Genomic DNA, 53747 nt, shown 5'->3' with positions numbered 1-53747 from the left:
CGCTCCTGGGCGCCAGCGCCACCCCCGCGCTCGCCGCCCCCTGCAAGGACGCGAAAGGCAAATTCATCAAATGCCCGCCCAAGCCGGTCGCCAAAAAAGGCCCGTGCAAGGACGCCAAGGGCCGCTTCATGAAATGCCACTGAGCTGAAGGACCGGCTTCCGGTCTTTTCTTCTCTTTCTCCCGGCAAGCCAAAGCCCGGCCGCAGGACCCGGCCGTGGCCTAGGGTGTGTGGGGATTCAGTTCAGGACGCGGCGAAAATGGTGAATTTCGAGAACTGGCGCGCAGCGTACTTCAGTACGTGAGCACCGGAAGCGCAGAAAGTCGCCATTTGCAGCCCGTCATGGGCTGAACCCCCACACACCCTACTGTGCCTCCCGCACTCGTACCGCTCCTCAACGCGGGTGCGGGAGGCACAACAGCTACCCGCTTGCCCCCGCTGCGCCACGCGGCTAAGCGCCCGCCCATGACCGCGCACAAATCCGGCGACCCCACCACGCTCAACCGCCTCTATGGCCGTCAGTCGGGCCACAAGCTCCGCGCCGGTCAGCAGGAGCTGGTCGATACGCTGCTCCCCGCCCTCTCCATCCCGGAAGAAGGGGAAATCACCGCCGCCAACCTCTTCGGATACGACCGCCCCCTCCACTTTGAAATCGGCTTCGGCGGCGGCGAACATCTCGCCTATCGCGCCGATATGCTGCCCGACCATGGCTTCATCGGCTGCGAGCCTTTCCTGAACGGCGTCGTCACCGCGCTCGGCCATGTCCGCGATCAGGCGCTCGGCAACATCCGCCTCCATATGGGCGACGCGCTCCAGGTCCTCGCCCGCATCCCCGACGGAGCCTTGAGCTTCGTCTACCTCCTCCATCCCGACCCTTGGCCCAAGGCCCGCCACGCCAAGCGCCGCATGATGAACCCCGGCCCGGTCGAAATGATCGCCCGCAAGCTGAAGCCCGGCGGCGAGTTTCGCTTCGGCACCGATCACCCCGTCTATCTCCGCTGGGCGATGATGGTGATGAACGGCCACCCCGACTTCGATTGGCTGGCCAGCGAACCCAAGGACTTCCTCACCCGCCCCGGCGGCTGGCCCGAAACCCGCTATGAGGCAAAGGCCCGCCGCCTCGGCCATGAAGTCTGGTATTTCCGTTACAGGCGCAAATGAATGAACGATCATCCAACATCCGCAATCCCCTGGGATCAGCCCGCTACCCTGATCGACCTCGAAGGCCGCGCCCCGGTCATCGGTACGATCCGTGACTGCGCCCAGCACTTCGCGGTCTTCAAGCCGCATGCCCGCGAACAGGCGCGCGTCCTCCTGACGCAACCCATTCACCGGGCGGGGCGCAAGACCCGCACCTGGATTCTCGAACCCTTCGAGATCGAGCAACTCGCCGACCGGCTCCGCATGGAAACGCACTGATCCACCGACCGGAAGCAGTGGCCCTGCGCCGAATTGGCCGTTAGAACAGCGGGATGAGCGTTTCTCCCCTGATCACCCGCCCCGTCTCAATGATGCGCGCCTTCCTCGCTGCGGAAGCGGCAGGCGGCATAATCCTGATCGCGGCTGCGGCTCTGGGGATGCTCGTCGCCAACTCCGCCCTGTCGGCCGACTATTTCCACACGCTCCACATCGATCTGGCGGGGCTCAGCCTGCTCCACTGGATCAACGACGGCCTGATGGCGCTGTTCTTCCTGATCGTGGGCCTCGAAATCAAGCGGGAGGTGCTGGACGGGCAACTCGCCCGATGGCCCGACCGCCTGCTGCCCGGCCTCGCAGCAGCCGCAGGCGTGGTCATGCCCGCCCTCATCTATGTCGCCATCAACCGGGGGGACGCCACCGGCCTTCGCGGCTGGGCGATCCCTGCCGCCACCGACATCGCCTTTGCCCTCGGCGTGCTCGCCCTCCTCGGCCCGCGCGTACCGGGATCGCTCAAGATATTCCTCGCGGCCGTGGCGATCATCGACGATCTGATCGCCGTTCTCATCATCGCCCTCTTCTACAGCGGACAGCTCAACCTGCTGCCCCTCGCGCTGGCCGTCGCAGGTCTGGCCTGCCTCGCGCTTTGCAATCGGGCGGGGGTAAACAGCCTGTGGCCCTATGTACTCATCGGCGTCTTCGTCTGGTTCTGCGTGCTGCAATCCGGCATCCACGCCACTCTGGCCGGGGTCGCCGTCGCGATGACCATCCCCTTGCGAAAGACCCCAGCCGCCCCCGACGACCAGCATTCGCCTTTGTCCCGCCTCGAACATGGCCTCCACCCTTGGGTCGCCTATGCCATCGTGCCGCTGTTCGGTTTCGCCAATGCGGGCGTATCCTTAAGCGGGGTCGCGCCATCCGACCTGGCTCAGCCCGTACCGCTCGGCATCGCGCTCGGCCTTTTCGCAGGCAAGCAACTGGGCATATTCGGCACCGTCTGGCTCCTGTCCCGCCTCGGCTGGGCCAGCCGCCCGGCCCACTCCACATGGACGCAGGTCTATGGCGTCGCCCTGCTCTGCGGCATCGGCTTCACCATGAGCCTCTTCATCGGCGGCCTCGCCTTCGCGCCCCATCCGGATACAGGCGATGCGGCAAAGCTCGGCATCCTGCTCGGCTCACTCGCCTCCGCCACCGCCGGTTTCCTTGTCCTGCGGCTCGCGCCCGGCCTGATCAGAACGGAAAAAACATACTGATCGCCGCGACCGCGACGACGCAAGTGATCAGGTTCAAGGGCAACCCCACCCGCACGAAATCCATGTAGCGATAGCCGCCCATCTGATAGACGATCACATTGGTCTGATAACCAAAGGGCGTCGCAAAAGCCGCGCTCGCCGCCATCATCACCGCGACCAGAAACGGCCGTGGACTGACCGCCAGACTATCCGCCAGCGCCACCGCGACCGGCGTCACCAGCACCGCCACCGTCGCGTTCGACAGCAACTCCGTCAGCACCATCGTCACCAGATACAGCACGACCAGCGCGATCAGCGGGCTCAACCCATGCACGCTGCCGATCAGCATCCGCGAAGCATCCGCCGCCAGCCCGCTCTGCTCCATCGCGATGCCGATCACCACCATGCCCGCGATCAGGATCAATATCTGCGGCCGCAGCCCGCTATAGGCCTCATCCGCGCTGATCACCCGCAGCAGGATCAGCACAACCGCCCCGGCAAAGGCGCTCGCCGCGATCGGCGCAACATCGATCGCCGCCAGCCCCACCGCCGCCGCAAAAACACCCAGCGCGATCGCCGCCTTGGCGGGCTTCAGCGGCCGGGGCTCGGCGAAGACCGCCGGGTCGCCCACCTGCGCGCTGTACACATGCATGGCATCGATCGGCGCCGCCTCGCCTTCCCGCTCATCCGCCTCATGACGCCCGCCCAGCAGCTTCTTGCTGAACAGGAACAGGTATAGCCCACCCGCCAGCGCCATCGGCAACCCCACCGGCGTAATCTCGAAAATGCCGAAGCGCGGCTGCCCCGCCACGCTCGCCATGTCGTCCACCAGCAGGTTGGTCGATGTCCCGATCAACGTGCAGCAGCCGGTCAGGATTGTGATATAGGACAACGGCATCAGGAACCGCTTGGGCGAAAGGCCCAACGTATTGGCGACGTCGCGCACGACCGGCGCGCCCAACACCACGATCGGCGTCGAATTGAGGAAGCAGGACGCCGCGCCGATCATCGACAGCAGCAGCCACATGCCGGTCGCGCCCATCCGCCTGCACATCGCCACCGCCATCGCAATCGCCCGGTCGAGCAGCCCCGACAGCTCCAGCGCATAAGCAATGACGAACAGCGACGCGAGCGCGATAATCGCGGGACTTGCAAAGGCACCCTGCACATCGACCGGCCGCACGACGCCCGTCATCAACAGCACCGCCGCCCCGGACAGCGCGACGACATCGGCGCGCACCTTGTCCCAGATCAGCGCAGCGACGACAGCGGCCAGCACCAGCAGCGTCAGAACTTGGTCAATCGTCATGCGCCCCCTGCCTCGTGCCTGCCGCCGCCCCTGTCAACGCAGCAAGGCGGAAAAAAGATGATTATCTTCTGGAGGATGATGCTCGATTTGCTATCAATGGCTTATGCGTGAACCCAGTGCCAGGACCAGTCGGCTCGCCATAGCCGCAGGGCTTGCAGCTTTTATCGCGGTCGGGGCGGGCGGTTTCCTTCTTGGACGCGGCACAGCGCCCAAGGCTCCGCCGCCCGCGCCTGCCCCCGTCACCGTCATCCCCCCGCCCATCCCGGTACAGCCGCAATTGCCGCGCCTCTGGGGCCGCGCAGAGATAGCCGACCTCGCCCGCCGCGCCGCCGACGCCCTGTCATCGGGCAAGCCGCTGCCGGACGACATCGCCGGGACCGTGGGTCAGCGGTTCGATCTCTCACTCGCCTTCGGCTGCTCGGGCGCTGCGGAAAAGGACAGTGGCGCCCCCATGCGCTGGCGCTATGATGAAGCGGCCGGCGTGCTCCGCGTCCATGTCAGGCCGATTTCGTGGAAAGCCGCCGATCTCGGACTCCCCGCGCAAGGGGACGGCCATGATGCCGAGGGCTTCTGGATGCTGCGCCCCTGGTCCACCAACGACGAATGCCCCGCCCCTGCAAAAGCCACCGCGCCCGAACCGGACGGAACCGCGCCCACGCCCGACCAAAGCCTGGCCCTCGCCCAATTCGGCCAGAATGACGGCAACGATCTGTGGCGCCACGGCCGCCCCTTCGAAAAGGTGCTGCGCCTCGCCCCTGAAGATTTTACCCCCTCACGCGGGCTGAGGCTCAGGCTTATCGGCCGCATTGAACGCGTGCCCGGAAACGGCCCGGTCCACTGCGCCCAGCCGCTTGGTATCGAACAGCGGCCCGCCTGCGTGCTCGCCGTCACCCTGCGTGAAGTCCGCATGGAAATGCCGGGCGCGGACGCCCCTATCGCCATCTGGGAAAATCGCAGCACGGGCGGCTAGGCGACCCGCCCTGCCGCAAGCGCATGAACCATCCCCCAACCCAAGTGTTGGCCGAGGAAAGGAGATGCGCCATGTCCGACACCCAATCCGACAATCATGAAGAGATGATCCACGAAGACGGCTTGCCCGGCCACGAAAGCAAGCTCGAACCCAAGCCCGAATGGGAACCCCGCTATCCCGGCTCCGGCCGCCTCGCCGGAAAAGTCGCCCTCATCACCGGCGCGGACAGCGGCATCGGCCGAGCCGTCGCCGCCCTCTACGCCCGCGAAGGCGCCGACGTCGCCATCCTCTACCTCTGCGAACATGACGACGCGAAGAAGACTGCCCAGATCGTCGAGGCCGAAGGCCAACAGGCCCTCACCATCGCCGGGGACATTGGCGAAAAATCCTTCTGCGACGACGCCGTCAAACAGGTAATCGACCGCTTCGGCCGCCTCGACATCCTGGTCAATAACGCGGGCGAACAACATCCCGATCAGGACATCACCGATATCACCGAGGAACAGCTGCGCCGCACTTTCCAGACCAACATCTTCGGCATGTTCTTCCTGACGCAAGCAGCACGCCCGTACCTCCAAAAAGGCGCCGCCATCGTCAACTGCACCAGCGTCACCATGTACCAGGGCTCGTCGGAACTGCTCGACTATTCCAGCACGAAAGGCGCCATCACCGCCTTCACCCGTAGCCTGTCGGAAAATCTCGTAAAAGACGGCATCCGCGTCAACGCCGTAGCCCCCGGCCCGATCTGGACCCCGCTCAACCCCTCGGGCGGCGCGAGCCCGGAAAAGCTCGAACATTTCGGCGAGTCAGTCCCCATGGGTCGCCCCGGCCAACCCAACGAAGTAGCCCCCGCATTCCTCTTCCTGGCGTGCGAGGACGGCAGCTACATGTCCGGCCAGGTCCTCCACCCCAACGGCGGTACGATCGTGAATGGATAACTGGTCCAGAATCCGTCGAGAGTCAGCTGAACCGCCAGAGGAACCGCTTCTGCTACGCAGGCAAAGCTTTATGGCGCTCCATATGCGGCAGAAAATCCATCTTGCCGATGTCCAATCCCGCGTTGCGCAGCAATGCATATGCCATTGTTACGTGAAAGTAGAAGTTCGGTATGATCCAGTCGCGAATATCCTCCTCCGACGACATAAGGAAGCGGATGCCATTGGGCAATGTGAGATCGACGACTGTGTCGGCGTCTGCCCAACCAGCGGGGACTGCTTGATCGTTTAGCGATCGAACCACCGCAATGCGTTCGGCAACCTCCGCGAGTGATTTATACGATACAACTTCGAGTGGGACGCTCTGCCCGGCGACTTGATTCAGTGCCAGCAGTACTTGGTTCAGAGCCACGCGAAACTGCATCTCCAGCGGAAACATGTCGTCGGTCAGTCTCGCCGCGAGCACATCATCCGTCATCCCAGAATCGATAGCTTTCCCGACAAGGTGATCGAGGCTGCCGAGCATGTTGTCGAAGGTCATCCGGGCGGACAGAGCGTAGGACATCGCAGACCCTCAAAAAAAGCCGGTGCAAAGCTATGGCATTCGCCTCTGCGGTCAAGCGGCGATCGAAGCATAACATTTCAAAGGTGCGGCAATCCTCACGGCCGCCACCGCCTCGCTTCAATCATATCGCCCCTCCCCCGGAGGAACGCCAGCAAAAGCTCAATTCGCCTTGCTCATATCCACCTTCTCCACCCACTCCGGATAGAAGGTCGGCTCCCGGTTAGACCACCCCACCGCCGTCGCCGCCGCCTCGCTGATCGACTGCAACAGCGCCCGCCGCTTCTCAGGATGCAGATGCGGCAAGCTCGCCGCCGCGCAGAACGCGCCCGGCAACCACGGCCTGGCCCCCGCCCCCAACAGCCGTTCATACAAAAACCGGTAGGCCGAAAAGCTGCTCAGCCTGTCCTGCCCCAAATCGAAAGCCGAAATCGTCACCAAAGGCGCCATGAACGGCTCCATCTGGTCCAGCCCGCTGTCGTCGGGCACCCGCGCCTTGATCTCATCCAGCCGCCCGTAAATGCGGGCCTGCGCGCGGATGCTCGCTTCCTCCACCATGTCGCGCGACCATAGCTTCATGGCGTCGCGGCGGTGGAGGCCGATGTCCAGCGACCGGCGGATATAGCGCTGCGTGGCAGACGGGAAACTGGCGAATTCGCGCAATTCAGCCAGGGTGATTGCCCCGTCAGCCGGTCTTGCATTGGTGCCCATGCTCTTGCCCTCCGACTTCAAGTCGATCAGCAGAACATGCGCCCAACATGGTTACTGTAAGCTTAAGCGCCGGTTCTGCCGACAACTACAGGGAATCACTTTTCCTTGTGCGTCGCAACATGTAATTTTTGTGAAAGCGATAAAAGGAGGCAGCAAAGCCCCCTTACCAAAGAGCATCGGGTCCTCAAGCAACGGCAAGCCGCAAACCCTCCCTCTGCGCCTTCTGCGTTCTCCGCGTGAAAATATATCACGCGGAACGGCAGCGATACGGAAGCACAATCAGAAGGCGAAGCGAGCGCCCCAGACTTAACCTCTATCCAGCTCCCAAGCCTCGCCTCAAGGACAAAGCTGACGCCTGACCCCTCCGCGCCTCCGCGTGAACCAAAATAGGGCGCGGCCACCAGCCACGCCCCAAAACGCAAAACCTTAAGCAACATCCCGTTGAGAACCCGCGAAACCACGCCACCCCCGGCATCCTACGCAATGCCCAAGTGCCGACGCATCCTCCTCACTCCTCCGACTGAACCGGCAACGGCTCGCCCCGCAACTCGCGCGCAAGGTCAGGCCAATGCGACCGCCCCGCCGCACTCGCCGCCGCCTTCTGCAACCCGCGATATTGGGCAAGCACGCCAAGCCCCAGCTCCGTCAGCACCGCGCCCTCACTCGACGTCGCCACCAGCGGCGCGGACCAGCATCGGTTCATCACGTCCACCAGCATCCAGCAGCGCCGATAGCTCATCTTCAGCTTCCGCCCAGCCGCCGAAATCGACCCCTCGCTGGCGATCGCATCCAGCAGGTCGGCCTTGCCCGGCCCCATGGCGATCTCGTCACCACAATAAAGCTGTATCTTGATCTTCAGTGCAGGGCCGCTCATCCGCCCATTATGGCATGGGCAGGCCGCCCCGCCAATCGCTGCGTCAGGCTCGCCGCTCCAACACAGCGCCAATCATGCTGCGCCACACCGCGACATCACCCGCCTGCGCCATCTGCTCATCGGGCTCCCGCAGCGTGTGCAGGATAGCATAGGCATCATCCAGATAGTTTTGCCAACTCGCATCCACCGCGCCCGCCGCATGGGGATCATCGCCCTCGCCATTCAGGCTCAGCTGGCGTCCGGCCAGCACCCGGGCAATGCGTTCGATCGCGGGAGTAGCGGAAGTCGGCATCAATAAGGCTCCTCTCACCTTGCAGCGTCGTGCGCTTGGCGAACCGCCCGGCCACCGCCGATCCGGTTCGCCTCGCCCATGGATCATATCACCAATATCGCCGCCGTCTATCGCCCAGCCTTCTCATCCTCATCTTCTTCTTCGTGAAATCCCGACGAAGGAACCGGATCGCCATGGTCGCCCGGCTTGGTGGCCGACGGCGGATCGGACGCATCCATACTGTCCATCAACCCTTCCTCCAGCTGCTCCTCGGGGGTGACGGCATGGTCCTGCGCATCCGTGGGACGCTCATCATGCGCTTCTTCACGGCTATTGGGACGAATATCGGTCTTGTCGCTCATCTTGCTCTCCTCGGCGCGGCCTTCGCGCGCCACGCAGGATCAACGGCCAGTCCCGATGGCCGGTTCCCAGAGCATCCTCCAGCGCTCAATGTCCCCCCTCCCGCAAGCGGGAGGGGGTTAGGGGGTGGGCCAGCGCAACGCCAGCGATGAAGAGCCAATCACTCCCCCCCTCAAACGCAAAGCCTCACTTCCCCGCGCCCGGCACCTTATCCTTGCCCATCTCGGCAAAGCGGCTCGCATCCTGACCCTGCGCCTTGGCGATCGCGATGGCGACCGGCTCACGGACATGATCCACCGCCGCGATCTGGCACGACCGCAAATCCTGCATGGTCCGGCCCGGACACACCTTCACCGCAGCACGGCGGATGCGGGCATTCAATTCCTGCTGACCCGACTTCTTCGACAGGTCCAGATCGTCATAGCGCACATCGATCGTACGGCCGTTGGATTCAAACGGAATAACGCTCGCCTGCGCCGCCGCGCCCATCAACACGGTGGCAGACAGTGCCGCCAGCATGGCACCGCCGGTGCGATTGATAAAAAATGTCATGATGGTCCCCCTTCGATTGAACTGCTTGGGACTCGTCGCTCTTCAGGCGACCTGGTCCGCGATAAAGCCGCGAAGGCTGGGACCCGTCAGTCCTTCCGGCAGGGCGCAGATTTAAACAGGCCAGCTGCCTCTGTCGATCCCAAAAAGCCTTGTTGACGTAGCGTAAAACATCATTCGTCGAAATTGACCGAACAAGAAAACGCCCCCGGCGCAAGGGACGGCCGGGGGCGTATCCGGGATGCTGTCGGGCTATCCGGGATCTCTCATATCTACAGAAGTCGAGACGCCACCGCCGCAGCTTTCCCGTCGCGGCCCTTATACACCTGATCGGTTAATATCGCTCTACCTTTCGGTGACCCGCCGCCTGCTCGCGCTGGAAAGCATGGGCCGCTTGCGAGCCGCCGCCTGCTATCCCATATCCGCGCCCATAGCCCGGCAACGGCCTTGCCCCCAAAGAACAAATCTGGAACAACACGCCCCATGAGTCTGACCACAATTTCCGTACGCGGCGCGCGTGAGCACAACCTCAAGGGCGTGGACGTCGATCTACCCCGCGACAGCCTGATCGTCATCACCGGCCTGTCCGGCTCAGGCAAATCCTCCCTAGCCTTCGACACCATCTATGCAGAGGGTCAGCGCCGCTATGTGGAATCCCTCTCCGCCTACGCCCGCCAGTTCCTTGAGATGATGCAGAAACCCGATGTCGAGCATATCGACGGCCTCTCCCCCGCCATTTCGATCGAACAGAAGACGACCAGCCGCAACCCGCGCTCCACCGTCGCCACGGTCACCGAAATCTACGACTATATGCGCCTCCTCTGGGCGCGCGTCGGCGTCCCCTACTCCCCCGCGACCGGAGAACCGATCAGCGCCCAGACCGTCAGCCAGATGGTCGACCGCGTCATGCAATTGCCGGAGGGCACCCGCTTCTACCTCCTCGCCCCCGTCGTGCGCGGCCGCAAGGGCGAGTATAAGAAGGAACTGCTGGAGTGGCAGAAGGCCGGCTACACCCGCGTCCGCATCGACGGCGAAATGGTCCTGATCGAAGACGCCCCCGCCCTCGACAAGAAATACAAGCATGACATCGAAGTCGTAGTCGACCGTCTCGCCGTGGATGCCGACATGTCCACCCGCCTAGCCGACAGCTTCGAACAAGCCCTAAAGCTCGCCGACGGCCTGGCCTATGTGGACCTGGCCGACGGCACCGTCGCCGACCTCACTTCCCCCCTCCCGCAGGCGGGAGGGGCCGGGGGTGGGCCAGCGCCAACACCCGGAAAAATGAAAAACGCCGGCATCCCCGACAACCGCATAGTCTTCAGCGAAAAATTCGCCTGCCCCGTCTCCGGCTTCACCATCCCGGAAATCGAACCCCGCCTCTTCTCCTTCAACGCCCCCCAAGGCGCCTGCCCCGCCTGCGACGGCCTCGGAGAACGCCAGGAATTCGACCCCGAACTCGTAGTCCCCAACGAGCACCTAACCCTCAAAAAAGGCGCCATAGTCCCCTGGGCCAAATCCAACCCGCCCAGCCCCTATTACACGCAAGTCCTGGGCTCCCTGGCCAAGGAATTCGGCTTCAACCTCGAAACCCCCTGGCAAGACCTCCCCCCAGAGGTAAAAATCATTATCCTCCACGGCACCGCAGGCAAGCCCGTCACGCTAAAGTTCGTAGACGGCAAAAAATCCTACGAGGTCAAAAAGCCCTTCGAAGGCGTCATCGGCAACTTGAACCGCCGCCTCCTCCAGACCGACTCCGCCTGGATGCGCGAGGAGCTGAGCAAATATCAAACCGCCATGCCGTGCGAGACCTGCCACGGCGCCCGCCTCAAACCCGAAGCCCGCGCCGTCAAGATCGCGGGCGAGGACATCTCCATGTCCACCCGCCGCTCGGTGGTGGACGCGCTCGGCTTCTTCTCCACCCTCCCCGCGCACCTCACCGACCAGCAGAACCAGATCGCCAAGGCCATCCTCAAGGAAATTGTCGAGCGCCTCGGCTTCCTCAACAATGTCGGCCTCGACTATCTGAACCTCGACCGCACCAGCGGCACCCTGTCGGGCGGCGAGTCCCAGCGCATCCGCCTCGCGTCCCAGATCGGCAGCGGCCTCTCGGGCGTCCTCTACGTCCTCGACGAACCCAGCATCGGCCTGCACCAGCGCGATAATGACCGCCTGCTCGTCACCTTGAAGCGCCTGCGCGACCTCGGCAACACCGTCATCGTCGTCGAGCATGACGAGGACGCGATCCGCATGGCCGACTATATCGTCGACATGGGGCCGGGCGCAGGCGTCCACGGCGGCACCATCGTCGCCCAAGGCACCCTCAACGAACTGCTAGCCCACCGCGACAGCCTGACCGCGGACTATCTCAACGGCACCCGCCGCATCGAAGTCCCCGCAAAGCGCCGCAAGGGCAATGGCAAGAAGCTCACCGTCCACAACGCCCGCGCCAACAACCTGCAAAACGTCACGGCGTCGATCCCCCTCGGCACCTTCACCTGCATCACCGGCGTCTCCGGCTCGGGCAAGTCCAGCTTCACCATCGACACCCTCTACGCCGCGTCCGCCCGCACCCTGAACGGCGCGCGCATCGTCGCTGGCCCGCATGACAAAGTCACCGGCCTTGAACATTGCGACAAGGTGATCGACATCGACCAGTCGCCCATCGGCCGCACCCCCCGCTCCAACCCGGCGACCTACACGGGAGCCTTCACCAACATCCGCGACTGGTTCGCCGGCCTCCCCGAAGCGCAGGCGCGCGGCTACAAGCCCGGCCGCTTCAGCTTCAACGTGAAAGGCGGCCGCTGCGAAGCCTGCACCGGCGACGGCCTGCTCAAGATCGAGATGCACTTCCTCCCCGACGTCTACGTCACCTGCGACGTCTGCCACGGCGCCCGCTACAATCGCGAAACGCTGGAGGTGAAGTTCAAGGGCCACAGCATCGCCGACGTGCTGGACATGACCGTCGAGGACGCGGTGGAATTCTTCAAGGCCGTCCCCCCCATCCGCGACAAGATGGCGATGCTCGCCGAAGTCGGCCTCGGCTACATAAAGGTCGGCCAGCAAGCCACCACCCTGTCCGGCGGCGAAGCCCAGCGCGTCAAGCTCGCCAAGGAACTCTCCCGCCGCGCCACCGGCCAGACCCTCTACATATTGGACGAGCCCACCACCGGCCTCCACTTCGAAGACGTCCGCAAACTCCTCGAAGTCCTCCACGCCCTGGTCGAACAGGGCAACAGCGTGGTCGTGATCGAGCATAATCTCGACGTCATCAAGACCGCCGACTGGATCATCGACATGGGTCCAGAGGGCGGCGTCAAGGGCGGCGAAGTCGTCGCCGAAGGCACGCCCGAAAAGGTCGCGAAGAACGCCCGGAGCTTTACCGGGCGCTATCTCGCGCCGTTGTTGGGGATGGAGGCTGTGGCGGCGGAGTAATCAGCCCCAACTAGCAGCGTGTGGTTACTGTCATTCACAACCACACGCTGCTTACATTTAGTCCAGCAGAATGCTGAATGTCATTTACCCTTTTTCTCATCCTGCGAAAGCACCGAGGCGGCTAGTCGCTTTGCATCTGCAGCGGTAGGCTTCTTGGCACCCGAAAGCACTTTGGAAGCCAATGATGAGACAGAGGGAGACGACTGCTTCTTAGCCATCACTCAAAACTCCGTTGCGCCTAAAATTGGGTCGTGATACGCCAGCGGCGTGACGAAGAAATCCGTCACGCCGGAACGTTATGTTAATCTGGTAATGGCTATATAGCACCACAGGGTGCCGCTAGCCGCCACTCTGACTAGCATTTCATTCCTCCTTTCCGAGGACAGAACCGCCTTGGATCGATTGCCGCTGCAGGCAAAGGTTTAAGTCTGGAGAGGCTGCCACCTCTCCTGCGTCTGGGGTGCCCTTGGGCGCCCCATTCTCGTTTGAGGCGCTCAAAACGGCACCTCGGAATCCAGATCATCGCTCCAAGTAGAGGAGCCAAAGGAATTGCTGAAATCGGCTTGTGGGCTTGTGCCGGCCTCCGTTGCGGCCTCAGATTGAGGCCGCACTGCAGAATACACGCCCTTGCGGCTGGGAACCGAAAAGATCAGTTCCTTTTGCGCCATTCGCCAAAGCTTATTTTGCAGGAATTTTCGAGTTTGAATGACCTGAAACCGACGAAACAGTTCAATCAATACAGCATCCAAATCGACCTCTACTCCGCCTGATTTGATTACGGTATAGATCTGCTGCTCAAGATCATCCACCTTAACGCCTGACAGCTCTTTCATCAATTCTGTCGGAAGATCGCTTAGATCTCCGTAAGACGCTGGAATTGGCTTAGTGATCCTTCGGAATTCTTCCACTTCACTAACAAGCGCGTTCAGAAATCCGAGACGGCGATCATAAGTCGCCACCATCGCGCTGTCACCCTTCGCCTCCGCAGCCTTACGCCATCGCTCCATCAGGCGTAGGTATTCCTTTGCTGCATCCAAGTGATCTGACATATCAATCCCGCAACCGAGGGCGTTGCCGTCGGTACTAATTTCCCCCGATTCTTGAGCGATATCAGGCAGTATGGGTATGAGAATATCACGGGAGTTCGTCAACCCCTCAACTCGTCTCACTATCATTTTCTTTGCGATTATCTTTGCAATCACTCATTTTCATGTTCAACTCTAGCGTTATCATTGCAGTGGAAGGCGCATGGATCATATGGGAAAGCGCATCCGCTACGAAACGGCGGGCGATTATGGCATCGACGACCTCAACCCCTGAACCGATCACGCTCGAAGAACTCGAGCGCAAGATCGCCCGCCGCCGCGCCGAACTCGGCATCACCGACGCCGACATGCCCCGCAACAGCGGCACCCGCCGCACCGCCTCCAAAAAGGCTCTGCTCAAGGCCATCAAGGTAGCCGGTGGCAACTGGTAATCCGCCGTTGGAAGCGTCGCCACCTACTGATATGCTATCTTCATGACCAAGCTCACCCCTATCGAGTCCGAGTTCGCGACGACCGAGGAAGCCGAGGCTTATGACGCCTGGTTCCGCGCGCAGGTGGAGGCGTCCTTGGCCGATCCCCGGCCCGGCATCCCGCACGATCAGGTCATGGCGGAACTGCGCGCGATCATTGAGGCGAAGAAAGCCAAGCACGCCTGATGCCGCAAATTATCTGGCGCCCGATCGCGCGCGAGGATGCTCGGCGCATCGTCGACTATATCTCTGATCGCAATCCCGCCGCCGCTGCTCGCCTTGCAGAATTGCTGGAATATACCGCCGAGCGCTTGGCCGATCATCCTTACATGTATCGCGCCGGTCGCGTCCCCGAGACGCGGGAAGCACTCGTCACCCCAAACTACATGCTCGTCTACCGTGTCGGAACCGACGTCATAGAAGTGCTGTCGGTCAAACACACCCGCCAGCAATATCCCTGACGCCACAACCGTTCTCCTTTTGTTCTGTCCTACACCCCCCAACCTGTTATACCGTCCCGGCAAACCCTCCCATAAAAAGGAGCTTTGCCGATGTCCTACCACTTCCCTTCTCTCCCCACCCCCGCGCAGCAAAGCCGCGTCGACGGCTGGAGCCCCGCGCGGCAGCGGCACTTCCTTGAAACCCTCGCCGCCACCGGCGTCATCACCACGGCCTGCGACGCCGTCCACATCTCGCCCCGCGCCGCCTATGCCTTGCGCATCCGCCGCGACGGCGCGGCCTTTCGCCTTGGCTGGGACGCGGCCATCCTCATCGCCCGCGCGCGCCTCGCCGACGATCTGCTCGCCCGTGCGCTCAACGGCCATGAGGAAGTGATCCGCAAGGACGCCGACGCCGGAGAAATCACCCGCCACCGCCACGACAACCGCCTCGCCATGTCGATGCTCTCCCGCCTCGACCGCATGGCCGACAACCCTCCGCAAGGCTCCGACGCCGCCCTCGCCCGCGTCGTCGCGCAGGATTTCGCCGCCTATCTCGACATGCTCTGCCCGCAGGAACAAGCGCCAAAGGAAGCCGCGCCCGCCCAAGCCCCAACAGCGGAAAACCACCCCGCCCTCACCCCGGACAGCAACGAAGCCGCCCCGCCCGCCGCAGACCCGTCCGATCCCACCCTCCCCGCCAGCATCGAAGCCACCGCCACCGCTCTCTCCCCCGGAGCCTCCGCCGCCCTCTTCATCGCCGCCCGCATGGCGCTGCATGAGGGCAAAAAGGCTGAAGCCCACCCCTTCCATGAACACTGTGAACTTCGCCCTCCGCTGGTCGATCGCGCCACCCTCCCGCCCGACGAAGCCGCCGCCCGCCTGCGCGGCGCATGGTGGGATGAGGAGCGGGAAGCCTGGCGCACCGACTATCCCGCCCCGCCCGGCTTTAACGGCGAAGAGAGCGGCGACATCTACGACATTGACGGTTATGAGCGCGACCTGACCCCACAGGAAAGCGAAGCCTTGGCCGCGCTAGAGGAAGCCCAGCGCCGCCCCTACGAAGCCGCCGCCGCAGTGGCGCGTGACGCCTTTTTCGGCTTCGCGGCGCTGGAAGAGGCGGGGTGATGACGGCCTCATTTGGGCCGCCGATTTGCTATTTCGGCCCCCGTCCCCTATATAGGACAGGCTATAGTCGCAAATCGACGGTCTTTCGGCGCTTTGCGGCACCAAACTTCCTTCTTTCCCTGCCCCTCTAGCGACCGGTCCGTCCACGCTGGACAGACCGTACGAACGAAGGAACTACCATGAGCATCACCGGAACCGTCAAATTCTTCAACGCCGACAAGGGCTATGGCTTCATTGCCCCTGACGACGGCACCCCCGACGCGTTCGTCCACATCACCGCTGTCGAGCGCGCTGGCCTGGCCACGCTGCGCGAAAAGGACCGCGTGACCTATGATCTGGAACAGGATCGTCGCGGCAAGATGGCGGCCGTAAATCTTCAGCACGCTGAATAAGCCATGCTGACCGTCCGGGCGCCGTTTCCATGGCGCCCGGGCACTATCTGACAAAGGAGCGCATATGACGCACCCCGACTATCGCGCCCTCGCCGCCCAGGCTCGCAACGAAGCCCAGGCCGCCACCCTCACCAACGTCCGCGACCGCTGCCTCCGTTCGGAAGCAACCTTCCTCGCCATGGCCGAACGCCAGGACCTCGCCGACCGCAACCGCGCCCGCCGCGAAGCTGCATCAGCCGCCGCGCTCGCACAAAGCAGCGCCGTCAGCGCCTGAAGCATTGCTGGCCGGGACACCCGGTCATGCCCCCCGCCGAGGCGATCGATCGACCAGGCCGGGAAATGCGCACCGAGAAAAAGCGCGCCGCTTCCTGCGGCTCTCCCCTGTGACGTCACCGCGCGCCCCTCCGGCACATCGCCACAGCCGCTCATCTTGTCGAATACTCCAAAGCGTCCGGAACCCGACGCCTCCTGACCGGTTATCTCCGCGACCCTGACAGGAACATCCGGTAAGGAGCTAGACGCAATGATCCGCACTCTGATTTTCGGCGCCATCGCAGGCTATGTCGGCAAGAAACTGTACGACGAAGGCAAGCTGACCGAGTTCAAGGAAGACCTCGTCACCCGCTACAACAAGGCCCGCGACGACATCTCGAACCGCACCGGCAACTCCACCAGCAGCAGCCTCGGCGGCAGCAACATGTCCCCGGCGATCACGCCCACCCAACCGCGCCATACAGCGCCGGGTTCAACCCTCGCCAGCTGACACGCGGCTGACACTTTAAAAATACCCATCCCGGCGGCTTATCCCTCTGGCCGCTGGCCACCGCCCGCCCGGCCCGCGTTTCCCCCCTTTCGCGGCGCCGTGGCGGGTGGACTAATGTCCGCCTGTCCCTCTCCCCATAAAGCCGTTCCGCCCACGCAACTTACCCGGATTTGAAGGGTTGTTACGCAGCCGGGGGCCAAAGAATAGGAGAGTGACTGATGCGCACCCCGATAATCGCCGCTGCCTTGCTGGCCCTGCCGCTGGCGGCCTGCACTACGGATCGCTACGCCGACCGCCATGGCTACAATCGCCCCGCAGGAGGCTATTACGGCCGAGTGATCACCGACGATGACTATATCTACCGCGACAATGACGGCCGCTATTATTGCAAGCGCAACGACGGCACCACTGGCACGATAGTCGGCGCGATCGCGGGCGGCGTCCTGGGCAATATCATCGCCCCCGGCGGCTCAAAGACGCTCGGCACCATCCTCGGCGCAGGCGGCGGCGCAATCGCCGGCAACGCGATCGATCGCAGCAGCGTCCGCTGCGAATAAGAAAAAAGGGCGCGACCATCGGCCGCGCCCTCTTCATTACCCTTGCGGGATGAGGAAGTTGCTTACAGCTTGCCCGTAAGCTCCGGCACGACCTTGAACAGGTCGCCGACCAGGCCGATGTCCGCGACCTGGAAGATCGGCGCATCCTCATCCTTGTTGATGGCGATGATGGTCTTGCTGTCCTTCATCCCCGCCAGATGCTGGATCGCGCCGGAGATACCCACAGCGATATAGACTTCCGGCGCCACGATCTTGCCAGTCTGCCCGACCTGATAGTCGTTCGGCACGTAGCCCGCATCAACAGCCGCACGCGATGCGCCAACCGCCGCGCCCAGCTTGTCCGCCAGCGGGAAGATGACCTGCTCAAACGTTTCGCCATCCTTCAGCGCACGACCACCCGACACGATGATCTTGGCGCTGGTCAGTTCCGGGCGCTCCTGCTTGGCGATCTCGGCGCCGACGAAGCTCGACAGACCCTTGTCGCCGGTCGAGGCAACGGCTTCCACCGCACCCGAGCCACCCTCGCGAGCCGCCTTCTCAAAAGCGGTGCCACGAACGGTGATGACCTTCTTCGCATCCTTCGACTTGACGGTCGCGATCGCATTGCCGGCATAGATCGGGCGCGTGAAGGTATCTTCGCTCTCGACCGACAGGATGTCGCTGATCTGCATGACGTCCAGCAGAGCCGCGACGCGCGGCGCAATATTCTTGCCGTTGCTGGTGGCAGGCGCGACGAACGCGTCATGGCTGCCCATCAGCTCGACGATCAGCGGCGCGACATTTTCAGGCAAGGCATGACCGAATGCCGCGTCATCGGCGACATGGACCTTGCCCACGCCAGCGATCTTGGCAGCGGCCTCACCCACAGCGCCGACACCAGCGCCAGCGACCAGCAGATGCACTTCACCCAGCTTCGCAGCGGCGGTGACGGCGGAAAGGGTCGCGTCCTTGACGGCGCCGCCCTCATGTTCAACCCATACCAGAGTCTTCATGCTGCAACTCCCAGAGCCTTGAGCTTCGCGACCAGTTCATCGACATCGGCGACCTTGACGCCAGCCGAACGCTTGGCGGGCTCGGTGACCTTCAGCGTCTCCAGACGGGCGCTGATGTCCACGCCATAATCGGCGGGTGCCTTCGTCGCGAGCGGCTTGCTCTTCGCCTTCATGATGTTGGGCAGCGAAGCATAGCGCGGCTCATTCAAACGCAGGTCGGTGGTGACGATCGCAGGGATGTTCAGCTTCACCGTCTCCAGGCCGCCATCGACTTCGCGGGTCACGCTGACCTTGTCGCCTTCGACCTCGACCTTCGATGCGAACGTGCCCTGCGGCAGGTTCAGCAGAGCCGCCAGCATCTGGCCGGTCTGGTTGCTGTCGTCGTCGATCGCCTGCTTGCCCAGGATGATCAGGCCAGCGCCTTCTTCTTCCTGCACCTTGGCGAGCAGCTTGGCGACGCCCAGCGGCTCGACCTCATCGTCGGTCTGGATCAGGATCGCACGATCCGCGCCCATGGCCAGCGCCGTGCGCAGCGTTTCCTGCGCCTTGGCGACGCCGATCGATACCGCGACGACCTCGGTCGCCACGCCCTTTTCCTTCAGGCGGATGGCTTCCTCGACCGCGATCTCGTCGAACGGGTTCATGCTCATCTTGACGTTCGCCAGATCAACACCCGTCCCGTCCGCCTTCACCCGCGGCTTCACATTATAGTCAATGACCCGCTTCACGGGCACAAGGATCTTCATCGCAACATCCTTTCGTTTCACACAACAGCCCGCATATGCGGACAAGGACGCAGGCGGCCCCTAAAGACCGCCTGCGCCCCATGGTGTTCGTTCAAGTGGCGGGAAAGTGCCTCAGGCTGCTTTCCTCACTTCCGCCACGATCTTCTTGGCCGCGTCGCCCAGATCGTCGGCGGGGACGATGGCGAGACCGGACGAGGCCAGAATGTCCTTGCCCTGCTGGACGTTCGTGCCTTCCAGGCGAACGACCAGAGGAACCGACAGATCAACTTCCTTGGCGGCGGCGACAATGCCCTCGGCAATGATGTCGCACTTCATGATGCCACCGAAGATGTTGACGAGAATGCCCTTAACGGCCGGGTCCTTCAGGATGATCTTGAAGGCCGCAGTTACCTTCTCCTTGTTGGCGCCGCCACCGACGTCCAGGAAGTTGGCGGGGAATTCGCCGTTCAGCTTGATGATGTCCATCGTCGCCATGGCGAGGCCCGCGCCGTTCACCATGCAACCGATGTTACCGTCCAGCTTGATGTAGGCGAGATCATATTCGCTCGCTTCGACTTCAGCCGGGTCTTCTTCGGTCAGGTCGCGCAGCTCGGCAATGTCCTTGTGACGAAACATGGCGTTGCCGTCGAAACCGACCTTGGCGTCCAGCACCAGCAGATTGCCCTGCTCGGTCAACGCCAGCGGATTGACTTCGATCTGCTCGGCGTCGGTGTCGAGGAACGCAGCGTAGAGCGACGATGCGACCTTGGCGGCCTGCTTCGCCTGATCGCCGGTCAGGCCCAGGGCGGCAGCGACCGAACGGCCGTGGTGCGGCTGGAAGCCAGCGGCGGGATCGACGGTGAAGGTGTGGATTTTTTCGGGGGTCGAGTGGGCGACCTCTTCAATGTCCATGCCGCCTTCGGTCGATACGACGAACGCGATGCGGCTGCTGCCACGATCGACCAGTAGGGCGAGGTAGAATTCCTTGGCGATGTCGGCGCCGTCGGTGACGTAGAGGCGGTTGACCTGCTTACCCGCATCGCCGGTCTGGATCGTGACCAGCGTATTGCCCAGCATATCGGTGGCGTGGGCCTTCACCTCGTCCAGGTTGAAGGCCAGGCGAACGCCGCCCTTCGCGTCGGGGCCCAGTTCCTTAAACTTGCCCTTTCCGCGGCCACCAGCGTGGATCTGCGACTTCACGACATAAAGCGGCCCAGGCAGCTTCTTCGCGGCTTCGACGGCTTCATCGACCGAGAAAGCGGCGTAACCGGCGGCGATCGGCGCGCCATATTTCGCCAGCAGTTCTTTCGCCTGATATTCGTGAATGTTCATGGGCCCGGCCCGTCCTTTCGCCTGAAAAGCTGTTGACGGGGCTAAAGCACAGGGACGCGGGGGACGCCAGTCTCGTTTCGCAAATCAACTTTGCAAAATTGCAAAATCATTTCCCGGAATCGCGTTCAATTCACCACTTCCTTCATTCAATCGCGCAGACGATCGCCGCCTTGCTCGTCACCATGAATATCTCCGGATCCTCCAGCGCCCGCACCTTGTAGAGGAATCGATCCACCGTTATCTCCCCCATGTGCGACTTGCGGAGCGACGCCAGCGACTGGAGCCGCCGCAGCTGGATCAGGCTCAGCCGATCCACCATCCGCTCCGCCATGCACCCCGCCATCCGCGGCGAAAGCCCCGCTTCAATCAGCCCCGCCCGCACTTTCGATTCGGGTGACACCGTCGCGCAGGAGGACAGCAGCAAAGCAGCGGCAGGCAAAGCGAGCGCAAAGGCGCGAATGGATATGGTCGTCATGCGCGCTTCATGGCAATCAGAGCCTGAACACAGGGTAAATGGGCCGCCACGGGGACAAGACATGGACAAAATTTTCGGAGCCTTCGCGCATCGCGTCGCCAGCTGGTCCGGGCAGCCCCTGGCGTTCATATTGGCGTCGGCCACGATCATCGGCTGGATATTGACCGGGCCGATCTTCCATTATTCCGACACCTGGCAGCTCATCATCAACACGGGCACGACGATCGTGACCTTTCTCATGGTCTTCCTGATCCAGAACGCTCAGAATCGCGACGGGTCAGCGATCCAGGCAAAGCTTGACGAACTCATCCGCGCCGTCACCGATGCCCGAAACGAATTCATCGGCATCGAACATCTGACCGAAACCGATCTTGAACGTCTGAAAGCTATGCTGGAAAGGGAATATGACAGCGAGGAAAGTCACCACCGGTCAATAGAGCGGTTGATCCAGCGGCGGTAACGGACGCCCACCATCAGTGTGCGGAATTCACTAACCGCACATTTTCCTCACGATATGCATCGATCTGATCACCATATCCACGAGCCAACCCCTCATAAGCAGCACGCCCTTTTTTGGAATGGCTCATCTGCGCTCGTATCAACGACACCTGCTGCCTGTGCAGTAGGTAATTGACATCCATCTCTCCGGTCATTCACGCCCTCCTACCTATCGCTGATGAGACTGGTTGGGGTGCCGCAACTCTTTAGACGAGTCGTCTTTCCGGCAGTGGAGACGTTAGCACTGCCGCATCAATGAGGCCATTCCATCCAACGCGCTACTGGAGCAACTTGACGGAAATCGCGCCCGGTCGGAGCCTTCGGTGAAATAATCAAAGATTTTCGCCCTGTGCAAAAAATATGCGCGAGGGCTATGAAATCCCAAAGTAATTTGCCAATGCGCCTCGGCTTGCAGGGGGCATTCAACATGGCGCAATCGCTGACCGCGGTTCTGGCGATCATTTATCATGAAATTCTGTTGTTCGCCGTGGTGGGGCTGGCCATTGGCGGGATCGACGATTTTCTCGTGGATGTCATGTTCCTGGGCCGCCGCTGGTGGCGAAACATCGCGGTCTATTCTCGCCATAGGCGCATGACGACGGCGACGCTGCCCGCCTCTTCAAAGCCTGGCAAGATAGGCGTCTTCGTTCCCGCCTGGGGTGAAGCCGATGTGATCGGCCCGATGTTGCGCAATGCACTCAACCAATGGTCCGTCGGCGACTATCGCATTTTCGTCGGCGTCTATCCCAATGACCTTGCCACTTTGGCGGCCGTCAACCCGATCGCGGATCAGGACGACCGTCTCGTAGTCTGTATCAACGACCGGCCGGGTCCCACGACCAAGGCGGACTGTCTCAACCTCCTCTGGCGCGCCATGCAGGAAGAGGAGGCGCGCACCGGCAGAATGTTCAAGGCCGTAGTCTTGCACGACGCCGAAGATGTCGTCCACGCCGACGAAGTCCGGCTATTCGATGTGATGATCGATCGCTTCCAACTGGTTCAGTTGCCGGTTCTTCCACTCACCGGAGAAGGCGGCTGGTGGGCACGCTCCATCGCCAATCATTATTGCGACGAATTTGCCGAGAGCCATGGGAAATATTTGACGATCCGCGAAGCTGTGGGTGCGTCGGTTCCGTCCGCCGGAGTTGCCTGCGCATTCGAACGACTGACACTCGAACGGCTCGTCAATCCGGCGAACGGGGGTCCGTTCGACCCCGCTTCCCTCACGGAAGATTATGAAGTTGGTCTCCGGATCAAGAATATGGGCGGGCGTGGCGTTTTCGTGCGGATGCGCGATGCCGCAGGCGAGCTTGTCGCTACGCGTGAATATTTTCCGGACAGCCTGGACGGCGCCGTCCGCCAGAAAGCACGCTGGATGGTCGGAATCTCGCTTGCTGGTTGGGACCGCATGGGATGGCAGGGCGGCCCCACCGAATGGTGGATGCGCATCCGTGACCGGCGCGCGGCCATTGCCGCCTTCGTTCTCTTCGCTGCTTACGTCGCCTTTCTGCTTTGGGGCCTGCTACTCATGGCAAGCTGGTTCGGCCTCGAAGCCGCTCACCAGCCATCCCCGTTCGTCGAACTGCTGCTCTGGCTGAACTTTGCCTTCATGACCTGGCGCGCCGCGATGCGGGCCATTTTTGTCGGCCGCAGCTACGGATGGATTTATGGGATCGGCGCGATCCCCCGTTCCATTCTCGCCAATCTGATTGCGATGCTTGCGGCCCGCCGCGCGGTCTTCCTCTACCTTCACTCCCTGTTCGGAAAGCCGCTGGTCTGGGACAAGACACAGCATCGCTTCCCCCAGCTTTAAAGATCAACATGACCAACAGCGCCAGCGGACGGCCTGTCCGCTTTTTCCTTGTGCTTATGACCGGCTGGGTGATCATTCGGGTCGCGAGCGCCATGTTTGGAGGTACCGTCGCGCCCTTGCCGCCACGACCGATCCCGGTTGCAGCCGCCCGCCTGACCGCGCCTTCTCCGCAAAAGACCGTACCGATTCCGGCCACGCCAACCCCACTGCTCGTCGCCAATTGGCCGATGAGCAGGATACGCGCTGCGGAGCCGAGAAGGGGGATTACCCCAGCCTTTAACACTTCGTTTCAAAGTGCCATGGGCAAATCCGAGGACGGCCAGGCGCCCTTCGATCGGAAAATCGAAGAAGCCGCTCAGGCCAGCAGACCATCCAACTTTGCCCAGCCCGCCCCGCCCGCTTGGCCGCCAACGCCCTCAGACGGCGCCAAAGTACGCCGCTGGCGCGGCAGCGCGTGGCTCCTCTGGCGCGACGGTAGCGCAAATCCGCAGGATCTTGTCACAGGCGGCAGGCTCGGCGGGTCGCAAGCGGGACTCCGGCTCGATTATGATCTGACGCCAGCCAGCACCGGCCGCGCCGCCCTCTATGGCCGCGTGAGCCGCGCCTTCAATCGCCCCGCTTCACCTGAGGCTGCCGCCGGGATAGCCTGGCAACCTGCCCGATCAATTCCGATCTCCATCGCGGCGGAGCGCCGGATCTCTCTGGGAGATGGCGCGCGCAATGCCAACGCGCTGTTTGCGGTGGGCGGCTTCGGCCCCACTCCAGTTCTGGGCGAATTGGAAGCGGAGGCTTATGGACAGGCGGGCCTGGTCGGGTTCAACCGGCGCGATCTGTTCGCTGACGGCAAACTTTCCCTGCTTACGCCTATAGCGGGGACGCCCGTACGCACCGGTCTCAGCGTATCGGGAGGCGCGCAACCGCAGGTGGAGCGCGTTGACATCGGGCCGGAGGTTCAGGTCCGCCTGCCACTCCCCCGCGTCGCATCGCGGCTCAGCATCGAATGGCGGCAGCGCATAGCGGGAGAGGCATCGCCCTCATCCGGTCTCACTCTTACCCTCGGCGCGGATTTTTAACGCGGGGCGGACGCGCAGCGCCTTTATCTTGCCATCCATTCGGCCTAACCCTGTAGGCACATGGATCTCTACCTGCCCATCGCCAATCTGTCGGTGAACGCGCTGGTGATCATTGCCCTGGGCGGTGTGGTCGGCCTGCTCTCCGGCATGTTCGGCGTCGGCGGCGGCTTCCTGACCACGCCCCTGCTGATCTTCTACGGCATTCCGCCAACCGTGGCGGCAGCGTCCGCCGCGTCCCAGGTCACCGGCGCCAGCGTATCGGGCGTCGTTACCCACATGGCCAGGGGCACCGTCGATTTCCGGATGGGCGGCGTCCTGATCGGTGGCGGCATCATTGGAGCGGGCATCGGCGTGCTGTTGTTCCGGCTGCTCCAGTCCATAGGGCAGATCGATACGGCGATCGGCATCCTTTATGTCCTGATGCTCGGCGGCATCGGCATGTTGATGGCGAAGGAGTCCGTCCAGGCGCTGATCCTGTTGAAAACGGGCAAACGCATGCAGGCCCGCAAGCGCCGCCATCACCCCCTGGTCGCCGCGCTGCCGATGCGGTGGCGCTTCTATCGCTCGGGGCTTTACATCTCTCCCCTCGCACCGTTGCTGCTCGGTGTTGCGACGGGGATACTCACAACCCTGCTGGGCGTCGGCGGCGGCTTCATCCTTGTGCCCGCCATGCTTTACCTGCTTGGCATGACCACCCAGTCGGTGGTGGGCACTTCGCTGTTTCAGATATTGTTCGTCACCATGGCAACGACGATGATGCACGCCATGACGACGAAGGCGGTCGATCTTGTCCTCGCGATGCTGCTTCTGATCGGCAGCGTGACGGGGGCACAGATCGGCACCCGCATTTCCATGACCGCTCGCCCCGAATATCTACGCATATTATTGTCGGTGATCGTACTGCTGGTCGCCGCGCGCATGGCGTTGGGTCTCGGCTTCCGCCCCGACGAAATCTACACGGTGGAAGTGCGTTGAACCTGCGCGCCCGTCTCGCACTGCTCCTCCCCCTCTCGACACTGCTCGGCGCGGCAGGGGAGCCGATGCTCGTCCCCGACGTCTCGCAACGGGAAGTGGAGATCCAGTACAGCTTCACCGGCGCCGACCTCCTGCTGTTTGGAGCGATCGTCTATCCCGACGGTCGTCGGCCCAGCAAACCTGCGGACATATTGGTTGTGCTGAAAGGCCCCGACCAATCCATCACCATGCGCGAGAAACAAAAGGTCGCTGGCATCTGGGTCAATGCGGACAGCGCCCGCTTCCGCTCCGCGCCCAGCTTTTATGCGGTCGCCTCTTCCCGTCCGATCGCCAACGTCGTCGATGAACGGACGGCCGCGATCTACGAACTGGGCGTGGACAAGCTGCAACTGTCCCCGTCCTCTCTCAATGACAGCGCCGAGCTTGATCGTTTCCAGGCCGGGTTGATCGACCTGCGCGAACGATCGGGATTGTTCGCCGAACGGCCCGGCTCGGTGGAGATCACCGATGGCGTGTTATACCGGGCACGCATCCCGCTGCCCGCGCGCGTCATCGTCGGCGATTATACAGCGGAAACCTTCCTCGTGCAGGATGGCCGGGTCGTTGCCGCCGCCGTCCGCGACATCACCATCCGCAAGTCGGGGTTCGAACGTTTCATGGCGGTGGCCGCCGAACGATGGTCCTTCTTGTACGGCCTTACCGCCATTTTGCTGGCGGTGGGCATGGGCTGGACCGCCGGAGCCATCGCGCGGCGCTTCTAACGGTTCAAGGCTTCAGGTCCACACGCTCGTCGTCTGGGAAAAGATACTCCAGCAATAAGGAGCGATGGCATCCGTCTGCCTCCCGCTCAAAGCACAGCAAAGCCGTGGGCCGCTCTCGCGCCAAGTCGCGCAACTGTTCCGCCTGGACGATCGCTTCCGGCAGGTCGAGTTGCCCCGAATAAATCTCCCGAAGTTTCGCATGATTGCCCTTGCGAGCCGCCTCCCGACCCTCAGCGGGCGTGCCCAGCGCCTTCAGCCCGACATAGTCGATCCCGGCCTCCTTCAGCCCAGCCGCCAAAATGTTCTTGGAAAAGCCCGGCCGGCGCGAAAGCGGAACCGCCCTGATGTCCGCCAGCAACGTGACGCCTGCCTCCCGCAGCGCCGCTATCAGCTCGCCCTGCGTAGCCCCTTCATACCCGATCGTGAAAATCCGCATCCCAAGCAGATAGGAAAGCGGACGGAACTTCCAAGCTTCCCGTCTTGCCCTCTTTCCTGCCCTCGCCTAAAGGGTCCGTTCATGCCCGACATAACCGTTCCCCCCACCTCGTCCGACCTGACCGGCCGGGCGTTGTTTCCGCATCGGCATCTTCTCTCCATCGCCGACCTGAAGCCTTGGGAAATCCGTTTCCTACTGGATGAGGCGGAACATTGGGCGCGGACCAACCGGGGCAATGCGCGCAAGCATGACGACCGCCTAGCCGGTATGACGCAAATCAATGCCTTCTTCGAAAACAGCACCCGCACCCTGCTGTCGTTCGAAATCGCGGGCAAGCGTCTGGGCGCCGACGTCGTGAACATGCATGCCGGGCAGTCGAGCGTGAAGAAGGGCGAGACCCTGATCGACACGGCCATGACGCTCAACGCCATGGCCGCCGACGTGATCGTCATTCGTCATGCGAGTTCGGGCGCAGTTGCCCTGATCTCGGACATGGTGGACTGCCCGGTCTTGAATGCTGGCGATGGCTGGCACCAGCATCCAACCCAGGCCCTGCTTGACGCCCTCACCATCCGCCGCCGCAAGGGAGGATTTGAGGGCCTTGTCGTCGCGATTTGCGGGGATGTGCTGCATAGCCGCGTCGCGCGCTCCAACATGCTCTGCCTCGCGGCTCTGGGCGCGCAGGTACGGGCCGTCGCGCCGCCGACCTTGATGCCGCCGGAGGTGGAGATGCTGGGCGCCACGCCCTATAATCGGATGGACGAAGGGTTGGATGGCGCCGATGTCGTGATGATGCTGCGCCTCCAGAATGAACGGATGGACGGCGCCTTCATCCCCTCGCCTCGCGAATATCATATGCTTTACGGCCTGACGCCCGAACGGCTCGCCATTGCCAAGCCGGACGCATTGGTCATGCATCCTGGCCCAATGAACCGCGGCGTCGAAATATCGAGCGTGGTGGCGGATGATCCGGATCGCTCCGCCATCACGGAACAGGTGGAAATGGGCGTAGCCATCCGCATGGCCTGTCTGGATGTGCTGACCCGTGGCGCACGCGGCGTGGAGGGTTGGGCATGAGCAAGCTTGCCATCATCAACGCGAAGCTGGCTGACCCCGCTGCCCGCGACGTCCGCACTGGCGCGATCCTGATCGAAGGCGATCAGATCATCGCTTCGGGCAATGTCGATGTGCCGGACGACGCGGAAACGATCGACGCCGCCGGGCTGGTGGTGGCTCCGGGCCTCATCGATCTGGGCGTGTTCGCTACCGACAAGCCTGCCTTCCACTTCGGCGGGATCACGCGGGCCGCCCTGATGCCCGACCAGTCCTCCCCGCTGGATGAGGCTGGCCTCATCCGTCAGGCCGCGCGCGCGGGAAAGCCCGATTTCTGGGTGCATCCGATCGCTGCTGCCACGCGGGGCCTCAAAGGCGGCGAGCTGGCGGAAATCGGCATGATGCAGGCAGCGGGCGCCAAGGCGGTGGCTACAGGGCGGCAATGGATAGCGGATTCAGGCGTGATGATGCGGGTGCTCGCATATGCGTCGGGCCTTGGCCTGACCGTCATCACGCATGCCGAAGACAGCGGCCTCGCGGGCAAGGCAGTCGCAACCAGCGGCGAAACGGCGACCCGGCTGGGCCTTCCCCATGCACCTGCATGCGCCGAAGCAATCGCGATCGCCCGCGACCTCATGCTGGCGAAGGAAACGGGCGCCGCCATCCACTTCCGGCTCGTGACGACCAAGGCGGGCTTTGACCTCATACGCGCGGCAAAGGCCGAAGGCGTAAAGGTCACCTGCGGGATCAGCCCTGCCTATCTTTACCTTGCCGACAATGCCGTCACCAACTTCCGCACCTTCGCGCGCCTGTCGCCTCCACTAAGGTCGGAGGATGACCGCAGGGCCTCGATCGTCGCGGTCGCCGACGGGACGGTGGATGTGATCACTTCCAGTCACGACCCCCGTGGCCCCGAGGATAAGAGGTTACCCTTCGCCGACGCTTCTCCCGGCATGGCTGGAGCCGAGACGTTGCTAGCCCTATCGCTGAACCTCGTGCGCGAAGGACATCTGTCGATGACGCGCCTGATGATGCTGCTCAGCGCCAATCCGGCCCGCATCCTGGGCGTCGATGCGGGAAGCTTCGCGGCCGGTAGCGCCGCCGACCTCATCTTCATCGATCCCGACGCGCCATGGATCATAGATTCCACGAAAATGGCGGCGCAGGCGGGCAACACGCCCTTCGACCGGATGCCGGTACAGGGCCGCACCCGCCGCGTGATGAAAGGCGGCATTTTCCTCTAAAGTTTCCTGCTTGCTCTCCCCCGCAGGCCACGCTAAAGCGCCCTCCTTCGCCGGTACAGGAGTGTAGCTCAGCTGGTAGAGCGTCGGTCTCCAAAACCGAATGCCGGGGGTTCGAGTCCCTCCACTCCTGCCAGGTCGCTGAGCGCTGATCCTTGATTTTTCAAAGGTTCGCGGTTAGTTGCCCCAGCGAAGATGGGTCGCGGAGCCAGCGGCCGCACCCCGGGACGCCGACATGGCGGGGTCCGGAGGGCGGACTGTTGCTTCGCGCTTTGGTGTTTGTTCGAAAGTTGTTGAGGCAGTGATGGCGAAGGTTTCTCCGGGCGAATTCGTCAATCAGGTGAAGACCGAAGCGTCGAAGATCGTGTGGCCCACGGGCCGTGAAACGGTCATGACTGCGGTGATGGTCGGTATCATGACCACGCTGCTCGGCCTCTTCTTCTTCGGCATCGACACCTTTTTCGGGGCGATCGTTCGCTGGCTGCTGGCGTTCGCCGCCGGACGGGCTTGAAGTTTTGGATTACCGCGATTTCCCAGTAAATCGCCTGGTAGGAGTTTGAGACGGTAACATGGCGCGCTGGTACATCATCCACGCCTATTCGGGCTTCGAAAACAAGGTCAAGGAATCGATCCTGTCCGAAGCCGAGCGCATGGGCCTCTCCCAGCTGGTCGAACAGGTGGAAGTCCCCACCGAGACCGTGACCGAAGTGAAACGCGGCAAGAAGGTGCAGGTCGAACGCAAGTTCATGCCGGGCTACGTCCTTGCGAAGCTCGCGATGAACGACGACATCTACCACCTCGTCAAGAACACGCCGAAGGTCACCGGATTCCTCGGTTCGTCGGGTAAGCCGCAGGCGATCAGCGAAGGCGAAGCCGCCCGCTATTTCGGTGCGCAGAAGGCCGCCGAAGCCGCGCCCAAGCACAAGGTCAGTGTCGATTACGAAATCGGCGACAGCGTCAAGGTTCTGGACGGCCCCTTCGCCAGCTTCAACGGCACGGTCGAGGAACTGGATTTCGAAAAGAACCGGGTCAAGGTGTCCGTGTCGATCTTCGGCCGCGCCACGCCGGTCGAACTGGACTTCGAACAGGTCGAACTGTCGAAGTAAGAATTCCCCTCTCCCGCAAGCGGGAGAGGGCAGCGAGACTTACCGAGCCGCAAGGCGAGGTTGGTCGCAGCGGGAGAGGGCTAACCCCCTCTCCAACCTACGCTAGCCAGCAAACTGGCAAGCTACGGTATCCTCTCCCCTGAAGGGGCGAGGATAATAGTGCGGAAGGCATCCCCAGGGATCGCTGCTTGACCGCTAAACTTGAACCGGGCGGGTCGCTTGCGATCCTCCCAGCAACAGAGTGATTGAAAATGGCCAAGAAGATTACGGGCTATATCAAGCTCCAGGTGCCCGCTGGAGCCGCCAACCCCTCGCCGCCGATCGGTCCGGCGCTGGGTCAGCGCGGTGTGAACATCATGGAATTCTGCAAGGCGTTCAACGCCTCGACGGAAAAGATGGACAAGGGCACGCCGCTGCCGACCATCATCACCGTCTATGCGGACCGCTCGTTCAGCTTCGTCACGAAGCAGCCGCCCGCCACCTATCTGATCAAGAAGGCCGTTAACCTGAAGTCGGGTTCCAAGGAGCCGGGCAAGGTCGTCGCTGGCAAGATCACCCGCGCCCAGCTCGCCGAAATCGCGCAGGCCAAGATGGTTGACCTGAACGCGAACGACATCGACGCAGCGACGAAGATCATCGAAGGCTCCGCTCGCGCGATGGGCCTCGAAGTGGTGGAGGGCTAAGACCATGGCAAAGCTGACGAAGAAGGCGAAGGCTCTCGCCACTGCGGTTGACCGTGAGAAGCTGCACGGCGTTGACGAGGCGCTGGGCCTGATCAAGACCCACGCGACCGCCAAGTTCGACGAAAGCGTCGAAATCGCGATCAACCTGGGCGTTGACCCGCGTCACGCCGACCAGATGGTCCGTGGCGTCGTCACCCTGCCCGCAGGCACCGGCAAGGACGTTCGCGTCGCCGTGTTCGCCCGTGGCGACAAGGCTGAAGCCGCGACCGCCGCTGGCGCCGACATCGTGGGCGCCGAGGATCTGCTGGACAGCATCCAGGCTGGCAACATCGACTTCCAGCGCGTCATCGCCACGCCCGACATGATGGGCCTGGTCGGTCGCCTTGGTAAGGTTCTAGGTCCCAAGGGCCTGATGCCGAACCCGAAGCTCGGCACCGTCACTCCGAACGTCGCTGAAGCCGTGAAGGCCGCCAAGGGTGGTCAGATCGAATTCCGCGTCGAAAAGGCTGGCATCATCCACGCCGGTCTCGGCAAGGCCAGCTTCTCGGCCGAAGACCTGCGCAAGAATTTCGACGCCTTCGTTGACGCAATCGTCAAGGCGAAGCCGTCGGGTTCGAAGGGCAAATATGTCCGCAAGATCGCCCTATCATCGTCGATGGGTCCGGGCGTGAAGGTCGATGTGGCGGAAGTCGCTTCGGTCTGATCCCTCGCAATAGTTAATATAGGGGCCGCCTTCCCTCTTTGCGGGGGAAGGCGGCCTTCTTATTTGGGTGCCTTCCGGCACCCATTTCTGCCTTGAGCAGAAGTCCCTCAGGGACGGTGTGAACTTCGGGGTGTGTGACCTTGCATCCCGGGCTCCGGCAGCGGCCGAAGCACATCAGGTCATCATGTATCCGTCGGGAATGGCGGGTCGCTTTACCGACGGAAAATATAATGTCTTTTGAACATCTCCCCCCCCTCCTCTCGGACGCCCTGACGCGAAAAGGCTATGAAAGCCTGACCCCCGTCCAGGCCGAAGTCACCCAGCCCGAAGCGGAAGGCCGCGACCTCATCGTCTCGGCGCAGACCGGCTCAGGCAAGACGGTCGCTTTTGGCCTTGCCATGGCGGGCGAACTGCTGGGTGAAGAAATGCGCCTGCCCGTAGCGGGAAAGCCGCTCGCGCTCGCCATCGCCCCCACCCGCGAACTGGCGCTGCAAGTCAGCCGTGAACTGGAGTGGCTCTACGGCGAAGCCCGCGCCCGCATCGCCACCTGCGTCGGCGGCATGGACGCCGCCAAGGAACGCCGCGCCCTTTCCCACGGCGCGCACATCGTCGTCGGCACCCCCGGCCGCCTGCGCGACCATCTCGAACGCGGCGCACTGGACTTGTCAGGGCTCAAGACCGTCGTCCTCGATGAAGCTGACGAAATGCTCGACATGGGCTTCCGCGAAGATCTGGAAGAGATTCTAGACGGCGCGCCCGAAGGCCGCCGCACCCTCCTCTTCTCCGCCACCATGCCGAAGCCGATCGTTGCGCTCGCCAAGCGCTACCAGCAGGACGCGCTGCGCATTTCGACTGTCAGCGACGAACGCGGGCACGGCGATATCACCTATCAGGCCGTGACGGTCGCCCCCGCCGACATCGAGAACGCGGTGGTCAATCTGCTGCGCTATCATGAGGCAGAAACCGCGATCCTCTTCTGCGCCACCCGCGACAATGTCCGCCACCTCCATGCCAGCCTCACTGAACGCGGTTTCGCCGCCGTGGCGCTGTCGGGTGAGCATAGCCAGAATGAGCGCAATCATGCGCTGCAAGCCCTCCGCGACCGCCGCGCTCGTGTGTGCGTGGCCACCGACGTCGCAGCGCGCGGTATCGACCTTCCCAACCTCAGCCTCGTCGTGCACGTCGAAATCCCGCGCGATGCAGAAACGATGCAGCACCGTTCCGGCCGCACCGGGCGCGCAGGCAAGAAGGGCACGGCTGTCCTCATCGTCCCCTACCCCCGCCGCCGCCGTGTCGAATCCATGCTGCGTGGCGCCAAAATCCCGGTCGAATGGGGCACTCCGCCGAGCAAGGAAGCGATCCAGGAGCAGGACAATTCTCGCCTGCGCGAAAAGCTGATGGAGCGCGCCGAGCTGGACGAGCTGGATTGGACACTGGGCGCCGAGTTGCTGGAAACCAAGTCCGCCAAGGAGATCGCGGCGATGCTGGTGAAAAGCGCCCGCGCCGCCCTCCCCGCGCCCGAAGAACTGCTCGACGCCAGCGAAGCCCCGCCGCGCCGCGATGGGCCTCGTCCGGGCTTTGAGGATACCGTCTGGTTCCGCATGGACATCGGCCGCCGTCACAATGCCGACCCGCGTTGGATCCTGCCGCTGATCTGCCGCCGAGGCCATGTGTCACGCCAGGACATCGGCGCGATCCGGATCGCCGCCAACGAGACGCTGTTCGAAATCCCCAGCGCCATCGTTTCCCGCTTCATCGGCTCGGTAAAGCGCACGGGCGAGGCGAGCGACGAGGGCGCTGAAGTCCAGTTCGAACAGATTGAGGGAACACCTCGGGACACAGCGCGCGAGAACCGCCGCGAAGGGCCGCCACGTGGCAAGGGCCGCCCGAATGAAGGTCGTGGTCCGAAGCCAGCTTATGGCGCCCGGCCTTTCAAGGGCGGCCCCCGCAAAGGCCCGCCTCGCAAGCCACGCGGATAAGACACCGCTCCCAAAACAATGTGCTCCTGGCTTTACAGGAGCACATTGTTGACTGAGACAGCCTCAACCGACGTTCAGCCCGCGCCGGATAACTGAAGCATCCGCGCTGCCAGCTCACGCTCTCCCATGACGACATGGGGCACGCCAATCCCTTCCAGATGCGCGACCTCTGCATCACTATGCGCTCGCGCAATCACCTGCAGGTTGGGATTGAGGTGACGCGCATGCTCATGGATCGCACCACCTTCAAACCCTTCCGGCACCGCGATCAGCAACCGTCGAGCCTCGCAAATGCCAGCAGCCATCAAATAACGGTCCTCCAGTGCACTTCCCCGCACTACCGGATGGCCCGCCTCCGCGGCCTCCTCTGCTCGTTCCGGGTCCGTCTCCAGCACAACGAAATGGGCATTGCGTTCGGACAGGCGCTCCGCAATCATCTTGCCGACCCGGCCATATCCGACCAGGATCACATGTCCGATGTGCGGACGCTGGCGCGCCTTTTCCGCTTCTGCTTCTTCCTCAATCTCCTCCTTCTTATGCGCCCGCACGATCATCGAGAAGATGAACGGATTCAAAAAGATCGACACAATCGCGCCCGCAAGGATCAAGTCGCGTCCTTCCGCAGGCAGCACGCCCAAGCCAGTGCCCAATGTGGCGAGGATGAAGGAAAACTCGCCGATCTGCGCCAGGCTCGCCGCGATCGTCAGCGCAGTATCTCCCGGATGGCCGAAGGCGCGCACGATCGCGAACGCGGCGATAGACTTACCGACGATGATGATCGCTACAGTGGCCAGCAATGGTAACGGCTGTTCGACGAGCACTGACGGATTGAACAACATGCCCACCGACACGAAGAACAACACAGCGAATGCGTCGCGCAGCGGCAGCGTTTCCTCCGTCGCGCGGCGGCTAAGCGGCGTCTCGCCCAGGATCATGCCCGCGAAGAAGGCGCCCAAGGCAAATGACACATCGAACGCCACGGCCGCGCCGAAAGCCACGCCAAGGGCGATGGCAAGCACAGCCAGGCGAAACAACTCCCGCGATCCGGTGTGAACTACCCAGTGCAACGCCCAAGGAATGACCCGTCGGCCCACCACAAGCATCAGGGCGACAAAACCGGCCACCTTCAGCAGGGTACTCAGCAGCGGTGCCAGCAGGTCACCCATCCCGGCCGATGCGTCTGCATTGTTCATAACCTTCGCCAACGCGGGTAGCAGTACCAACGCCAGCACCATCACCAGATCCTCGACGATCAGCCAGCCAACAGCTATGCGCCCCCGCCGCGTCTCCACAAGATCCGCCCCCTGCAAGGCGCGCAGCAAGACGACCGTACTCGCGACCGAAAGAGCGAGGCCGAACACAATGCCGCCCATCACTGGCCAGCCCATATAGTGCGACAGTCCCATGCCGAGCAGCGTTGCCACCGCGATCTGCCCAATGGCGCCGGGTACGGCGATATTCTTCACCGACAGCAAGTCACGCAGCGAAAAATGAAGTCCCACCCCGAACATCAGCAGAATGACACCGATTTCGGCCAATTCGTTGGCCAGACTGGTGTTGGCGACAAAGCCTGGGGTGAAAGGACCAACCATGATCCCCGCGATAAGGTAACCGACAAGCGGCGAAAGTTTGAGACGATGGGCAATGGCACCCATTATGAAAGCAACAACGAGGCCCGCGACGATTGTTCCGATCAGGGGCGTGTGATGAGGCATGGACGTCCTTCCCTGTCTGCCGGTGCGGCCCTCTGAACCTTCACCGGCAGCCTATCATATTTTCATTCTGCGACCGCTAGCATAGCGGCTGACGGCAGCACCCAGCCCAGTGAACACGGCGGGTATGAACCACCATGGCGGCCGTCGGTTGCTGCGGCGTGACTGTCTGCGGGTCATGGATCTCTCCTGCCTGACGATTAACGGAGTGGGCGTTAAGTCAGGGCAGGCGGAGCGCGAGCGTGAAAGGCGTGTGAAATACCCCCGCGCAAGAGCGAGGGGCGGGTGCGGACATATGAGGGATTAGATCGCGACCACCCCACGACGGCCAACAGGCCCGCTACAGATACCAACCATGGCATCAATGGCGATAACAAGGGGTTGTCGCCCGAACCATCGGGCTGGGTCAGGCGGTAGTCGGCCGGTGCCGATTGGGTCCGGGCCTTCAGCACCACGCCTGTGGTGGCGGGATTGAACGCCGAGCCCGTTGCTATGCTGGACGGCGGCCCCAATGGCGTCAGGGCACTTAATAACGCAACACCGATCGCCATCCACAGGGTCAGCATGAAGAGAAGCCTGCCTCTCATGCTGCCAGTACTATACGATGTCGGCATCATGCGCGTCGGGTTCCCTTCGAGACGGGAAGATAGGCACTGACCTGCGCAAAAACCACCCTTAAGAAGGGGGCTTCCCGGTTGACATAAGCGAGTCAGTCCACTACCGGGCCACATTCCCGCGCGGGTCAACAGGATGTCATGTCCTCGGCGATTTGCGTAAAGCAGATTTGAACAAGAAGAGAAGAGCCATGTTCGCAGTCGTGCGCACGGGCGGCAAGCAGTATCGCGTCGCCGCCGGAGACAAGATCGTCGTCGAGAAGCTGGCCGGTGAGGCTGGTGATAAGGTGACGCTGGATGACGTCCTGTTCGCCGGCGAAGGCAGCGACGTGAAGGACGCCAGCAAGCTGACCGTCGCCGCCGAAATCATCGCGCAGGCGAAGGGCGAAAAGGTTATCGTTTTCAAGAAGCGCCGTCGTCACAATTACCGCCGCAAGAACGGCCATCGCCAGAACCACACGATCCTGAAGATCGTGTCGATCGCCTGAGCCGCAGTCCAGTTTCGAGGAGTTTGAGTCATGGCACATAAGAAAGCTGGCGGTTCATCGCGCAACGGTCGCGATTCGGAATCGAAGCGCCTTGGCGTTAAGAAGTTCGGCGGTCAGGAAGTGATCGGCGGCAACATCATCATTCGCCAGCGCGGCACGCGCGTATATCCCGGCCGCAATGTTGGCATGGGCAAGGATCACACCCTCTTCGCACTGGGCGAAGGTCGTGTGGTATTCCATACTGGCAAGCTCGGCCGTAAATATGTGTCGGTCGATGCCATGGCTGAAGCAGCCGAATAACGGACGTTCAATGACGGATCGTCCCTCATCATTGGGGCGATCCTTCCGGAAGATGGTCTTGGACCATCTCTGATAATCCGAGGGAAAAAGGGGCGCCCCATCCGGGAGCGCCCCTTTTTCCGTTCGGCGGCACCTCCCCTCATTTTCCCTCAAACCTCTGGAACCCTGAGCCTTCTCACGCGTCATGCGGGCGGGGCACAGCCAGAGGAAAGAAGTCGTCAAGCCGTAACTTTTTACGGCCATTGGCGTGTCGATCAGAGGAGAGATTTTCAAATGTTCGCCCGTACCCCCCGCCTGCTTCTGAGACCCGGCTGGATGGAAGACGCATCCGCGCTGGCCGAAGCGATTGGCGATCCGGCGGTCCTGCGCAACCTTGTCCGCGTGTCGGCGCCCTATGACATTGATGACGCGCGCAGCTTCCTTGCCCTTCCGCAGGATACACGCCTGCCACGTCTTCTGGCTTTTTCCCGCACTCGCGGTGCTCCGCGCCTGGTCGGCGGGTGCGGCATCCATTTGACCGAGGATGGCACGCCTGAACTCGGCTATTGGATAGCGCGTCCCTATTGGGGGCTGGGCTTTGCGACGGAGGCCGCCAGCGCGGTGTACGGCATGGCCCGAGCAGCTGGCGTCAGCGGGATTCGCGCAGCGCATTTCGCTGACAATCCGGCGTCAGGCAATGTGCTTCGGAAAATCGGCTTTCGTTACACCGGCCGGGTGGAGCAACGTTACAGTCCGGCGCGTGGAAATACGGCTGAATGCCTGATTTTTGAAGAAGGCGTGCCCGGGCGCATGATGATTGATCCTGCAATGGACCTTTATCACGACGCCATGCCCGCGCTCGCGGCCTGAACGAAGAAGGACGGCGTCGGCAGACGCCGTCCCGCATGGAAAAGGTGAGTTTCGAGCGATAGCAGACGGCGAGGTTTAATTCCGCGTCATAAGCGGCTATGGGCCAGCCCATGCATTTTCTGGATCAGGCGAAAATATACATAAAATCCGGCTGGGGTGGCCCCGGCGCGGTCAGTTTCCGGCGTGAAAAATATGTCGAATATGGCGGCCCTGATGGCGGCAATGGCGGCAAGGGCGGAGATATCATCTTCGAAGCCGTAGCTGGCCTCAATACCCTCATCGACTTCCGCTACACCCAGCATTTCAAGGCGCAGCGTGGGATGCCGGGTGCGGGAAAGAATCGTTACGGCGCAGGCGGAAACGACCTCGTCGTCAAGGTGCCCGTGGGAACGCAGATCCTGTCCGATCCCCAGCCTATCGAGGGCACCGAGGACGAGGATGGTTATCCCGACTATGAAGATCAGGAGCTTCTCGCCGACTTCACAGAGGTAGGGCAACGCTTGGTCCTGTTGCGCGGGGGCGATGGCGGCCGGGGCAACCTGTCTTACAAGACAAGCACCAACCGTGCGCCGCGACAGCATGGAACGGGCTGGCCGGGACAGGAAATGTGGGTCTGGCTGCGGCTTAAATTGCTCGCCGACGTGGGTTTGGTCGGAATGCCGAACGCGGGCAAGTCGACCTTCATCAATCAGGTGACCAATACGAAGGCCAAAGTGGGGGCCTATGCCTTTACCACCACCAAACCGCAGCTCGGCGTCGTCACGCACCGTGACAAGGAATTCGTCCTGGCAGACATCCCTGGCTTGATCGAGGGTGCAGCCGAAGGTGCGGGCATCGGCGACCGATTCCTTGGCCATATCGAGCGCTGCCGCGTGCTGCTGCACCTCGTTGATGCCACTGGGGACGATCCGGTCGAACAGTTCCGGATCGTGCAGGATGAACTGGAAGCCTATGGCGAGGGGCTCGCCGACAAGCCGCAGATCGTCGCGCTTAACAAGGGCGACCTGCTCGGGCCGGAATTGATGGAAGACATCGCCGCCCAGCTCCGGCGGGAGGCTGGCGTGGAGAAGATATTCATCATCTCGGGCGCGACTGGCGAAGGTGTGCAACCGCTGCTGGATGCTGTCCTGCCATTGCTTGCGGACGGCAGGCCGATGGAGGAAGAGGCCAGTGACGAAGGCGACGCTTCATGGTCGCCGATCTGAACACTCCTCACTCTCCACTTATACTTCACGTTCCAGGCGGACGGAACTGATTCCCGTGACTTCCTCTCTTTCAGGCTTCCCCCCCTCTCAAGTTCGGCGACTGGTCATCAAGATCGGCTCAGCCCTGCTGGTCGATGGGAATGGCGAGGTTCGCGAAGCGTGGCTCCGAACCTTGGTCGAAGATGTCGCTGACCGCAAGGCAGCCGGGCAGCAGATCATTATCGTTTCATCAGGCGCAATTGCGCTGGGCGCACGGCGATTGAAGCTGCCGAAGGGTGGGCGTGGCAGTCTGGAAGACGCTCAGGCCGCAGCGGCAACGGGACAGATCGCACTGTCGCAATGTTGGGCTCGGTTGTTGCAGGACAAGGAGATCACCGCCGCGCAGATGCTGGTGACTCTGGACGATCTTGAGCATCGGCGGCGCTATCTGAATGCGTCTGCGACTTTGGAACGCCTGATCACACTCAATGTGGTGCCGGTGGTAAATGAGAATGACAGCGTCGCCACAGCGGAGATCCGTTTTGGCGATAACGATCGGCTGGCGGCACGTATCGGACAGGCAGCACGGGCCGACGCGGTGGTGCTGCTTTCCGACGTCGATGGGCTTTACACCGCCAACCCGCATGTCGATGCGAGCGCCATGCTGATAGACACAATCGAGCGCATTGACGCGCGGATCGCAAATATGGCGGACAGTGGATCCGCCTCTGGAATGGGATCGGGAGGCATGACCTCCAAGATCGAGGCGGCGCGGATCGCGACAGGGGCCGGAGCGCATCTCGCCATCATTTCCGGCAAGGTCGATGCTCCGCTGTCACATTGGATCAATGGTGGCAAGGGATCGATCTTCCTCGCGGCCCCTGCCAAGCGGGCGCGGAAGGGATGGCTTGCCGGGCGTTTGACCGTTCGCGGGCGCATCATCGTCGATGCCGGTGCGGAAAAAGCGTTAGGACGCGGGAACAGCTTGCTGCCTGCGGGTGTGGCGAAGATAGAAGGCGCATTCGTGCGAGGTGATGTCGTTGATATCGTCGCGCCGGATGGCCGAGTGATCGCGCGTGGGCTAAGCGAGTATGACAGCGAGGAGGCGGCGAGGGTCGCAGGCAAACGCAGTGAGGATATTGCGGCTTTGCTGGGCCACCTGCCCCGATCCGTACTCGTTCATCGCGACCAGATGGCCATGGTCTGATCCCCATGAAATTACGCATCGCCATGACCGGCGCGACAGGTTTTGTCGGCGCCGAAACGCTCAATCAGGCTTTGGACGCTGGGCATCATGTGACAGCCATCACCCGAAAGGCGCAGCCGCCTCGCGCCCGGCTAAAGTGGGTGCCCGGATCGCTTGAGGACCGTGCGGCGCTGAACACACTGATACGCGACGCCGACGTGGTGGTCCATATTGCAGGCGTCGTAAACGCGGCCGATCGCGACGGGTTCGAGGCCGGGAACGCGCGTGGGACGATGGCGGTCATCGATGCCATGCGGCAGCGCGGGGTGCGGCGATTGGTCCATGTGTCCTCGCTTGCCGCGCGGGAACCAAAACTGTCCGACTATGGCTGGTCCAAAGCGCTCGCCGAACGTCACGTCAAGGCGAGCGGACTGGATTGGACGATCGTGCGCCCGCCTGCGATCTATGGGCCGGGTGATCGGGAAATGCTGGAGCTGTTCCGGATGGCCAAGCGGGGCATCATGCTACTACCCCCGGGTGGACGGCTATCCCTGATCGAGGTCAGCGACCTCAGTCGGTTGCTTCTGCGGCTTGCTGGCGAGACGGAGATGAGCCTTGCTCACAGTTATGAAGCGGACGACGGCACGCCGGGCGGATGGGACCATCTGGACTTTGGACAGGCGATCGGACGAGCGGTCGGAAGGCCCGTGCGGACTTTTTCCACGCCCAACTGGGCACTGGGCCTCGGCGCGCGGCTGGATCGCATGCTGCGGGGCAAAGGCGCGAAACTCACGCAGGATAGGGTCAGCTATTTCTGCCATCCCGATTGGGTGGTCACAAAGCGCAAGCAGCCTCCCAAAAAATTGTGGGTGCCTGAAGTTGCTACCGAAGAGGGATTGAAAGCAACAGCGGACGCTTACCGCGCAAAGGGCTGGCTATAGCGATCAGTCGCTTTCGGCGTCCGACTTTCTGGCGCGGCGTTCGGCCACGAATTCGCTGATGGCTTGGCCGCTGGCGTTGAGCAGCGGATAGGTGCGGGCGTCGGAAAGCCAATCGGGGCGGCGCTCTCCGCTGCCGTAGAAGGTGTCGTAGGTCAGGCTGAATGCGAGGAAGACCAGCGTTGCGCCGATCAATCCCTTGATGGCGCCGAAGCCGCCGCCGAGGACGCGATCGATGGGGCCAAGAATCGACTGGCGGGTGCGGCGGCCGATGGCGTGGGCGAGGAGTTTTCCTGCGCCGAAGGTGATGCCGAACACAAGAAGGAATGCGAGAATTGACGCGCCTCCGGTGGTTCCGACCAGGGGGGTGAGGAGTTCGGTGGCGGAGGGGTGGAAGAGGCGGATGGCGAAGATGCCGAGGACCCAGGCGATCAACGAAAGGGTTTCAAGAACGAAACCACGAAGCAAGCCCAATACGGCGCACCCGCCGATGGCGAGAAGGACGAGGATATCGACGGCGTTCATGAGCGCCGGGCTATCCGCGGCCGAGCATCTGGTCAACCAGTTGGCTTAACGCGCGGTAGCCGCTGACCGCTATTCCCTTCACCCCGTCAGCGACTGCTGAGGGAACATAGGCGCGTTCAAAGCCAAGCTTGGCCGATTCGCGCAGGCGCAGCGGGGCATGAGCGACGGGGCGGATTTCCCCCGAAAGCGCGATTTCGCCGAAGAGGACCAGATCGGCGGGCACCGGCCGTTCCGCGAGCGCCGATATGAGCGCGGCGGCAACCGCCAAGTCGGCGGCGGGATCGGACAGGCGGTAGCCGCCAGCGACGTTCAGATAGACTTCGCAGGTGGAGAAGCTGAGGCCGCAGCGCGCTTCCAGTACGGCGAGGACCATGGCGAGGCGGCCGCTGTCCCAGCCCACCACCGCGCGCCGGGGCGTGGCGCCGCTGGACAGGCGGACGACGAGCGCCTGTATCTCCACCAGAACGGGGCGTGTGCCCTCCAATGCAGGAAAGACGGTCGCGCCCGTAACGGTTTCGTCACGATGGGTGAGGAACAGCGCCGATGGGTTGGAGACTTCCTCCAGCCCCTCCGCTACCATCGCGAATACGCCGATCTCGTCGGTGCCGCCGAAGCGGTTCTTGATCGCGCGCAGGATGCGATATTGATGGCTGCGCTCGCCTTCGAAGCTCAGCACCGTGTCGACCATATGCTCAAGAACGCGCGGCCCGGCGATGCTGCCATCCTTGGTCACATGGCCGACGAGGATGACGGCTGTGCCGCGCTGCTTGGCGAAGCGGATGAGTTCCTGGCTGGATGCGCGCACCTGACTGACGGTGCCCGGCGCGCCTTCGATAAGGTCGCTGTGCATCGTCTGGATGGAGTCGATGACGAGCAGCGCGGGCGGCTCCCCCTCCCCCAGCGTGGTCAGGATGTCGCGGACGGAGGTTGCGCTGGCGAGTTGCACGGGCGCGTCGCCAAGGCCGAGGCGCTGCGCCCGCAGGCGCACCTGATCCGCCGCTTCTTCACCGCTGATGTAAGCAACGGAAAGGCCGCGCGCGGCGATGCGGGCGGCCGCCTGAAGCAACAGGGTGGACTTGCCGATCCCCGGATCGCCGCCGATCAACGTGGCGGAACCCGGAACGATGCCGCCTCCCAAGGCGCGGTCGAACTCCGCGATGCCGGTGCTGGTGCGCTGGGGCAGTTCAACCTGACTGTTCAGGCCTACGAGGGTCAGGGCGCGTCCGCCGCTTTGCAAATCATGGCGCGCGGAAAAGATGGTCTCGGACGCTTCCTCGACAATGCTGTTCCATTCGCCGCAGTCATCGCATTGCCCCTGCCAGCGGGAGGAGAGCGTGCCGCACTGCTGACAGACGAATTTGCGCTTTGCCTTGGCCATGGGGGAGCTATGACTTGCCACGGTGAACGTTTCAAGAACAAAGAACGGATGGACCACCCCCCCTCGCCCCGCCCGCCTTATGACGAAGAAGTTTGGAGACCGTCCAAGAGCGCTGGAAACTCATGCGGATGTGGCGCATTGTCTCGCCATGAAGTCGTTACGCGTTGCCAGCTATAATATCCGCAAAGCCATTGGCACCGACCGCCGCCGCAGCCCCGAACGAGTGCTGGAGGTGCTGGGAGAGTTGGACGCGGACGTGATCGCGCTGCAGGAAGCGGATCGCCGATTTGGCGTTCGATCGGCCGCCATTCCGCCGTGGCTGCTGGAATCGATGAGCCAATATAAGCCGGTGCCGTTGAACGTGCATGTTGATTCGATGGGCTGGCATGGCAACGCGATATTGGTGCGGAAGGAGGCGGAGATCCGCACCCATGACGTGCTGCACCTGCCCTGCCTGGAACCGCGTGGCGCGACGATGGCGGAGGTTGAACTGGGCAAGTCGAAGCTGCGCGTATTTGGCATGCATCTCGACCTGTCGGGGCTGTGGCGACGCAAGCAGGCGGCGGCGGTCATCCATGCGGCGGCGCAACGAGACGCAATGCCGACCGTGCTGATGGGCGATCTCAACGAATGGAGCGCCAATCGGGGGTGTCTGGCAGACTTTGCGCGCCATTATAGTTTCGCGCCTTGCGGACGGAGCTTTCATGCGCGGCGGCCCGTGGCGCATCTCGACCGGATCATGCATTGCGGGCAATTGAAGCTGGTGGACAGCGGCGTGCATGACAGTGCGGCGTCGCGCAAGGCTTCGGATCATTTGCCAATCTGGGCGGAGTTTCGGTTGTGAGTTCGGTGTTTTCGTTCGGACTGGACCTGACGAAGCCTTTGCCTGTGGTATCAAGGACAAGTGAAGCCCCCTTAGACTGCCTGCTTGCAGCAGGCGCTCAGGACAGGCTTCGACAGGCTCAAGGCGAACGGGGGATGGGTTCCGGACAAGGCCGCAGCACTTGCAGCGTAGGGCTTAGGAGTCGCGCCGCATGAAGGAGCGCGAACTTCGACTGGCGCTGGTCTGCTATGGGGGGATCAGTCTGGCCGTCTATATGCACGGCATCACCAAGGAAATCTGGCGGTTGGCGCGGGCAAGCCGGGGTTTCCATGACGGCACCCCGAGCAGCAAGGGCAGCGAAGCGGTTTACAGGGAGCTGCTGGAAGACCTGGAAGCGGCAAGCGGCATCCGGTTGCGCGTAATGCCCGACATCATCGCCGGGGCGAGCGCGGGCGGCATCAACGGCATATTTCTGGCGCAGGCGATCGAAACCGGCCAGTCGCTCGAGCCATTGACCGATCTGTGGCTGGAAAATGCCGATGTGGAGCAGTTGCTGGACCCGGATGCGCGTCCAGCGCGGCGGATCAGCAAATTCTGGGCAACGCCGCTGGTGTGGATGGCCGCGCGGCGACCCGGCGACACAGTGGAGAGAACCGTCGCACCCGATACGCGCGAGGAGGTGCGGCACAAGCTGTCGAATTTCATCCGGTCCAGATGGTTCGAACCGCCCTTTGGCGGTGAAATCTTCACGGCGATGATGCTTGACGCCTTCGATGCGATGGAAGCGGCCGAGCGCGGGCCACCGCTGTTGCCCGAGGGGCACCCGTTGGACCTGTTCGTCACGGTCACGGATTTCGAAGGCCATCCGCAAAGCCTAAACCTCAACAGCCCGCCCCAGGTGGTGGAAACCGAACATCGCCTTTCCATCGGTTTCCACGCGCGGGGGCGTGGCGACCGGCTGTTCGCCGACCCGGCCGAGTTGGTATTCGCCGCGCGGGCGACGGCGAGCTTCCCCGGCGCATTCCCCCCCTTCACGGTGCGCGAACTGGACCGCGTGCTGAAACAGCGGCACCGCGCATGGCCGACCCGGGACGCGTTTCTGGCCCATGCCCTGCCGCGCCATTGGGCGCGCGGCAACGCGGAGGACGCGATACTGATCGACGGATCGGTGCTGGCGAACGCACCCTTCGCACAGGCGATCGGCGCTCTCCGCAACCGTCCGTCGCGGCGCGAGGTGGATCGGCGCTTCGTCTATATTGATCCGAAGCCGGGCCGTCGATCGATCCGGCTGAACCGGGAGGGCGAGCAGGAAGACGCGACGCCAGAGGACAAGGCTCAGCTGCCCGGTTTCTTCCGCACGATTTTCGGCGCGCTCAGCGACATTCCGCGCGAGCAGCCGATCCGCGACAATCTGGAAGCGATCGATCGCCATTCTTCGCGCATTCGCCGGATGGTACGCATTCTGAATGCCTTAAGGCCGGGGATCGAGGCGGAGGTCGAAAACACGATTGGCGGCATGCTGTTCCTTGACCGTCCGACGCCCGCGCGGCTGTCCGCCTGGCGCGCGAAGGCGCAGTTGCGGGCGGCGAACTCGGCAGGCTTCGCCTTTCCGGCCTATGGTCATCTGAAGCTGTCGGGCATCGTCGAGGATCTGGCCGGCTTGTTGTTCCGCCTGAGCGATGAGGACAGCCCGTTGATGCGGGAAAATTTCCGGCAGGCGCTGTGGTCGCATGTCCGGACGATCGGCGCGGACAAGCTGATCGAGGATGTCGGGCCAGGATCGCCGCCGGTCGCCTTCTTCCGCACCCATGACCTGAGTTTTCGCATCCGCCGCCTGCGCTTTCTGGCTCGGCGGCTGGCCGACACGCTGGAAATCGATTCTGAGGCCGGCAACGGCGCGATCCAGAAGATGCACGACGCCATCTATGAATCGATGGCGCATTATACAGAATGCGAAGGCACCGATTTCTATAATGGCGCGATCCGCGCCGCAGCCAAGCAGGTGCCCTCCGACCCGGCGGCGGCGCTGGACGCGATCGCACAGGTACGCGACCTGAAGGCCCGGGATGATGTGGCGGAGATGATGCTGGCCGACGCGCTCGCGGGACTTCCCAAGGCGGAGCGGCGGATCATGCTGCTCTCCTATCTCGGCTTCCCCTTTTACGACATCGCCACCCTACCGTTGCTCCAGGGCCACGCCATGGAAGAATATGATCCGGTGAAGGTGGACCGGATTTCGCCTGAGGACTGCAGCGCCATCCGGTCAGGCGGGGCAGAAGCAACGCTAAAAGGCATTGAATTCAATAACTTCGGTGCATTTTTTAGCCGGGCCTATCGGGAGAATGACTATTTATGGGGACGCCTTCATGGTGTCGAACGGCTGTTGGATATCGTAATTTCCGCATTACCCGCGGCAAGCCGCCTTTCGGAAGAACGCGTGCGCGATTATAGGCAAGCCGCATTCATGGCGATTCTCGATGAGGAGGAACAGCGGCTACCGCATGTCGCTGATCTCATTGCCATTTTGCGGGAGGAAATCGGTGGGCGCACGGGTGGGGCTGGTTCCATTGGTGATGATTCTGGCGCTGACCGCGGCTTGCCGTGACGCGTCTGGCGATGCCGCGTCCACGGACAATGTGACTGCCCCAGAGCCCGTGCTTTCCGCCAACGCTATCGAGGGTGAGCCGATCGAGGTGGTCGCGGCGCCGCAGCGCCCTTCGGCCGAGGTAACCGTGCAGGCGCAGCCCGCACCGCGCGGATCGCTGGACCTGCCTCCCTCTCCCGACGCTGCGCTGGCGACGCCCTTCCCGCAGGAAGTCACCAGCTTCATGGTCGATCGGGACAGTTGCGACCATTTCCGGGGCGAGAAACCCTATGATGGGGAAAGGCGCGTGTTCCTGATGGAAAGCATCGCCGAATTATGCACCGGCACCGACGCGAAACTCGCCATGCTGCGCCGCCGCTATGCTGGTGACCCGGCAGTGACCGCTGCGCTGCATGGTTATGAGGATCGCATCGAAGGGCAACCCTGATCGAACCGTCGGCTCAGGCGGGGAGCAGTGCGTCGATCGCCTTTGCAAGATCTATGTCACGGCGCGACAGGCCGTCGGCGTCATGCGTCGTCAAGGTGATGTCCACGCGGTTATAGACGTTGAACCATTCGGGATGGTGGTTTGCCTGCTCAGCCAGAAGCGCGACGCGGGTCATGAATCCGAACGCGGCATTGAAGTCGGCAAAGGTGAAGCGCCGCTTGATGCCTTCGGGGTTGTTCACCAGCGTCCAATCGGCAAGAGAAGCAAGCCCCTGCGCCCGTTCGTCGCCGGACAGTTTACCAATCATGGCTCTATCCTCATAATATTGTTTCGCCTATGTCGCAGCCATGTCAGATGCCGGTCAACCCCCTCTTTTCGCGCCAACCGTAGCGCAGATCGAACGACTGGCGCTTGAGGCGCTGGGGCGCTTGCCCGACCCTTTCCGGTCCCATCTGTCCAACGTGGTCCTGTTCGTCGAGGATTTTGCCGACGAACGGATATTGAAGGAGATGGAGATTGACGACCCGTTCGGTCTGACCGGCCTTTATACCGGGCGGCCGGTGGGGGAGCCCGAGCAGACGGGAGACGGCCCGCCCATGGTGCATCTTTTCCGGCGGCCGTTGCTGGATGAATGGGTGGAAACGGGCGTGCCGCTCGACGCGCTGATCACCCATGTGGTGGTGCATGAAATCGGCCATCATTTCGGCCTTTCTGACATCGATATGCACGTGTTGGAGGACATGGTCGCGCCATGAGCGACGCGGCGCTGCGCCTGTCGGGCATCGCCTGCGCGCGTGGCGGGCGGCTGCTGTTCCGGGGCGTCGACCTGGCGCTGGAGCCGGGGGGCAGCGCCCTGCTGCGTGGGCCGAACGGGATCGGCAAGTCGAGCCTGATGCGCATTTGCGCGGGGCTGCTGCGGCCGATGGCAGGGACGATCGAGCGGCGGGGCAGGATCGCGCTGGCCGATGAGCGGCTGGCGCTGGATCTGGAAGAGCCTTTGCGCGAGGCGCTTGGTTTTTGGGCGCGGCTGGACGGCGTCGATGGGAGTGCGCTGGACCGGGCGCTGGAGGCTATGGCGCTGGGGCCGCTTGGCGGGATTCCGGTGCGGATGCTCTCGACCGGGCAGCGCAAACGGGCGGCGCTGGCGCGGGTGATTGCTAGTGGTGCTAGGCTGTGGCTGCTGGACGAGCCGGGCAATGGGCTGGACGATGCGTCGCTCGGGCTGCTCGGGACAGCGGTGGCGGCGCATCTGTCGGGAGGCGGTATTGTGGTTGCGGCGTCGCATCAGCCGTTGCCGATGGCTTCGCCCGTGGTGATCGACCTTAGCGCCTATGTCGCGGAGGAGGAGGCGTGAGGGTGGTGGCGCTGCTGGTCGCGCGGGACTTGAGGCAGGCATGGCAGTCGGCGGGACTGTGGCTGCCGGTGGCTTTCCTGCTGCTGGTGGCGAGCCTTTATCCTTTTGCAGTGGGGCCGGACGCTGCGCTGCTGCGGCGGTCGGGTGGCGGGATGTTGTGGATCGCGGCGCTGCTGGCGAGCCTGTTGCCGGTGGATCGGCTGGTCGCGCCTGACCGGGATGCGGGGGTGCTTGACCAGATAGCCTTGCGCGGCGTTGGCGATGAAATGGTGATGCTGGCGCGGCTGATTGCGCACTGGCTCGGCTTTGGTCCCGCGCTGATGATCGCGACGTTGCCCGCCAGCGCGCTGCTGAAGCTGGATGGCGCGACGGTCGGGATGCTGGAACTGGGGCTGCTGATCGGCACGCCAGCGCTGGCGGCGCTGGGGCTGCTGGTGGCGAGTTTGACGGCGGGGCTGCGGTCGAGCGGGGCGCTGGCCGGATTGCTGGCGCTGCCGTTGGCGGTGCCGTTGCTGATATTTGGCGCGGGGACGCTGGGCGATGGGAGCGGAGCGGCGCTGAAGTTCCTGGGCGCTGCGTCGCTGCTGCTCGTCGCGATCACGCCCTTTGCAGCGGGGGCGGCGATACGGGCCGGGCGCGAGTGATCGGTTTCGGCGCTTCGCTGCTGTTCGTCCTGATCTGGTCGACAGGGTTCATCGTCGCGCGTGGGACGGTGCCCCATGGCGCGCCGGAACTGATCCTGAGCGTGCGCATGACGCTGACGGCGCTGTTGTTGGGCTTCGTTGCCTGGCGGGCGGGTCAGAGGTTGCCACGGGGCAAGCGGCTGATGCTGCATCTGGCGGCGGGCGCGATGCTGCATGGCGTTTACCTGACCGTCAGTTGGTGGGCGGTGTATAACGGCATGCCTGCTGGCATCATGTCGCTGCTCGGCGCGCTGCAACCATTGATGGTGGCGGTGGCGGGCGCGTTCCTGCTGGGTGATCGGCTGCTGGCGCGCGGATGGGCGGGGCTGGCGATCGCCATTGCGGGCGTGGTTTGCGTGCTGCTGCCTGCCATCGAGAAGTCGGGCGCGGGGGCGGTGCCGATTTTGCCTGCGATCGCTGGAATGCTTGCGGTGGTCGCCATGGCTGTGGGTACGCTGGTGCAACGCGGCTCCATAGCAGGTGACGGCATCTGGATTTCCGGCGCGGTGCAAAATGCAGGCGGTGCGATTGTCCCGATCGCGGCGGCGCTTATTATGGGGGAGGCCCGTTGGGATGGCGCGCCCTTATTATGGCTGGGCTTGGCCTGGTCAGTGCTGGGCCTGTCGGCGGGCGGCCTGTCGCTGCTGATTTGGCTGGTGCGGACGCAGGGACCGACGCGGATGTCGATGCTGTTGCTGCTGGTGCCGCCGCTTGCCGCGGTGGAGGCTTGGCTGCTGTTCGGCGAAAAGCTGGTGCCGGTTCAGTTGGCAGGCTTTGCGCTGGCGCTGACGGGGGTGCTGCTGGGGCGGTCGCAGGGCAAGCGGGAAACGGTTAGCGAACCGGCTTAGGACACGACGACTTTGGGCGTGGGATCAACAGTGGGGTTCTAACGGAGCCCCTTGCCTTCGGTATGAGGGCCTTGCTTGCTTTGAAGAAAAGTAAGGCCGTTGGCTTCGCCGGCCTCCGGCTCGACAAGCTCAAGGCGAACGGGAAGAAAATAATTCCCTCAGGCGTCCCGCAACCGTTCGTGATGGCGGATCACTTCATCGATGATGAAGCGCAGGAATTTTTCCGTGAAGTCGGGGTCGAGATTGGCATCGGTCGCAAGCTGGCGGAGGCGGCTGATCTGCCGTTCTTCGCGGCCCGGATCGGCGGGCGGCAGGGCGTGCGTCGCTTTGAACTCACCAACGGCCTGCGTGATCTTGAAGCGCTCGGCGAGCATGAACACGAGGGCGGCGTCGATGTTGTCGATGCTCTCGCGATACCGCTTCAAAGTGTCGTCCACGCTCATCCTCCAAATATCCGCGCGCTTTTTGCTCCATCCGTCGCTCCGTGCAAGCTATTCCCGCTTGCCAACTGCATTTTGCACCGCCACATGGGCCGGGTCATGACCGCACCCGCCTCCGGCCCCTCCTCCGGCCCCATCTCCGGCAATGTCCACCCTATCGGCCGCGCCAACGGCGCGCCTTCGCTCACCCCCATGATGACGCTGGTTGCCGACGGCATGAACCAGGTCAATGCGGTGATTCTGGACCGGATGCAGTCGCGCATTCCGCTGATCCCGGAATTGGCAGGCCATCTGATCGCGGGCGGCGGCAAGCGGATGCGGCCGATGCTGACCCTCGCCTGCGCGCAGCTGGTCGGCTATGCGGGTAGCCGCCATTACAAGCTGGCGGCGGCGGTTGAGTTCATTCACACCGCGACCCTGCTGCATGATGATGTGGTCGATGGGTCTGGTCTGCGCCGGGGCCGCAAGACAGCGAACATCATCTGGGGCAACAGCGCCAGCGTATTGGTGGGCGACTTCCTGTTTTCCCGCGCTTTTGAGCTGATGGTCGAGGCCGAGTCGCTCAAGATACTGAAGATCCTGTCCAATGCATCCGCTGTGATCGCGGAGGGCGAGGTCAATCAGTTGACCGCTCAGCGTCGTATCGACACGAGCGAAGAGCAATATCTGGACATTATCGGCGCGAAGACTGCTGCCCTGTTCGCGGCCGCCTGCCGCATATCCGCGGTGGTCGCGGATCGGGACGAGGCCGAGGAAAAGGCGCTAGACGTCTATGGCCGGAACCTGGGCATCGCATTCCAGCTGATCGATGACGCCATCGATTATGAATCGGACGGCGCGACGATGGGTAAGGATGCAGGCGACGACTTCCGCGACGGCAAGGTGACGCTGCCGGTGATCCTGGCCTATGCGCGTGGATCGGAAGAGGATCGCGCTTTCTGGAAGCAGGCGATCGCAGGCAATCGGGTGAGCGACGAGGATCTGGCGCATGCGACGCTGCTGCTTCGCAAGACCGGCGCCATTGACGATACGCTCGCGCGGGCGCGGCTCTATGGCCAGCGGGCCATCGATGCACTGGGCCGGTTCGATACGGGCAAGGCAAAGGCTGCTCTGACCGAAGCCGTCGAGTTCGCAATCGCCCGCGCTTATTGAGCAACGCCGCCTCCTGCTCCAGCGGCGGCAGGCTCGGCGCGCATCGACGCCAAGTGGCGCGGCGGATAGCTGAGGTGGGACGCCGTTGGACCTAATCCTTTCTCCCGAGACGCTGGCCTTCCTGATGGCTGCGGCTTTGATATCCGGGTGCATCGACGCCATGGCGGGAGGCGGCGGGCTGATCTCCCTGCCCGCATTGCTGGCGGCGGGCGTCCCGCCGGTTGCGGCGGTGGGCACCAACAAGCTGCAATCGTCACTGGGCACCTTTGGCGCCTGCGTCGCTTATGCACGCGCCGGGCACATGGACCTGAGAGCCTATCGCTGGCCCATTGTCGCGGCATTTATAGGGTCAGTGGGTGGTGCCTGGCTGATCCAGCGGGTGGACCCGGCCATTTTGGCGGGATTGATGCCCGCGCTGTTGATCGCGCTGGCGGGCTATTTCACCTTCTCCCCCCGAATCAGCGAAATGGATCGGCACAGCCGGGTGGGACTGGCGGGACTGAGCCTGTTGATCGGCGCTATCGGCTTTTATGATGGCTTCTTCGGACCCGGTGCCGGAGCATTTTACGCAACCATTTTCCTGGCGCTGGGGGGCCTCGGCCTCGTCCGCGCGACGGCTCAGACAAAGGCCGCCAATTTGGCTAGCAATGTGGCGGGCCTGTTGACGATGATGCTGGGCGGCCATGTCATGTGGATTGCGGGACTGACCATGGCCGTCGGCAGCATCACCGGCAGCCAGATCGGATCGCGGCTGGCCATGCGGTTCGGCAGTAAGTTGATACGGCCCCTGCTGATCATCATGTCTCTGGGACTGACGGCGAAGATGCTGCTCGATCCGGGAAACCCGATGCATAAGCTGCTATTCGGATAAGCTCATTCTTTTGAGGGCGACCTTTCGCCTCGCATAGTGGGATTGCACCGGATGCCGATTGGCGCGAGAGGGACGGACATGAGTGCCGCGCTGCCGATCCACGATGTTCTTCCCCGGCTGCTGGACGCCTTGCGGCGGGGGAATAGCGCCGTTCTGGTCGCGCCGCCGGGAGCAGGCAAGACGACGGCGGTGGCGCCCGCGCTGCTGGATGAGCCATGGTGCACGGGGCAGGTGCTGCTGCTGTCCCCCCGCAGGCTGGCGGCTCGCGCGGCGGCAGAGCGCATTGCCGAACTGATGGGCGGCGTTCCGGGCGGGATCGTCGGCTATGCGACGCGGATGGACAGCAGGCAGTCGGCCGCCACGCGCCTGCTGGTCCTGACAGAGGGCATTTTCGTCCGCCGTATTCAGGATGATCCGGAGCTTGCGGACGTGTCGGCGGTCCTGTTCGATGAAGTGCATGAGCGGAGTCTGGACAGCGACTTCGGGCTGGCGCTGGCGCTGGATGCACAGGCGGCATTGCGGCCGGACCTGCGCATCGTGCCGATGTCGGCGACGCTGGATGGGGCGCGCTTTGCGGCGTTGCTGGACGATGCGCCGGTGCTGGAAAGCGAAGGGCGGATACAGCCGCTGGAGTTGCGGCATATCGGCCGGGCGGCGGAAAAGCGGATCGAGGATGAGATGGCCGGGGCCGTGCGAAGAGCGCTGGCGGAAGAGGCGGAGGGCGACCTGCTCGCCTTCCTGCCCGGCGTGGCGGAGATTGAGCGGACGGCGGAGCGGCTGGAGGGGCTTGGCGTGGAGGTGCATCGGCTGCACGGCAGTCTGGACCCGGCGGCGCAGCGGGCCGCTATTCGTCCTTCGCGGGAGGGACGGCGGAAGGTGATCCTTGCGACCTCTATCGCGGAGACCAGCCTTACGATTGATGGGGTGCGGATCGTGATCGACTCCGGGCTGGCGCGGCGGCCGCGTTATGACCGGGCGGCGGGGGTGACGCGGCTTGTCACGGAGCGGGCGAGCCAGGCGGCTGCGACCCAGCGCGCGGGGCGTGCAGCGCGGCAGCGGCCGGGCGTCGCCTATCGGTTGTGGGAAGCGGCGGCGACTGCGGGCATGCCGCCCTTCGATCCGCCCGAGATATTGGAGAGCGACCTTTCCAGCCTGCTGCTCGATTGCGCGCTTTGGGGGGTGAACGATCCGGCGAGCTTGCGCTGGCTCGATCCGCCGCCGCCCGCCGCGCTGGATGAGGCGCGCAAGCGGCTGACGGTGCTGGAAGCGTTGGACGATGATGGGCGGATCACGGCGCACGGCAAAGCGCTGGCGCGATTGCCGGTGGAACCGCGGATCGGACATATGCTGGTGCGCGCGGGCGAGCTGGGGCTGGCCGAGGTGGCGGCGGAGGTGGCCGTGCTGCTGGGAGAGCGCGGGGTTGGCGGGCAGGATGTCGATCTGTCGCAACGGCGGACGCGCTGGCGGCGGGAAAGCGGGAAGCGGGCTGATGCCGCGCGCGCGATGGCGAGGCGCTGGGCGAAGCTGGTCGGCTCCGGGCAGAAGGCAGCGTCGGGCGAGCATGATGCGGGGCTATGTCTTGCGCTGGCCTTTCCTGACCGGGTGGCCAAGCGGCGCTCCGCCGATGGTGCGGAATGGGCCAGCGTTGGCGGGCGTGGGTTTCGGATCGATCCGCTGAGCTCGCTGGCGCGTGAGGAATGGCTCGCGGTAGGGGCAGTGCAGGGAAGCGCGGCTGGGGCGCGTATCCTCTCCGCCGCGCCGATCAGCGAGGTCGAAGTGCTGCGCCTGTTCGGCGGGCGGGTGAAGGAACATCGGACGGTGCGGTTCCGGGCGGAAACCGGAGGGATAGAGGCTCTGCGGGAAAGGCGGCTGGGCGCGGTACGGTTGTCGTCGGGATCAGACGACAGGCCGGACCCAGATGCTGTCGTCTCGGCTCTGCTGGACGGCGTCAGACAGGGCGGGCTCGACCTGCTGCCTTGGTCCGATGCCGCGCGGTCTCTGCGGATTCGGGGGGCTTTTGCAGGGATAGAGGCGCTGTCGGATGCTTCGCTGCTGGCAACGCTCGACGATTGGCTTGCGCCCCTGCTCGCGGGCAAGCGGCGACTGTCCGAC

General features: G+C 63.2%; 63 protein-coding genes and 1 tRNA gene (2 of these 64 cut by a window edge). 44 read left to right on the top strand and 20 right to left on the bottom strand.

What is annotated here, in order from left to right; genetic code table 11:
* The 4 genes from ACZ5ZH_RS01800 to nhaA all read left to right on the top strand — a co-directional run.
* On the top strand, positions 1-143 hold the 3' portion of the coding sequence (locus ACZ5ZH_RS01800; RefSeq protein ID WP_449471440.1) for a hypothetical protein. The gene continues 37 nt to the left of window position 1, outside the view; only the last 143 of its 180 coding nucleotides appear in the window; its start codon lies off the left edge, out of view; the stop codon is at positions 141-143.
* 321 nt (positions 144-464) lie between these two features.
* On the top strand, positions 465-1160 hold the full coding sequence (trmB, locus tag ACZ5ZH_RS01795; protein ID WP_464771987.1) for a tRNA (guanine(46)-N(7))-methyltransferase TrmB: 696 nt from the start codon (positions 465-467) through the stop codon (positions 1158-1160).
* On the top strand, positions 1161-1418 hold the full coding sequence (locus ACZ5ZH_RS01790) for a hypothetical protein (protein WP_449471437.1): 258 nt from the start codon (positions 1161-1163) through the stop codon (positions 1416-1418).
* Between the two features lie 53 nt (positions 1419-1471).
* Positions 1472-2668 (top strand): Na+/H+ antiporter NhaA, encoded by a 1197-nt coding sequence (gene nhaA, locus ACZ5ZH_RS01785; RefSeq protein WP_464771986.1) that lies wholly within the window; start codon positions 1472-1474, stop codon positions 2666-2668.
* Here nhaA and ACZ5ZH_RS01780 read toward each other — a convergent pair.
* The gene (locus ACZ5ZH_RS01780) at positions 2646-3956 is read right to left on the bottom strand and encodes an SLC13 family permease (protein WP_464771985.1); all 1311 of its coding nucleotides are present in this window, start codon (positions 3954-3956) and stop codon (positions 2646-2648) included. The two genes, nhaA and ACZ5ZH_RS01780, sit on opposite strands and share 23 nt — an antisense overlap.
* A gap of 103 nt (positions 3957-4059) precedes the next feature.
* Between ACZ5ZH_RS01780 and ACZ5ZH_RS01775 the strand changes: the two genes are divergently transcribed.
* Both ACZ5ZH_RS01775 and ACZ5ZH_RS01770 read left to right on the top strand, forming a co-directional pair.
* A complete protein-coding gene (locus ACZ5ZH_RS01775) occupies positions 4060-4926 on the top strand; it encodes a hypothetical protein (RefSeq protein ID WP_464771984.1) in 867 nt (288 codons plus the stop codon).
* A gap of 71 nt (positions 4927-4997) precedes the next feature.
* The gene (locus ACZ5ZH_RS01770) at positions 4998-5864 is read left to right on the top strand and encodes an SDR family oxidoreductase (RefSeq protein WP_460987619.1); all 867 of its coding nucleotides are present in this window, start codon (positions 4998-5000) and stop codon (positions 5862-5864) included.
* A gap of 52 nt (positions 5865-5916) precedes the next feature.
* Here the strand turns inward: ACZ5ZH_RS01770 and ACZ5ZH_RS01765 are convergent, their stop codons facing one another.
* The 6 genes from ACZ5ZH_RS01765 to ACZ5ZH_RS01740 form a co-directional block, all read right to left on the bottom strand.
* Positions 5917-6426 carry a DUF1993 family protein gene (locus tag ACZ5ZH_RS01765; RefSeq protein WP_464775200.1) on the bottom strand — a complete coding sequence of 170 codons (510 nt, stop codon included), beginning with the start codon at positions 6424-6426 and terminating at the stop codon, positions 5917-5919.
* A gap of 159 nt (positions 6427-6585) precedes the next feature.
* On the bottom strand, positions 6586-7134 hold the full coding sequence (locus ACZ5ZH_RS01760; RefSeq protein ID WP_449471430.1) for a hypothetical protein: 549 nt from the start codon (positions 7132-7134) through the stop codon (positions 6586-6588).
* Positions 7135-7642: 508 nt separating this feature from the next.
* Positions 7643-8008, bottom strand: coding sequence for a winged helix-turn-helix domain-containing protein (locus ACZ5ZH_RS01755; RefSeq protein WP_460987617.1), 366 nt, complete (start codon positions 8006-8008; stop codon positions 7643-7645).
* 43 nt (positions 8009-8051) lie between these two features.
* Positions 8052-8300, bottom strand: a complete 249-nt coding sequence (locus ACZ5ZH_RS01750; protein WP_196225513.1) for a hypothetical protein — start codon at positions 8298-8300, stop codon at positions 8052-8054.
* Between the two features lie 107 nt (positions 8301-8407).
* Positions 8408-8641, bottom strand: a complete 234-nt coding sequence (locus ACZ5ZH_RS01745) for a hypothetical protein (RefSeq protein ID WP_449471427.1) — start codon at positions 8639-8641, stop codon at positions 8408-8410.
* Between the two features lie 184 nt (positions 8642-8825).
* Entirely contained in the window at positions 8826-9191 is a 366-nt protein-coding gene (locus tag ACZ5ZH_RS01740) for a UrcA family protein (RefSeq protein WP_464771982.1), read from the bottom strand.
* Positions 9192-9671: 480 nt separating this feature from the next.
* Here ACZ5ZH_RS01740 and uvrA point away from each other — a divergent pair, with 480 nt between their 5' ends.
* On the top strand, positions 9672-12620 hold the full coding sequence (uvrA, locus tag ACZ5ZH_RS01735; RefSeq protein WP_464771981.1) for an excinuclease ABC subunit UvrA: 2949 nt from the start codon (positions 9672-9674) through the stop codon (positions 12618-12620).
* A gap of 494 nt (positions 12621-13114) precedes the next feature.
* Here the strand turns inward: uvrA and ACZ5ZH_RS01730 are convergent, their stop codons facing one another.
* Positions 13115-13822: a hypothetical protein gene (locus ACZ5ZH_RS01730; protein WP_464771980.1), complete on the bottom strand. Its 708-nt coding sequence runs from the start codon at positions 13820-13822 to the stop codon at positions 13115-13117.
* Positions 13823-13914: 92 nt separating this feature from the next.
* On the opposite strand from ACZ5ZH_RS01730, the gene ACZ5ZH_RS01725 reads away from it, so the two are divergent.
* The 8 genes from ACZ5ZH_RS01725 to ACZ5ZH_RS01690 all read left to right on the top strand — a co-directional run bounded on the left by ACZ5ZH_RS01725 (position 13915) and on the right by ACZ5ZH_RS01690 (position 17413).
* Complete coding sequence (locus ACZ5ZH_RS01725) at positions 13915-14097, top strand: hypothetical protein (protein WP_464771979.1); 183 nt, start codon at positions 13915-13917, stop codon at positions 14095-14097.
* Between the two features lie 42 nt (positions 14098-14139).
* The gene (relB, locus tag ACZ5ZH_RS01720) at positions 14140-14322 is read left to right on the top strand and encodes a type II toxin-antitoxin system RelB family antitoxin (protein WP_192666660.1); all 183 of its coding nucleotides are present in this window, start codon (positions 14140-14142) and stop codon (positions 14320-14322) included.
* A complete protein-coding gene (locus ACZ5ZH_RS01715) occupies positions 14322-14597 on the top strand; it encodes a type II toxin-antitoxin system RelE/ParE family toxin (RefSeq protein ID WP_464771978.1) in 276 nt (91 codons plus the stop codon). The genes relB and ACZ5ZH_RS01715 overlap by 1 nt, the downstream gene beginning before the upstream one ends.
* A gap of 90 nt (positions 14598-14687) precedes the next feature.
* Positions 14688-15701: a hypothetical protein gene (locus tag ACZ5ZH_RS01710; RefSeq protein WP_464771977.1), complete on the top strand. Its 1014-nt coding sequence runs from the start codon at positions 14688-14690 to the stop codon at positions 15699-15701.
* A gap of 179 nt (positions 15702-15880) precedes the next feature.
* On the top strand, positions 15881-16093 hold the full coding sequence (locus tag ACZ5ZH_RS01705; RefSeq protein WP_449471421.1) for a cold-shock protein: 213 nt from the start codon (positions 15881-15883) through the stop codon (positions 16091-16093).
* A gap of 64 nt (positions 16094-16157) precedes the next feature.
* Positions 16158-16367 carry a hypothetical protein gene (locus ACZ5ZH_RS01700; RefSeq protein ID WP_464771976.1) on the top strand — a complete coding sequence of 70 codons (210 nt, stop codon included), beginning with the start codon at positions 16158-16160 and terminating at the stop codon, positions 16365-16367.
* Positions 16368-16616: 249 nt separating this feature from the next.
* Entirely contained in the window at positions 16617-16856 is a 240-nt protein-coding gene (locus ACZ5ZH_RS01695) for a hypothetical protein (RefSeq protein WP_464771975.1), read from the top strand.
* 218 nt (positions 16857-17074) lie between these two features.
* The gene (locus tag ACZ5ZH_RS01690; protein WP_464771974.1) at positions 17075-17413 is read left to right on the top strand and encodes a glycine zipper 2TM domain-containing protein; all 339 of its coding nucleotides are present in this window, start codon (positions 17075-17077) and stop codon (positions 17411-17413) included.
* Between the two features lie 62 nt (positions 17414-17475).
* Here ACZ5ZH_RS01690 and ACZ5ZH_RS01685 read toward each other — a convergent pair whose 3' ends face one another.
* From ACZ5ZH_RS01685 to ACZ5ZH_RS01670, 4 genes are all read right to left on the bottom strand, one after another.
* Positions 17476-18405: an electron transfer flavoprotein subunit alpha/FixB family protein gene (locus tag ACZ5ZH_RS01685; RefSeq protein WP_464771973.1), complete on the bottom strand. Its 930-nt coding sequence runs from the start codon at positions 18403-18405 to the stop codon at positions 17476-17478.
* Positions 18402-19151, bottom strand: coding sequence for an electron transfer flavoprotein subunit beta/FixA family protein (locus ACZ5ZH_RS01680; protein WP_464771972.1), 750 nt, complete (start codon positions 19149-19151; stop codon positions 18402-18404). The genes ACZ5ZH_RS01685 and ACZ5ZH_RS01680 overlap by 4 nt, the downstream gene beginning before the upstream one ends.
* Positions 19152-19262: 111 nt before the next feature.
* Positions 19263-20462 (bottom strand): ADP-forming succinate--CoA ligase subunit beta, encoded by a 1200-nt coding sequence (gene sucC / locus ACZ5ZH_RS01675; protein WP_464771971.1) that lies wholly within the window; start codon positions 20460-20462, stop codon positions 19263-19265.
* 142 nt (positions 20463-20604) lie between these two features.
* Complete coding sequence (locus tag ACZ5ZH_RS01670) at positions 20605-20937, bottom strand: hypothetical protein (protein ID WP_460987606.1); 333 nt, start codon at positions 20935-20937, stop codon at positions 20605-20607.
* Positions 20938-20998: 61 nt separating this feature from the next.
* Here ACZ5ZH_RS01670 and ACZ5ZH_RS01665 point away from each other — a divergent pair, with 61 nt between their 5' ends.
* A complete protein-coding gene (locus ACZ5ZH_RS01665) occupies positions 20999-21397 on the top strand; it encodes a low affinity iron permease family protein (protein WP_449471410.1) in 399 nt (132 codons plus the stop codon).
* Positions 21398-21410: 13 nt separating this feature from the next.
* Here ACZ5ZH_RS01665 and ACZ5ZH_RS01660 read toward each other — a convergent pair whose 3' ends face one another.
* Positions 21411-21590, bottom strand: a complete 180-nt coding sequence (locus tag ACZ5ZH_RS01660) for a hypothetical protein (protein ID WP_196225497.1) — start codon at positions 21588-21590, stop codon at positions 21411-21413.
* Between the two features lie 272 nt (positions 21591-21862).
* Here ACZ5ZH_RS01660 and ACZ5ZH_RS01655 point away from each other — a divergent pair, with 272 nt between their 5' ends.
* Genes ACZ5ZH_RS01655 through ACZ5ZH_RS01640 form a run of 4 tightly spaced genes read left to right on the top strand, consistent with a single transcriptional unit; the run spans position 21863 to position 26057 of the window.
* Positions 21863-23248 (top strand): glycosyl transferase family protein, encoded by a 1386-nt coding sequence (locus tag ACZ5ZH_RS01655; protein ID WP_460987605.1) that lies wholly within the window; start codon positions 21863-21865, stop codon positions 23246-23248.
* An 8-nt stretch (positions 23249-23256) separates the two neighbouring features.
* Complete coding sequence (locus ACZ5ZH_RS01650; protein ID WP_464775199.1) at positions 23257-24321, top strand: hypothetical protein; 1065 nt, start codon at positions 23257-23259, stop codon at positions 24319-24321.
* Positions 24322-24381: 60 nt separating this feature from the next.
* Positions 24382-25296 (top strand): sulfite exporter TauE/SafE family protein, encoded by a 915-nt coding sequence (locus tag ACZ5ZH_RS01645; RefSeq protein WP_464771969.1) that lies wholly within the window; start codon positions 24382-24384, stop codon positions 25294-25296.
* 2 nt (positions 25297-25298) lie between these two features.
* Positions 25299-26057, top strand: a complete 759-nt coding sequence (locus tag ACZ5ZH_RS01640; protein ID WP_464772572.1) for a TIGR02186 family protein — start codon at positions 25299-25301, stop codon at positions 26055-26057.
* Between the two features lie 4 nt (positions 26058-26061).
* Here the strand turns inward: ACZ5ZH_RS01640 and ACZ5ZH_RS01635 are convergent, their stop codons facing one another.
* Positions 26062-26493 carry a DUF488 domain-containing protein gene (locus ACZ5ZH_RS01635; protein WP_464771968.1) on the bottom strand — a complete coding sequence of 144 codons (432 nt, stop codon included), beginning with the start codon at positions 26491-26493 and terminating at the stop codon, positions 26062-26064.
* A gap of 81 nt (positions 26494-26574) precedes the next feature.
* On the opposite strand from ACZ5ZH_RS01635, the gene ACZ5ZH_RS01630 reads away from it, so the two are divergent.
* The 8 genes from ACZ5ZH_RS01630 (at position 26575) to ACZ5ZH_RS01595 (ending at position 33258) form a co-directional block, all read left to right on the top strand.
* Positions 26575-27570, top strand: a complete 996-nt coding sequence (locus ACZ5ZH_RS01630; RefSeq protein ID WP_464771967.1) for an aspartate carbamoyltransferase catalytic subunit — start codon at positions 26575-26577, stop codon at positions 27568-27570.
* A complete protein-coding gene (locus tag ACZ5ZH_RS01625; RefSeq protein ID WP_464771966.1) occupies positions 27567-28790 on the top strand; it encodes a dihydroorotase in 1224 nt (407 codons plus the stop codon). Before ACZ5ZH_RS01630 ends, ACZ5ZH_RS01625 begins: the two co-directional genes overlap by 4 nt.
* A gap of 57 nt (positions 28791-28847) precedes the next feature.
* A tRNA-Trp gene (locus ACZ5ZH_RS01620) sits at positions 28848-28923 on the top strand.
* A gap of 168 nt (positions 28924-29091) precedes the next feature.
* The gene (secE, locus tag ACZ5ZH_RS01615; RefSeq protein ID WP_196225490.1) at positions 29092-29298 is read left to right on the top strand and encodes a preprotein translocase subunit SecE; all 207 of its coding nucleotides are present in this window, start codon (positions 29092-29094) and stop codon (positions 29296-29298) included.
* A 58-nt stretch (positions 29299-29356) separates the two neighbouring features.
* The gene (gene nusG / locus ACZ5ZH_RS01610; RefSeq protein WP_449471400.1) at positions 29357-29893 is read left to right on the top strand and encodes a transcription termination/antitermination protein NusG; all 537 of its coding nucleotides are present in this window, start codon (positions 29357-29359) and stop codon (positions 29891-29893) included.
* Positions 29894-30144: 251 nt separating this feature from the next.
* Positions 30145-30576 carry a 50S ribosomal protein L11 gene (rplK, locus tag ACZ5ZH_RS01605; RefSeq protein WP_037464038.1) on the top strand — a complete coding sequence of 144 codons (432 nt, stop codon included), beginning with the start codon at positions 30145-30147 and terminating at the stop codon, positions 30574-30576.
* 4 nt (positions 30577-30580) lie between these two features.
* Positions 30581-31279, top strand: coding sequence for a 50S ribosomal protein L1 (gene rplA / locus ACZ5ZH_RS01600; protein ID WP_196225489.1), 699 nt, complete (start codon positions 30581-30583; stop codon positions 31277-31279).
* A gap of 230 nt (positions 31280-31509) precedes the next feature.
* Entirely contained in the window at positions 31510-33258 is a 1749-nt protein-coding gene (locus tag ACZ5ZH_RS01595) for a DEAD/DEAH box helicase (protein ID WP_464771965.1), read from the top strand.
* Positions 33259-33332: 74 nt separating this feature from the next.
* On the opposite strand, the gene ybaL is transcribed toward ACZ5ZH_RS01595, so the two are convergent.
* Both ybaL and ACZ5ZH_RS01585 read right to left on the bottom strand, forming a co-directional pair.
* The gene (gene ybaL / locus ACZ5ZH_RS01590; RefSeq protein WP_460987598.1) at positions 33333-34973 is read right to left on the bottom strand and encodes a YbaL family putative K(+) efflux transporter; all 1641 of its coding nucleotides are present in this window, start codon (positions 34971-34973) and stop codon (positions 33333-33335) included.
* 212 nt (positions 34974-35185) lie between these two features.
* Entirely contained in the window at positions 35186-35536 is a 351-nt protein-coding gene (locus ACZ5ZH_RS01585) for a hypothetical protein (protein ID WP_460987597.1), read from the bottom strand.
* A 239-nt stretch (positions 35537-35775) separates the two neighbouring features.
* Here ACZ5ZH_RS01585 and rplU point away from each other — a divergent pair, with 239 nt between their 5' ends.
* From rplU to ACZ5ZH_RS01555, 6 genes are all read left to right on the top strand, one after another.
* A complete protein-coding gene (gene rplU, locus ACZ5ZH_RS01580; protein ID WP_340265563.1) occupies positions 35776-36072 on the top strand; it encodes a 50S ribosomal protein L21 in 297 nt (98 codons plus the stop codon).
* 30 nt (positions 36073-36102) lie between these two features.
* Positions 36103-36372, top strand: coding sequence for a 50S ribosomal protein L27 (rpmA, locus tag ACZ5ZH_RS01575; protein ID WP_007683600.1), 270 nt, complete (start codon positions 36103-36105; stop codon positions 36370-36372).
* Between the two features lie 273 nt (positions 36373-36645).
* Complete coding sequence (locus ACZ5ZH_RS01570) at positions 36646-37221, top strand: GNAT family N-acetyltransferase (RefSeq protein WP_460987596.1); 576 nt, start codon at positions 36646-36648, stop codon at positions 37219-37221.
* Between the two features lie 110 nt (positions 37222-37331).
* Positions 37332-38426, top strand: a complete 1095-nt coding sequence (gene obgE / locus ACZ5ZH_RS01565; RefSeq protein ID WP_460987595.1) for a GTPase ObgE — start codon at positions 37332-37334, stop codon at positions 38424-38426.
* Between the two features lie 55 nt (positions 38427-38481).
* A complete protein-coding gene (gene proB / locus ACZ5ZH_RS01560; RefSeq protein ID WP_464771964.1) occupies positions 38482-39612 on the top strand; it encodes a glutamate 5-kinase in 1131 nt (376 codons plus the stop codon).
* A 5-nt stretch (positions 39613-39617) separates the two neighbouring features.
* Positions 39618-40532, top strand: a complete 915-nt coding sequence (locus ACZ5ZH_RS01555) for an NAD-dependent epimerase/dehydratase family protein (protein WP_464771963.1) — start codon at positions 39618-39620, stop codon at positions 40530-40532.
* Between the two features lie 3 nt (positions 40533-40535).
* Here ACZ5ZH_RS01555 and ACZ5ZH_RS01550 read toward each other — a convergent pair whose 3' ends face one another.
* Together ACZ5ZH_RS01550 and radA are read right to left on the bottom strand one after the other, a co-directional pair.
* On the bottom strand, positions 40536-41054 hold the full coding sequence (locus ACZ5ZH_RS01550; protein WP_464771962.1) for a CvpA family protein: 519 nt from the start codon (positions 41052-41054) through the stop codon (positions 40536-40538).
* 10 nt (positions 41055-41064) lie between these two features.
* Entirely contained in the window at positions 41065-42432 is a 1368-nt protein-coding gene (gene radA, locus ACZ5ZH_RS01545) for a DNA repair protein RadA (RefSeq protein WP_460987591.1), read from the bottom strand.
* A gap of 148 nt (positions 42433-42580) precedes the next feature.
* Here radA and ACZ5ZH_RS01540 point away from each other — a divergent pair, with 148 nt between their 5' ends.
* From ACZ5ZH_RS01540 to ACZ5ZH_RS01530, 3 genes are all read left to right on the top strand, one after another.
* Complete coding sequence (locus ACZ5ZH_RS01540; RefSeq protein WP_464771961.1) at positions 42581-43276, top strand: endonuclease/exonuclease/phosphatase family protein; 696 nt, start codon at positions 42581-42583, stop codon at positions 43274-43276.
* 190 nt (positions 43277-43466) lie between these two features.
* The gene (locus ACZ5ZH_RS01535) at positions 43467-45860 is read left to right on the top strand and encodes a patatin-like protein (RefSeq protein WP_464771960.1); all 2394 of its coding nucleotides are present in this window, start codon (positions 43467-43469) and stop codon (positions 45858-45860) included.
* Positions 45829-46287 (top strand): hypothetical protein, encoded by a 459-nt coding sequence (locus ACZ5ZH_RS01530; protein ID WP_464772571.1) that lies wholly within the window; start codon positions 45829-45831, stop codon positions 46285-46287. The genes ACZ5ZH_RS01535 and ACZ5ZH_RS01530 overlap by 32 nt, the downstream gene beginning before the upstream one ends.
* 13 nt (positions 46288-46300) lie before the next feature.
* Here the strand turns inward: ACZ5ZH_RS01530 and ACZ5ZH_RS01525 are convergent, their stop codons facing one another.
* Positions 46301-46594 (bottom strand): 4a-hydroxytetrahydrobiopterin dehydratase, encoded by a 294-nt coding sequence (locus ACZ5ZH_RS01525; RefSeq protein ID WP_464771959.1) that lies wholly within the window; start codon positions 46592-46594, stop codon positions 46301-46303.
* 40 nt (positions 46595-46634) lie between these two features.
* Between ACZ5ZH_RS01525 and ACZ5ZH_RS01520 the strand changes: the two genes are divergently transcribed.
* Genes ACZ5ZH_RS01520 through ACZ5ZH_RS01505 form a run of 4 tightly spaced genes read left to right on the top strand, consistent with a single transcriptional unit; the run spans position 46635 to position 49172 of the window.
* Positions 46635-47042 (top strand): metallopeptidase family protein, encoded by a 408-nt coding sequence (locus ACZ5ZH_RS01520; RefSeq protein ID WP_464771958.1) that lies wholly within the window; start codon positions 46635-46637, stop codon positions 47040-47042.
* Positions 47039-47641 carry a heme ABC exporter ATP-binding protein CcmA gene (gene ccmA, locus ACZ5ZH_RS01515; RefSeq protein WP_464771957.1) on the top strand — a complete coding sequence of 201 codons (603 nt, stop codon included), beginning with the start codon at positions 47039-47041 and terminating at the stop codon, positions 47639-47641. Before ACZ5ZH_RS01520 ends, ccmA begins: the two co-directional genes overlap by 4 nt.
* Positions 47638-48285, top strand: a complete 648-nt coding sequence (locus ACZ5ZH_RS01510; RefSeq protein WP_464771956.1) for a heme exporter protein CcmB — start codon at positions 47638-47640, stop codon at positions 48283-48285. The genes ccmA and ACZ5ZH_RS01510 overlap by 4 nt, the downstream gene beginning before the upstream one ends.
* Positions 48282-49172, top strand: coding sequence for a DMT family transporter (locus ACZ5ZH_RS01505; protein ID WP_464771955.1), 891 nt, complete (start codon positions 48282-48284; stop codon positions 49170-49172). The genes ACZ5ZH_RS01510 and ACZ5ZH_RS01505 overlap by 4 nt, the downstream gene beginning before the upstream one ends.
* A gap of 158 nt (positions 49173-49330) precedes the next feature.
* Here ACZ5ZH_RS01505 and ACZ5ZH_RS01500 read toward each other — a convergent pair whose 3' ends face one another.
* Complete coding sequence (locus ACZ5ZH_RS01500) at positions 49331-49609, bottom strand: chorismate mutase (RefSeq protein ID WP_460987585.1); 279 nt, start codon at positions 49607-49609, stop codon at positions 49331-49333.
* Positions 49610-49699: 90 nt separating this feature from the next.
* Between ACZ5ZH_RS01500 and ACZ5ZH_RS01495 the strand changes: the two genes are divergently transcribed.
* The 3 genes from ACZ5ZH_RS01495 to hrpB form a co-directional block, all read left to right on the top strand.
* On the top strand, positions 49700-50764 hold the full coding sequence (locus tag ACZ5ZH_RS01495; protein ID WP_464771954.1) for a polyprenyl synthetase family protein: 1065 nt from the start codon (positions 49700-49702) through the stop codon (positions 50762-50764).
* Positions 50765-50888: 124 nt separating this feature from the next.
* Complete coding sequence (locus ACZ5ZH_RS01490; RefSeq protein WP_464771953.1) at positions 50889-51635, top strand: TSUP family transporter; 747 nt, start codon at positions 50889-50891, stop codon at positions 51633-51635.
* A 78-nt stretch (positions 51636-51713) separates the two neighbouring features.
* Positions 51714-53747, top strand: the 5' portion of a protein-coding gene (hrpB, locus tag ACZ5ZH_RS01485) for an ATP-dependent helicase HrpB (RefSeq protein WP_464771952.1). 414 nt of this gene lie beyond the right edge of the window; 2034 of the gene's 2448 nt are visible here — the first part of the coding sequence; its start codon is at positions 51714-51716; the stop codon falls past the right edge of the window.

The sequence above is a fragment of the Sphingobium sp. TomMM7A genome, assembly GCF_055397305.1.
Note: the sequence above shows the minus strand (reverse complement) of the source record. Positions and strands in the feature narration are given on the sequence as shown.

Bases quoted from the DNA above. Each gene is read 5' to 3' on its own strand.
- rplK (WP_037464038.1), top strand. From the start codon at position 30,145: ATGGCCAAGAAGATTACGGGCTATATCAAGCTCCAGGTGCCCGCTGGA.
- ACZ5ZH_RS01725 (WP_464771979.1), top strand. From the start codon at position 13,915: ATGGCATCGACGACCTCAACCCCTGAACCGATCACGCTCGAAGAACTC.
- ACZ5ZH_RS01705 (WP_449471421.1), top strand. From the start codon at position 15,881: ATGAGCATCACCGGAACCGTCAAATTCTTCAACGCCGACAAGGGCTAT.
- ACZ5ZH_RS01755 (WP_460987617.1), bottom strand. From the start codon at position 8,008: ATGAGCGGCCCTGCACTGAAGATCAAGATACAGCTTTATTGTGGTGAC.
- ACZ5ZH_RS01495 (WP_464771954.1), top strand. From the start codon at position 49,700: ATGGGCCGGGTCATGACCGCACCCGCCTCCGGCCCCTCCTCCGGCCCC.
- obgE (WP_460987595.1), top strand. From the start codon at position 37,332: ATGCATTTTCTGGATCAGGCGAAAATATACATAAAATCCGGCTGGGGT.
- ACZ5ZH_RS01695 (WP_464771975.1), top strand. From the start codon at position 16,617: ATGATCCGCACTCTGATTTTCGGCGCCATCGCAGGCTATGTCGGCAAG.
- ACZ5ZH_RS01625 (WP_464771966.1), top strand. From the start codon at position 27,567: ATGAGCAAGCTTGCCATCATCAACGCGAAGCTGGCTGACCCCGCTGCC.
- ACZ5ZH_RS01655 (WP_460987605.1), top strand. From the start codon at position 21,863: ATGGCGCAATCGCTGACCGCGGTTCTGGCGATCATTTATCATGAAATT.
- secE (WP_196225490.1), top strand. From the start codon at position 29,092: ATGGCGAAGGTTTCTCCGGGCGAATTCGTCAATCAGGTGAAGACCGAA.
- ACZ5ZH_RS01680 (WP_464771972.1), bottom strand. From the start codon at position 19,151: ATGAAGATCCTTGTGCCCGTGAAGCGGGTCATTGACTATAATGTGAAG.
- ACZ5ZH_RS01535 (WP_464771960.1), top strand. From the start codon at position 43,467: ATGAAGGAGCGCGAACTTCGACTGGCGCTGGTCTGCTATGGGGGGATC.
- ACZ5ZH_RS01760 (WP_449471430.1), bottom strand. From the start codon at position 7,134: ATGGGCACCAATGCAAGACCGGCTGACGGGGCAATCACCCTGGCTGAA.
- uvrA (WP_464771981.1), top strand. From the start codon at position 9,672: ATGAGTCTGACCACAATTTCCGTACGCGGCGCGCGTGAGCACAACCTC.
- ccmA (WP_464771957.1), top strand. From the start codon at position 47,039: ATGAGCGACGCGGCGCTGCGCCTGTCGGGCATCGCCTGCGCGCGTGGC.
- ACZ5ZH_RS01555 (WP_464771963.1), top strand. From the start codon at position 39,618: ATGAAATTACGCATCGCCATGACCGGCGCGACAGGTTTTGTCGGCGCC.
- nusG (WP_449471400.1), top strand. From the start codon at position 29,357: ATGGCGCGCTGGTACATCATCCACGCCTATTCGGGCTTCGAAAACAAG.
- ACZ5ZH_RS01650 (WP_464775199.1), top strand. From the start codon at position 23,257: ATGACCAACAGCGCCAGCGGACGGCCTGTCCGCTTTTTCCTTGTGCTT.
- ybaL (WP_460987598.1), bottom strand. From the start codon at position 34,973: ATGCCTCATCACACGCCCCTGATCGGAACAATCGTCGCGGGCCTCGTT.
- ACZ5ZH_RS01710 (WP_464771977.1), top strand. From the start codon at position 14,688: ATGTCCTACCACTTCCCTTCTCTCCCCACCCCCGCGCAGCAAAGCCGC.
- ACZ5ZH_RS01570 (WP_460987596.1), top strand. From the start codon at position 36,646: ATGTTCGCCCGTACCCCCCGCCTGCTTCTGAGACCCGGCTGGATGGAA.
- relB (WP_192666660.1), top strand. From the start codon at position 14,140: ATGACCAAGCTCACCCCTATCGAGTCCGAGTTCGCGACGACCGAGGAA.
- ACZ5ZH_RS01740 (WP_464771982.1), bottom strand. From the start codon at position 9,191: ATGACATTTTTTATCAATCGCACCGGCGGTGCCATGCTGGCGGCACTG.
- ACZ5ZH_RS01780 (WP_464771985.1), bottom strand. From the start codon at position 3,956: ATGACGATTGACCAAGTTCTGACGCTGCTGGTGCTGGCCGCTGTCGTC.
- ACZ5ZH_RS01660 (WP_196225497.1), bottom strand. From the start codon at position 21,590: ATGACCGGAGAGATGGATGTCAATTACCTACTGCACAGGCAGCAGGTG.
- rpmA (WP_007683600.1), top strand. From the start codon at position 36,103: ATGGCACATAAGAAAGCTGGCGGTTCATCGCGCAACGGTCGCGATTCG.
- trmB (WP_464771987.1), top strand. From the start codon at position 465: ATGACCGCGCACAAATCCGGCGACCCCACCACGCTCAACCGCCTCTAT.
- ACZ5ZH_RS01645 (WP_464771969.1), top strand. From the start codon at position 24,382: ATGGATCTCTACCTGCCCATCGCCAATCTGTCGGTGAACGCGCTGGTG.
- radA (WP_460987591.1), bottom strand. From the start codon at position 42,432: ATGGCCAAGGCAAAGCGCAAATTCGTCTGTCAGCAGTGCGGCACGCTC.
- ACZ5ZH_RS01520 (WP_464771958.1), top strand. From the start codon at position 46,635: ATGTCAGATGCCGGTCAACCCCCTCTTTTCGCGCCAACCGTAGCGCAG.
- ACZ5ZH_RS01790 (WP_449471437.1), top strand. From the start codon at position 1,161: ATGAACGATCATCCAACATCCGCAATCCCCTGGGATCAGCCCGCTACC.
- ACZ5ZH_RS01585 (WP_460987597.1), bottom strand. From the start codon at position 35,536: ATGCTGACCCTGTGGATGGCGATCGGTGTTGCGTTATTAAGTGCCCTG.
- ACZ5ZH_RS01770 (WP_460987619.1), top strand. From the start codon at position 4,998: ATGTCCGACACCCAATCCGACAATCATGAAGAGATGATCCACGAAGAC.
- ACZ5ZH_RS01685 (WP_464771973.1), bottom strand. From the start codon at position 18,405: ATGAAGACTCTGGTATGGGTTGAACATGAGGGCGGCGCCGTCAAGGAC.
- ACZ5ZH_RS01490 (WP_464771953.1), top strand. From the start codon at position 50,889: ATGGCTGCGGCTTTGATATCCGGGTGCATCGACGCCATGGCGGGAGGC.
- ACZ5ZH_RS01715 (WP_464771978.1), top strand. From the start codon at position 14,322: ATGCCGCAAATTATCTGGCGCCCGATCGCGCGCGAGGATGCTCGGCGC.
- ACZ5ZH_RS01595 (WP_464771965.1), top strand. From the start codon at position 31,510: ATGTCTTTTGAACATCTCCCCCCCCTCCTCTCGGACGCCCTGACGCGA.
- ACZ5ZH_RS01775 (WP_464771984.1), top strand. From the start codon at position 4,060: ATGCGTGAACCCAGTGCCAGGACCAGTCGGCTCGCCATAGCCGCAGGG.
- sucC (WP_464771971.1), bottom strand. From the start codon at position 20,462: ATGAACATTCACGAATATCAGGCGAAAGAACTGCTGGCGAAATATGGC.
- ACZ5ZH_RS01670 (WP_460987606.1), bottom strand. From the start codon at position 20,937: ATGACGACCATATCCATTCGCGCCTTTGCGCTCGCTTTGCCTGCCGCT.
- ACZ5ZH_RS01630 (WP_464771967.1), top strand. From the start codon at position 26,575: ATGCCCGACATAACCGTTCCCCCCACCTCGTCCGACCTGACCGGCCGG.
- ACZ5ZH_RS01765 (WP_464775200.1), bottom strand. From the start codon at position 6,426: ATGTCCTACGCTCTGTCCGCCCGGATGACCTTCGACAACATGCTCGGC.
- rplU (WP_340265563.1), top strand. From the start codon at position 35,776: ATGTTCGCAGTCGTGCGCACGGGCGGCAAGCAGTATCGCGTCGCCGCC.
- ACZ5ZH_RS01750 (WP_196225513.1), bottom strand. From the start codon at position 8,300: ATGCCGACTTCCGCTACTCCCGCGATCGAACGCATTGCCCGGGTGCTG.
- ACZ5ZH_RS01745 (WP_449471427.1), bottom strand. From the start codon at position 8,641: ATGAGCGACAAGACCGATATTCGTCCCAATAGCCGTGAAGAAGCGCAT.
- ACZ5ZH_RS01690 (WP_464771974.1), top strand. From the start codon at position 17,075: ATGCGCACCCCGATAATCGCCGCTGCCTTGCTGGCCCTGCCGCTGGCG.
- ACZ5ZH_RS01550 (WP_464771962.1), bottom strand. From the start codon at position 41,054: ATGAACGCCGTCGATATCCTCGTCCTTCTCGCCATCGGCGGGTGCGCC.
- ACZ5ZH_RS01700 (WP_464771976.1), top strand. From the start codon at position 16,158: ATGACGCACCCCGACTATCGCGCCCTCGCCGCCCAGGCTCGCAACGAA.
- ACZ5ZH_RS01635 (WP_464771968.1), bottom strand. From the start codon at position 26,493: ATGCGGATTTTCACGATCGGGTATGAAGGGGCTACGCAGGGCGAGCTG.
- ACZ5ZH_RS01540 (WP_464771961.1), top strand. From the start codon at position 42,581: ATGAAGTCGTTACGCGTTGCCAGCTATAATATCCGCAAAGCCATTGGC.
- ACZ5ZH_RS01665 (WP_449471410.1), top strand. From the start codon at position 20,999: ATGGACAAAATTTTCGGAGCCTTCGCGCATCGCGTCGCCAGCTGGTCC.
- ACZ5ZH_RS01525 (WP_464771959.1), bottom strand. From the start codon at position 46,594: ATGATTGGTAAACTGTCCGGCGACGAACGGGCGCAGGGGCTTGCTTCT.
- ACZ5ZH_RS01530 (WP_464772571.1), top strand. From the start codon at position 45,829: ATGATTCTGGCGCTGACCGCGGCTTGCCGTGACGCGTCTGGCGATGCC.
- nhaA (WP_464771986.1), top strand. From the start codon at position 1,472: ATGAGCGTTTCTCCCCTGATCACCCGCCCCGTCTCAATGATGCGCGCC.
- rplA (WP_196225489.1), top strand. From the start codon at position 30,581: ATGGCAAAGCTGACGAAGAAGGCGAAGGCTCTCGCCACTGCGGTTGAC.